43 protein-coding genes and 1 riboswitch (1 of these 44 cut by a window edge) are annotated in these 57,671 nt (G+C 36.4%); of the genes, 19 read left to right on the top strand and 24 right to left on the bottom strand.

Going from position 1 to position 57,671, the window contains the following annotated elements:
* The first annotated feature begins 16 nt into the window (after positions 1-16).
* The 3 genes from rsfS (at position 17) to DU508_RS06100 (ending at position 3,262) form a co-directional block, all read left to right on the top strand.
* Entirely contained in the window at positions 17-391 is a 375-nt protein-coding gene (gene rsfS, locus DU508_RS06090) for a ribosome silencing factor (RefSeq protein WP_115401956.1), read from the top strand.
* A gap of 26 nt (positions 392-417) precedes the next feature.
* The gene (gene ftsH / locus DU508_RS06095; protein WP_115401957.1) at positions 418-2,523 is read left to right on the top strand and encodes an ATP-dependent zinc metalloprotease FtsH; all 2,106 of its coding nucleotides are present in this window, start codon (positions 418-420) and stop codon (positions 2,521-2,523) included.
* Positions 2,524-2,617: 94 nt separating this feature from the next.
* Positions 2,618-3,262: a LutC/YkgG family protein gene (locus DU508_RS06100; RefSeq protein ID WP_115401958.1), complete on the top strand. Its 645-nt coding sequence runs from the start codon at positions 2,618-2,620 to the stop codon at positions 3,260-3,262.
* Between the two features lie 33 nt (positions 3,263-3,295).
* Here DU508_RS06100 and DU508_RS06105 read toward each other — a convergent pair whose 3' ends face one another.
* Positions 3,296-3,574, bottom strand: coding sequence for a Txe/YoeB family addiction module toxin (locus DU508_RS06105; RefSeq protein WP_115401959.1), 279 nt, complete (start codon positions 3,572-3,574; stop codon positions 3,296-3,298).
* Positions 3,571-3,795 carry a DUF2683 family protein gene (locus DU508_RS06110; protein ID WP_115401960.1) on the bottom strand — a complete coding sequence of 75 codons (225 nt, stop codon included), beginning with the start codon at positions 3,793-3,795 and terminating at the stop codon, positions 3,571-3,573. The genes DU508_RS06105 and DU508_RS06110 overlap by 4 nt, the downstream gene beginning before the upstream one ends.
* A gap of 642 nt (positions 3,796-4,437) precedes the next feature.
* Here DU508_RS06110 and DU508_RS06115 point away from each other — a divergent pair.
* Positions 4,438-5,517 (top strand): 3-oxoacyl-ACP synthase III family protein, encoded by a 1,080-nt coding sequence (locus DU508_RS06115; RefSeq protein WP_115401961.1) that lies wholly within the window; start codon positions 4,438-4,440, stop codon positions 5,515-5,517.
* Here DU508_RS06115 and DU508_RS06120 read toward each other — a convergent pair.
* The 5 genes from DU508_RS06120 to DU508_RS06140 all read right to left on the bottom strand — a co-directional run bounded on the left by DU508_RS06120 (position 5,514) and on the right by DU508_RS06140 (position 10,166).
* A complete protein-coding gene (locus tag DU508_RS06120; RefSeq protein ID WP_115401962.1) occupies positions 5,514-7,001 on the bottom strand; it encodes a YfgM family protein in 1,488 nt (495 codons plus the stop codon). The two genes, DU508_RS06115 and DU508_RS06120, sit on opposite strands and share 4 nt — an antisense overlap.
* A 160-nt stretch (positions 7,002-7,161) precedes the next feature.
* Positions 7,162-7,905: a zinc ribbon domain-containing protein gene (locus DU508_RS06125; RefSeq protein WP_115401963.1), complete on the bottom strand. Its 744-nt coding sequence runs from the start codon at positions 7,903-7,905 to the stop codon at positions 7,162-7,164.
* The gene (locus tag DU508_RS06130) at positions 7,905-9,002 is read right to left on the bottom strand and encodes a Nif3-like dinuclear metal center hexameric protein (RefSeq protein ID WP_115401964.1); all 1,098 of its coding nucleotides are present in this window, start codon (positions 9,000-9,002) and stop codon (positions 7,905-7,907) included. Before DU508_RS06130 ends, DU508_RS06125 begins: the two co-directional genes overlap by 1 nt.
* A gap of 487 nt (positions 9,003-9,489) precedes the next feature.
* Positions 9,490-9,858 (bottom strand): TM2 domain-containing protein, encoded by a 369-nt coding sequence (locus tag DU508_RS06135; RefSeq protein ID WP_115401965.1) that lies wholly within the window; start codon positions 9,856-9,858, stop codon positions 9,490-9,492.
* Between the two features lie 5 nt (positions 9,859-9,863).
* Positions 9,864-10,166 carry a DUF2752 domain-containing protein gene (locus DU508_RS06140; RefSeq protein ID WP_115401966.1) on the bottom strand — a complete coding sequence of 101 codons (303 nt, stop codon included), beginning with the start codon at positions 10,164-10,166 and terminating at the stop codon, positions 9,864-9,866.
* A 184-nt stretch (positions 10,167-10,350) separates the two neighbouring features.
* On the opposite strand from DU508_RS06140, the gene mfd reads away from it, so the two are divergent.
* The 3 genes from mfd to DU508_RS06155 all read left to right on the top strand — a co-directional run bounded on the left by mfd (position 10,351) and on the right by DU508_RS06155 (position 15,135).
* The gene (gene mfd / locus DU508_RS06145; RefSeq protein WP_115401967.1) at positions 10,351-13,689 is read left to right on the top strand and encodes a transcription-repair coupling factor; all 3,339 of its coding nucleotides are present in this window, start codon (positions 10,351-10,353) and stop codon (positions 13,687-13,689) included.
* 88 nt (positions 13,690-13,777) lie between these two features.
* The gene (locus tag DU508_RS06150; RefSeq protein ID WP_115401968.1) at positions 13,778-14,914 is read left to right on the top strand and encodes an ATP-binding protein; all 1,137 of its coding nucleotides are present in this window, start codon (positions 13,778-13,780) and stop codon (positions 14,912-14,914) included.
* The gene (locus DU508_RS06155; protein ID WP_115401969.1) at positions 14,914-15,135 is read left to right on the top strand and encodes a DUF3820 family protein; all 222 of its coding nucleotides are present in this window, start codon (positions 14,914-14,916) and stop codon (positions 15,133-15,135) included. Before DU508_RS06150 ends, DU508_RS06155 begins: the two co-directional genes overlap by 1 nt.
* A 338-nt stretch (positions 15,136-15,473) precedes the next feature.
* Here the strand turns inward: DU508_RS06155 and DU508_RS06160 are convergent, their stop codons facing one another.
* The gene (locus DU508_RS06160) at positions 15,474-16,190 is read right to left on the bottom strand and encodes a DsbA family oxidoreductase (protein ID WP_115401970.1); all 717 of its coding nucleotides are present in this window, start codon (positions 16,188-16,190) and stop codon (positions 15,474-15,476) included.
* Positions 16,191-16,288: 98 nt separating this feature from the next.
* Positions 16,289-18,982, bottom strand: coding sequence for a M14 family metallopeptidase (locus DU508_RS06165; RefSeq protein ID WP_115401971.1), 2,694 nt, complete (start codon positions 18,980-18,982; stop codon positions 16,289-16,291).
* A 207-nt stretch (positions 18,983-19,189) separates the two neighbouring features.
* Positions 19,190-19,387, top strand: a riboswitch (cobalamin riboswitch).
* Positions 19,388-19,585: 198 nt separating this feature from the next.
* Here DU508_RS06165 and metE point away from each other — a divergent pair.
* The 3 genes from metE to DU508_RS06180 all read left to right on the top strand — a co-directional run bounded on the left by metE (position 19,586) and on the right by DU508_RS06180 (position 23,147).
* On the top strand, positions 19,586-21,919 hold the full coding sequence (metE, locus tag DU508_RS06170; protein WP_115401972.1) for a 5-methyltetrahydropteroyltriglutamate--homocysteine S-methyltransferase: 2,334 nt from the start codon (positions 19,586-19,588) through the stop codon (positions 21,917-21,919).
* A 100-nt stretch (positions 21,920-22,019) separates the two neighbouring features.
* Positions 22,020-22,406 carry an acyl-CoA thioesterase gene (locus DU508_RS06175; protein WP_115401973.1) on the top strand — a complete coding sequence of 129 codons (387 nt, stop codon included), beginning with the start codon at positions 22,020-22,022 and terminating at the stop codon, positions 22,404-22,406.
* A gap of 63 nt (positions 22,407-22,469) precedes the next feature.
* Positions 22,470-23,147 (top strand): class I SAM-dependent methyltransferase, encoded by a 678-nt coding sequence (locus DU508_RS06180; RefSeq protein WP_115401974.1) that lies wholly within the window; start codon positions 22,470-22,472, stop codon positions 23,145-23,147.
* 178 nt (positions 23,148-23,325) lie between these two features.
* Here DU508_RS06180 and DU508_RS06185 read toward each other — a convergent pair whose 3' ends face one another.
* Genes DU508_RS06185 through DU508_RS06195 form a run of 3 tightly spaced genes read right to left on the bottom strand, consistent with a single transcriptional unit; the run spans position 23,326 to position 25,289 of the window.
* Positions 23,326-24,135, bottom strand: coding sequence for a phosphatidate cytidylyltransferase (locus DU508_RS06185; RefSeq protein WP_115401975.1), 810 nt, complete (start codon positions 24,133-24,135; stop codon positions 23,326-23,328).
* Positions 24,136-24,175: 40 nt separating this feature from the next.
* Complete coding sequence (locus tag DU508_RS06190) at positions 24,176-24,382, bottom strand: putative signal transducing protein (protein ID WP_158542130.1); 207 nt, start codon at positions 24,380-24,382, stop codon at positions 24,176-24,178.
* Entirely contained in the window at positions 24,363-25,289 is a 927-nt protein-coding gene (locus tag DU508_RS06195) for a CPBP family intramembrane glutamic endopeptidase (protein ID WP_115401977.1), read from the bottom strand. Before DU508_RS06195 ends, DU508_RS06190 begins: the two co-directional genes overlap by 20 nt.
* Positions 25,290-25,333: 44 nt before the next feature.
* Here DU508_RS06195 and dusB point away from each other — a divergent pair, with 44 nt between their 5' ends.
* Complete coding sequence (gene dusB, locus DU508_RS06200) at positions 25,334-26,341, top strand: tRNA dihydrouridine synthase DusB (RefSeq protein WP_115401978.1); 1,008 nt, start codon at positions 25,334-25,336, stop codon at positions 26,339-26,341.
* A gap of 36 nt (positions 26,342-26,377) precedes the next feature.
* Positions 26,378-26,764, top strand: a complete 387-nt coding sequence (gene apaG, locus DU508_RS06205; protein WP_115401979.1) for a Co2+/Mg2+ efflux protein ApaG — start codon at positions 26,378-26,380, stop codon at positions 26,762-26,764.
* A gap of 414 nt (positions 26,765-27,178) precedes the next feature.
* Here apaG and DU508_RS06210 read toward each other — a convergent pair whose 3' ends face one another.
* Positions 27,179-27,874: a zinc metallopeptidase gene (locus DU508_RS06210; RefSeq protein ID WP_115401980.1), complete on the bottom strand. Its 696-nt coding sequence runs from the start codon at positions 27,872-27,874 to the stop codon at positions 27,179-27,181.
* Positions 27,875-27,959: 85 nt separating this feature from the next.
* Here DU508_RS06210 and DU508_RS06215 point away from each other — a divergent pair, with 85 nt between their 5' ends.
* Positions 27,960-29,099, top strand: a complete 1,140-nt coding sequence (locus DU508_RS06215) for an NAD(P)/FAD-dependent oxidoreductase (protein WP_115401981.1) — start codon at positions 27,960-27,962, stop codon at positions 29,097-29,099.
* Here the strand turns inward: DU508_RS06215 and DU508_RS06220 are convergent.
* Positions 29,096-29,941 carry a hypothetical protein gene (locus DU508_RS06220; RefSeq protein WP_115401982.1) on the bottom strand — a complete coding sequence of 282 codons (846 nt, stop codon included), beginning with the start codon at positions 29,939-29,941 and terminating at the stop codon, positions 29,096-29,098. The genes DU508_RS06215 and DU508_RS06220 overlap by 4 nt on opposite strands.
* A gap of 18 nt (positions 29,942-29,959) precedes the next feature.
* Positions 29,960-30,799, bottom strand: coding sequence for a formyltetrahydrofolate deformylase (purU, locus tag DU508_RS06225; RefSeq protein WP_115401983.1), 840 nt, complete (start codon positions 30,797-30,799; stop codon positions 29,960-29,962).
* A 328-nt stretch (positions 30,800-31,127) separates the two neighbouring features.
* Between purU and DU508_RS06230 the strand changes: the two genes are divergently transcribed.
* The gene (locus DU508_RS06230) at positions 31,128-32,498 is read left to right on the top strand and encodes a DNA recombination protein RmuC (RefSeq protein ID WP_115401984.1); all 1,371 of its coding nucleotides are present in this window, start codon (positions 31,128-31,130) and stop codon (positions 32,496-32,498) included.
* A gap of 289 nt (positions 32,499-32,787) precedes the next feature.
* Here the strand turns inward: DU508_RS06230 and thiL are convergent, their stop codons facing one another.
* The 3 genes from thiL to nadA form a co-directional block, all read right to left on the bottom strand.
* Positions 32,788-33,828, bottom strand: a complete 1,041-nt coding sequence (thiL, locus tag DU508_RS06235) for a thiamine-phosphate kinase (RefSeq protein ID WP_115401985.1) — start codon at positions 33,826-33,828, stop codon at positions 32,788-32,790.
* Positions 33,829-33,976: 148 nt separating this feature from the next.
* The gene (locus DU508_RS06240; RefSeq protein ID WP_115401986.1) at positions 33,977-35,212 is read right to left on the bottom strand and encodes a dicarboxylate/amino acid:cation symporter; all 1,236 of its coding nucleotides are present in this window, start codon (positions 35,210-35,212) and stop codon (positions 33,977-33,979) included.
* An 84-nt stretch (positions 35,213-35,296) separates the two neighbouring features.
* Positions 35,297-36,295 (bottom strand): quinolinate synthase NadA, encoded by a 999-nt coding sequence (gene nadA, locus DU508_RS06245; protein WP_115401987.1) that lies wholly within the window; start codon positions 36,293-36,295, stop codon positions 35,297-35,299.
* Positions 36,296-36,743: 448 nt separating this feature from the next.
* Between nadA and nadB the strand changes: the two genes are divergently transcribed.
* Positions 36,744-38,330: an L-aspartate oxidase gene (gene nadB, locus DU508_RS06250; RefSeq protein ID WP_115401988.1), complete on the top strand. Its 1,587-nt coding sequence runs from the start codon at positions 36,744-36,746 to the stop codon at positions 38,328-38,330.
* Positions 38,331-38,458: 128 nt separating this feature from the next.
* Positions 38,459-38,980, top strand: a complete 522-nt coding sequence (locus DU508_RS06255; protein WP_115401989.1) for a gamma carbonic anhydrase family protein — start codon at positions 38,459-38,461, stop codon at positions 38,978-38,980.
* 60 nt (positions 38,981-39,040) lie between these two features.
* Here the strand turns inward: DU508_RS06255 and DU508_RS06260 are convergent, their stop codons facing one another.
* The 6 genes from DU508_RS06260 to DU508_RS06285 all read right to left on the bottom strand — a co-directional run bounded on the left by DU508_RS06260 (position 39,041) and on the right by DU508_RS06285 (position 50,634).
* A complete protein-coding gene (locus tag DU508_RS06260; protein ID WP_115401990.1) occupies positions 39,041-40,684 on the bottom strand; it encodes an Ig-like domain-containing protein in 1,644 nt (547 codons plus the stop codon).
* A 122-nt stretch (positions 40,685-40,806) separates the two neighbouring features.
* Positions 40,807-42,669 (bottom strand): tRNA uridine-5-carboxymethylaminomethyl(34) synthesis enzyme MnmG, encoded by a 1,863-nt coding sequence (gene mnmG / locus DU508_RS06265; RefSeq protein ID WP_115401991.1) that lies wholly within the window; start codon positions 42,667-42,669, stop codon positions 40,807-40,809.
* Positions 42,670-42,803: 134 nt separating this feature from the next.
* Complete coding sequence (locus DU508_RS06270) at positions 42,804-44,666, bottom strand: ABC-F family ATP-binding cassette domain-containing protein (RefSeq protein ID WP_115401992.1); 1,863 nt, start codon at positions 44,664-44,666, stop codon at positions 42,804-42,806.
* A 281-nt stretch (positions 44,667-44,947) separates the two neighbouring features.
* Positions 44,948-45,580 carry a GIN domain-containing protein gene (locus tag DU508_RS06275; protein ID WP_115401993.1) on the bottom strand — a complete coding sequence of 211 codons (633 nt, stop codon included), beginning with the start codon at positions 45,578-45,580 and terminating at the stop codon, positions 44,948-44,950.
* 501 nt (positions 45,581-46,081) lie between these two features.
* On the bottom strand, positions 46,082-46,519 hold the full coding sequence (ybeY, locus tag DU508_RS06280) for an rRNA maturation RNase YbeY (protein WP_115401994.1): 438 nt from the start codon (positions 46,517-46,519) through the stop codon (positions 46,082-46,084).
* Between the two features lie 797 nt (positions 46,520-47,316).
* Entirely contained in the window at positions 47,317-50,634 is a 3,318-nt protein-coding gene (locus DU508_RS06285) for a DUF4175 family protein (protein ID WP_115401995.1), read from the bottom strand.
* A 352-nt stretch (positions 50,635-50,986) separates the two neighbouring features.
* On the opposite strand from DU508_RS06285, the gene DU508_RS06290 reads away from it, so the two are divergent.
* The 3 genes from DU508_RS06290 to DU508_RS06300 form a co-directional block, all read left to right on the top strand.
* Positions 50,987-52,492, top strand: a complete 1,506-nt coding sequence (locus DU508_RS06290) for a glycerophosphodiester phosphodiesterase family protein (RefSeq protein ID WP_115401996.1) — start codon at positions 50,987-50,989, stop codon at positions 52,490-52,492.
* A 582-nt stretch (positions 52,493-53,074) separates the two neighbouring features.
* Complete coding sequence (locus DU508_RS06295; RefSeq protein ID WP_115401997.1) at positions 53,075-55,444, top strand: phosphocholine-specific phospholipase C; 2,370 nt, start codon at positions 53,075-53,077, stop codon at positions 55,442-55,444.
* Positions 55,445-55,503: 59 nt separating this feature from the next.
* On the top strand, positions 55,504-57,671 hold the 5' portion of the coding sequence (locus DU508_RS06300) for a ligand-binding sensor domain-containing protein (protein WP_115401998.1). The gene runs 748 nt beyond the window's last position; only the first 2,168 of its 2,916 coding nucleotides appear in the window; its start codon is at positions 55,504-55,506; the stop codon falls past the right edge of the window.

Genomic DNA, 57,671 nt, shown 5'->3' on the forward strand with positions numbered 1-57,671 from the left:
AAATTAAAGCATTTTAATGGTAAAAAAGAAAATAGTAGCCCTTTCTACATACCTTTCTGAGTTAGCCGTTCATGGCATACAGGAAAAAAAGGGAGAAGATATCGTGCGGTTAGATCTAACAAATATTCATACCTCTGTAGCAGATTATTTTATCATTGCTAGCGCCAACTCCGGCACACAAGTAAAAGCTATTGCCGATAGCGTAGAAAAAGAAATCTATAAAGCAACACAGGCCGATCCAAGACATAAGGAGGGTTTCGAAACTGCAGACTGGATTATTCTTGATTATTTTGATGTGGTTGTGCACATTTTTAAAACTGAAAAACGCCATTTTTATGGCATTGAAGAATTGTGGGGAGATGCAGAAAGCACAAATTATCAAAGCGCATAACCTCTGAACCATTTTGAACAATACAAATGAACGATAATCAAAATACAAACGAAAACAAGAAACCGGGAAGAAGAATACCTAATATCCCGAAAAAACCACAAAAAGCCCCTAAGTTTAATATTTTTTGGGTTTATGCTGCAATTATTGTTGCCATAATAGCTGCTCAAGTTTTATTCTCAAGTGATGGTGGTAAAAAAATTGATTATCCAGAATTTGAGAGCAAGATGCTCTTAACTGGAGATGTGGAGAAATTAGTCGCCTACAAAAGCGAAGATTTAGTAAAAGTTGAGGTTTATATTAAACCTGCGGCCTTAAAGAAACCTCAATACGAAAAATATAAAAGCACCAGTAGGTTTGCTTCAGTAAATAGCGGCCCTGTAGTTTACTTCAATGCGGGTACTATGGATGGTTTGGATAAGCAACTTGCTGAATCTCAAAGGAATCTTCCGCCCGATCAACCAAGAATACTGGCAGAAAAAGAAAGCCGAAGCAATCCGTTTCTGGGCTTATTGGTCAACATTGGTTTGCCATTGCTTTTATTAATCGGTTTCTGGATTTTTATGATGCGCCGTATGGGCGGTGGTGCTGGTGGCGGTGGCCAGATTTTCAGCATCGGAAAATCAAAAGCAACATTATTTGATAAAGAAAGCCAGGTGAACATCACATTCAACGATGTTGCAGGTTTAGAAGAAGCTAAACAAGAGGTGATGGAAATTGTGGATTTCCTTAAAAACCCTAAAAAATATACAAACCTGGGAGGTAAAATCCCTAAAGGCGCATTATTGGTTGGCTCGCCGGGAACAGGTAAAACTTTATTGGCCAAAGCAGTTGCAGGCGAAGCACAAGTACCTTTCTTCTCTTTATCGGGTTCTGATTTTGTAGAGATGTTTGTAGGTGTTGGTGCATCACGTGTAAGAGATTTATTTAAACAAGCTAAAGACAAAGCACCTTGTATTATTTTTATCGATGAGGTTGATGCAATTGGTCGTGCCCGCGGAAAAAATAGTGTAATGGGCGGAAACGATGAGCGCGAAAACACATTGAACCAATTATTGGTTGAGATGGATGGTTTTGGAACAGACTCAGGTATCATTATTCTTGCGGCAACCAACCGTCCTGATGTTTTAGATTCTGCATTATTACGCCCAGGTCGTTTTGACCGACAAATTTCTATTGATAAACCTGATTTAGTTGGCCGCGAACACATTTTCAATGTTCACTTAAAACCAATTAAAACAGCCGTAGAAGTTGATGCGAAGAAACTATCGGCACAAACCCCTGGTTTTGCAGGTGCCGAAATTGCCAATGTTTGTAATGAGGCGGCTTTAATTGCTGCCCGTAGAAACAAGGAGCAGGTTGATATGCAAGATTTTCAAGACGCTATTGATCGTGTAATTGGTGGCTTAGAGAAGAAAAATAAAATTATCTCTCCAGAAGAGAAGCGCATTGTTGCATACCATGAGGCAGGCCACGCTATTGCCGGTTGGTTCTTGGAACATGCTGACCCATTGGTTAAAGTATCCATCGTACCTCGGGGAGTAGCAGCTTTAGGTTATGCGCAATATTTACCCAAGGAGCAATTCCTGTATACCACTGAACAGTTAATTGATGGAATGTGCATGACAATGGGTGGCCGGGTTGCTGAAGATATCACATTTGGTAAAATTTCTACCGGCGCACAAAATGACTTAGAGCGCATTACCAAATTATCTTATGCAATGGTTAGTATTTACGGCATGAATGAGGCTGTTGGAAATGTTTCTTTCCATGACCCTCAAAATGAATATAATTTCAACAAACCATATTCTGAAAAAACATCAGAACTCATTGACATTGAAGTTAGAAAGCTGATTGGTGATGTATATATCAAAACTAAAGCGTTATTGATTGAAAAACGCGAAGGATTGGAAAAATTAGCCCAGAAGTTATTGGAAAAAGAAATTTTATTCCAGGCAGATTTGGAGGAAATTTTGGGTAAACGTCCTTTTGATACACGTACCACTTATGATGAATTTGTAAATGGAACCGGAGATCAAACTCCTGCTGCAGAAGGATTGGTGCATGATGGCGTTGGTGATACTGACATCAATCAGGAAGTTACAGGGTTAAATCCTGCAACAGAAAAAGAGTAATACTGGCATATGCGTTAAATTGCATATCAAAACAATTATACATAAGTTTGAAACCTTGAACCTCAAAAATTCAAGGTTTCATTTTTTTTATACAATGAAGGATAATACAACCGCGAAAGAGCAAATGCTAAAGAAGATCAGGAAAGCGCTTTTAGAAAAGCGAGAGAATCCTTATCCACATTTAGAAGAAAGCCCGCTATATAAAAAAAACACCGAAGAACTGGAAATTTTATTCGCGGAGCAATTAACAGCTATATCCGGAAATTTTATTTTTTGCGAAGACGGGATCGATTTCTTCGAAAACATGCTTCAACTTGCTGATAAATTTAAATGGCGGAAAATTTATTGCTGGGAACCAGAACTTCAGGAGTTTTTGGCGAAATACGAATTTCCATTTTATCAAACGGATAAAGATTTTGAACAAGCTGAAGTAGGCATTACACTTTGTGAGGCACTTATCGCGCGTAATGGAAGTGTAATGGTTAGCAATCAAAGTCAAGCAGGAAGAAGATTGAGCATTTTCCCTCATCATCACATCGTAATTGCCAGAACAAGCCAACTTGTTTTGGATTTAAAAGATGCATTCCAATTGCTAAAAAACAAATACGGAAATCAAATTCCATCAATGATCAGCAATATTACCGGGCCAAGCAGAACCGCCGATATTGAGAAGACACTGGTATTGGGCGCACATGGCCCTAAAGAGCTTTTTGTTTTTCTGATTGATGATTTTAGTTAAGGGGAAAGTACGGAATTAGTTTGGGTGGTTTGCTTATTTATCAGCATAATGTCCCCAAAAAGAAAGAACCAGAACAACCACTCTTTCATCTTGTATTCTGTAAACAAGCCTGTGTTTGCTGGTAATTCTTCTTGACCAAGTCAAGATTTGGTAATGTTTTAACTTTTCGGGTTTTCCAGTTCCGGAAGTTGGATGCTCTCTTAATTCGTTTAAAAGTTTATCAATTTTAATTAAAACTTTTTTATCTGCGTTTTTTTTATGCCTTTTAATATCTAGTTCTGCTTCGGGAGTAAATTCAATTGCATAACTCATAAGCCTAAAAATTCTTTTTGCTCTTCTTTAGTTAGTTTTTTTGTTTTACCATTTTCAGCTTGCGCTATGGACTTGTCAATTTTAGCATAGTAATCTTTTTCACTCAAGAATGTATTATTATTGTTCTCTTCGATTTCAAAATGAACCTTCAACTCTCGCAATAATGATTTGAGCAAAGATTTTTGCCTTTCATTTTTAGGGTAAATCGTTATACTTTCCATGATTATTAATTTTTAGCATTAAAGACTTAATCAAAATTACTAAAAATTTATTTCAAACATCTGCTTTATAAAGTGTACCCACTACTTAGCCGACATTTCTAAACTTTTTACCTTAGTTCCAGTACCATCAGATTGTTTTAGTCATAATGAAAGGAGAGGTCAGAAATCCTAATGCTCTTTATCTATTAAACCATAGCTTACAGTAAATTTTGCCTAAAAACATTTATATCTCTTTCTATCTATTCCTCTTTTCTATAAACCGTCCACAAAAGGTCATTAGAAGCTTTACTACGGTTTACCCTACCATAAGAAGTTTATCTATATTAAAAGTCTCATCATAAAAGAAATTATTATAACCGAATGAAATATCTTTATTAATTTTATATCTGTATCAATGCTGTAAGTATTTACAATAGCTTGTATTAGCTCAGGCAAGAAATATATCCAATTCGCAACCAGAACTTTAGCAACAATAAAAATAAAGCCAAACTGTTGATATCGAAAAACTTTCGGGTATTACGCACATGGCCCTAAGCGGCTTTTTGTTTTTCTGATTGATGATTTTAGTTAAAAAATTTCCATTTATGATTTATTAATCATATTTTTATACTACATACCGATTTAGTATGCGGTATTATAATTATGAGCAAAATAATAAATACTGTAATTATCGGCACAGGAAGCTATATCCCTGAGAATGTTATTTCTGGTAACGAATTCTTAAATTCTACCTTTTTCGAAAACGGAAATCCGTTAGAAAAAGAGAATGCAGAGATTATCCACAAATTCTCTGAAATCACTGAAATTGTTGAACGAAGATATGCTTGTCCGCAGCAGTTAAGTAATCACATAGGTGCAAAAGCTGCTGAAAAAGCAATAGAAAATGCTGGAATAGATAAGGAAACTTTAGACTATATCATCTTCTGTCATAATTTTGGAGATATTCCATTAGGAAGCAATCGAATAGATGTACTGCCTGCGCTTGCGGCAAAGGTAAAACAAGAACTTGGGATCTTAAATGCTGATTGCGTGGCTTACGACATCATTTTTGGTTGTCCGGGATGGGTTCAGGGATCTATCCAGGCAGATTATTATATTAAAAGTGGCGATGCTAAACGCGTATTAGTCATCGGAGCGGAAACACTGAGCAGAATTATCGATCCACATGATCGTGACAGTATGATTTTTTCTGATGGTGCAGGAGCTGTAATTTTTGAAGCAAAGGAAGAGCTGGAGCAAAAGAGGGGAATATTAGCACACAAAACAGAAACCCATGCTGTAAATTATGGCAACTTATTAACCATGGGAAAGGGCTCTCACCCCGATGAAACCAGTGGAAATTTCTATTTAAAAATGAACGGCCGTAAGCTTTATGAGTTTGCAGTGGTTCAGGTACCACAGGTAATTAAGAAAGCGATAGATAAGGCGGGATTAAGCGTTGAAGACGTGAATATTGTGTTTGTTCACCAGGCCAACGGGAAAATGGACACCGCAATTATGAAGCGTTTATTTAAGCTTTATGGCAAAGATGCCGTTCCTGAAAACTTAGTGCCTATGACCATTTCATGGCTGGGAAACAGTTCCGTTGCAACTGTACCAACTTTGCTCGATTTAGTTTTGAAAGAACAGGTTAAAGGATATAAAGTTAAAGCAGGTGATGTAGCTGTTTTTGCATCAGTAGGGGCAGGAATGCATATTAATGCCTTTGTGTATCGGTTTTAATTAAGCCTCCTCAAACCCGCTTTCGCCTGATTTTCGATACTGCTTTCATATTCGTGATTTTTCATCGCTATTGCCATATTAAAGGCCTCTTTTGCTTTTGTGGCATTCTTGCGCCTTTCATACACTTTGCCCATTTGTAAAGCTGCGTTTGCAGCAAAATAATACTTCAGGTTTTTCCCTTGATTTATGGTGGTTTGATAAGCAGCCAAAGCCTGATCATCTTTCCCTAAATCATCATAAATTCTGCCCAGGCGATAATTAAATTCGGTTTTATCCTTATCAGTTGAAAAATCTGTTGTTTTCTGATCATCCAATGCCTGTAAAGCTTTTGTTAAATAGCCCCCATCATACAACAACCTTGCCTTTAATAAATCGACCAGAGGAACTGGTCCGGCAGCTTCATTTTTTGCTTGTTTATCTTTCTCGTTGTAAGTGTAGCCATTATTTATTGCTTTAGCAGCATAAGCGGTGTAGCCGGCTTTATCTCCTTTTAAAAGTAATATCCAGCCCAAATGCAAATTGGCATCTTTTATATAATTTACCCCCTTGTTAGTTTGTAAAAACCGATTAAAATAACTTGCCGCATTCAAATCCAGCTTGTTTAAATGAGCGATGCCCTCTAAATAATCCAGATAAGGAAAGGGTTGGTATGTACCTCCTTCAGGTTTTTTAGCCAAAATTGAAATTGCTTCATCATTATGGGCATTTTTGATACACACGTAACTCTGTAAATAACTTTTTAACAAGCTCGTATCGGCAATTCGCTCGGTGTATTTCATCGTTTTAGCGTAGGCTGACGCGCTATGGGCAACATCGGTAAGCACATAAGCATAATAAAAAACCACTTCTTCATAAAAAGGTTCGTATGAGGATTTTGGAAGATTTTCTGCGAGTTTCTCAAACATATTTAAGCCATTTTGCAAATTGCCTTTTATGCCAAAAGCTGATAAGGTACTCTTTAACGTACCATCAGGAAGATTGCCTAAAACAGCATTAATCAATCCCAGTCCTTTCATATTAAGGTGAAAGTTTGGAAATTTTTTAGCGTTATCCTGTAAAAGCCCGTTGGCTTTTTTAATCTCCATGGCTGCATTGAAATATTCTCCAAAACGGCCCCGAATCAATGCCCATTGTAAATTAATTTCAGCCTGAGCGTAAAGATAATAGGGAGAATTTCTATCGTTATCATCACTTATCTGATCTAACCGGGCTGATTTATTCGCTTTCAATTTGTCAAAATCAGCTTTGCTTTCAGAAGTTAAAATGGTAAAATAGTCTACATAATTTTCTAATAAGGGTATAATGGAATTATTAGGTCTTTGCTTTTTTTCTGTTGCAATATAAGCCCTTGCATTGCCTAGTTTTAACTCAAAAATACTCCGGTATGCATTTAAGCAATTGGCGTTAAAATCAAAGTTAGCAAATAAGGAAAGTGGAAATATAAAGAATATAGAAAGTATAAAAAAACGCAGACATTTAATCATCAGGAATGGCTTTACTATTTTTGGCGCTGTTGGTTATTACAACAGAATTCACATTATAACAAATATCTACATTTAACGCAGAATTCTTATTCTTGTTTTGTGTATAAACAAAAAACGTCCCAATAAAAATCGGGACGCTCCTATGATTTATTAAATGCTATTAAGCTTCTGCTACTTCATGAGTTAAAGCTTCATCAACTAAAATACGGCCACAATGCTCGCAAACAATGATTTTTTTACGCTGACGAATATCTAACTGGCGTTGAGGCGGAATCTGATTGAAACATCCTGAGCATGAATCGCGATCAATAGTTACTACAGCTAAGCCGTTTACCGCATTTTTGCGTAAACGTTTGTAGGCCACTAATAAGCGCTCTTCAATTTGAGGTTCTGCTTTATCGGCTTTCTTTTGTAAATCCTGCTCTTCTTTTTCAGTTTCAGCAGTAATTACATCAAGTTCGCTTTTCTTAACTTCTAAATCTTTCTTTCTGCCTTCCAAATCAGCTAAAGCTGCTTCGTAAATTTCAGTTTTAGAAGTGATCTCGAAACCATGCTCTTTGATTTTTTTCTCAGAAACCTGGATATCTAAACCTTGAATCTCAATTTCTTTAGTTAAAGCATCGTATTCACGGTTGTTTTTAACTTCTTTTAATTGAGTGTCATATCTTTTGATAGCCGCTTGTGCGTCTTTAATTGTATTTTTACGGGTTACGATGGCATCCTCTAAATCATCAAGTTCGCCTTTGATTTTTGAAATTCTGGTTTCTAATCCTAAAACATCATCCTCTAAGTCGGCAACTTCCATTGGTAATTCGCCTCTTACCTGGCGGATTTTATCAATTTTTGTGTGGATATTTTGTAATTCGTATAAAGCTTTTAGCTTTTGTTCTACGGTTTGTTCCATTAAAACAAGTAATTTATGGGGTTTGTATTTTGCTCCGTTAAACGGATTGCAAAGTTAGTAAATTTTTTTTGAATAATTTCAACCAATAAATTTGAGGTAAATTGTTCAGTTTCAAAGTGTCCGATGTCGGCAATGATGATTTTTTCTTCCGCATCAAAAAACTCATGATATTTAAAATCTGCCGTGATAAAAGCATCAGCTCCGGCGGCAATGGCATCCTTTAAAAGAAAACTCCCAGAGCCTCCGCAAACGGCTACTTTTTTTATTCTTTTATTAATCACTTCTGTATGCCTTACCACTTTAGCCTGCATCCTATCTTTTATTAAATGCAGGAAATCGTAGCCATCCATATCGTATTCCAGCCAGCCAACCATTCCTGAACCTACCAATTGGTGTTTATTTTCCAATTTATAAATATCATAGGCCACCTCTTCATAAGGATGATTCTCGAATAATGCGACCAGAATTTTTCTTTCGGCCTGTGTAGGATAAACCATTTCAATCCGTACTTCCGGTTCTCTGTGGCGAATACCTTTTTCGCCTACAAAAGGATCGGCATCTTCATTTCCTTTAAAAGTTCCAATACCATCAGCGTTGAAACTGCATTCGCTATAATTCCCAATATTGCCAGCTCCTGCGTAAAACAAAGCTGAACGTAATTGCTCTGCCTGTGCCTGAGGGCAATAAGTAACCAATTTTTTTAACAATCCTGTTTTCGGTAACAGTACTTTTGTTCCTGTTAAGCCAAGGCGTTCGCAAATCCTGGCATTTACGCCGGTATGAATGCTATCTAAATTGGTATGAATGGCGTACAGGGCAATATTGTTTTTTATGGCTTTAAGCACTACACGCTCCACATAATTTTTACCATTCAGTTTTTTTAGCCCTTTAAAAACAATTGGGTGATGGGTAATGATGAGATTGCAGCCTGTTGAAATTGCCTCGTCAACAATTTTTTCTACGCAATCTAAAGCCACCAAAGCGGCTCTGATTTCCATATTCGGATCGCCAACAATTAAACCTGAATTATCATAATCTTCCTGGTAATTGAGCGGGGCAATGCTTTCTAAATAGTTGGTTATTTCAGCTAATTTCATTTTATAAAGATATATAATTTGCGGTTTTGGTTTAAAAGGAAAGTAATATTAAAACCACCCCGAACCCCTCCTTGAAAATAAGGAGGGAAGTTGGACACTGAAAAATTGTTGATTGGAATTAAATTTAAAGCTCTTTGGTTATAAGCATTAGCACTAATTTTAACAACCAAATAAACCTCCTCACTCGCTAATCCCCTCCTTTTTTAGGAGGGGTAGGGGTGGTAAAACTCAACCAGGCACCACAATTATTGAACCTTAAACCCGATAGAAATGAAAAGCCCGCAAACCCGATTTAAGCATGTTATATATGATTTTATAGATATGCTTGCTTGTTTGCACTGGTTTCATCGGGTGCGGACTTGTAATGTATAGCGGGGCGAACATTAAGAAAAGCTTCTGTCTTTGCTTTTCAAAAATTTAATATTAAAACTTAAGAAGTCTTCTCTTGCTTGTGGCGTTTAAACTTCGTAAGCTACTTTAATTCTTATTAAAATCCGCCACCCATTCTTACCATTTGTAAGCTTTCGAAAACCATCTTCTGGTTGTATTCAAAAGCAAGGCTTTTGTGATTAATCACGTCTACAATTGTACCGATCATACACAAGCCACCAGTGAAAAAGTACAAAATACCCATTCCAATTTGTCCGATTACGAATCTGTGGATGCCTGCGAAACCTAAAAATCCTATTAAGGCCAGCAATAAAATTTCTGATGGTTGTTTTCTTCTGCTACCGTAAATCATTAAGAAATTACGTAATTGTTGCTCATTTAAGCCTGTGGTTGCTTGTTGTAAATAGGCGTATTCTTCTGGCGTTATACCTGGTAACGACATTAAAGGCGATTGAAATATATCCATGGTTTCTATGTATTTGTTGTTAAAATTTTAAATGTTTTATTATTTTTTATCAATGTATAAATTCTGTAAAGTATAATTAAAAGAGCCGGAAACCCGAACCAGTGTTCGGAAAAACTTTCGGTAAATTCGCCATGAAATATATGGCTGATTGACCTGCCAATCCCACATCCCGGACACCAGCCTTCGTAGCCTAAATTTGCCAACGGGCAAAGTGTGAAGTGATGTTCGTGACCATTTGCTGTTGCCAGCAACACTAAACCAATCACCCAGAATGCAAGCTCTATCGGAAAGTTTTTAATGTTCTTCATCTTTCAATTTTATACATTTTAGAGGAAATGAGAAAAGCTTTGTTACAGGAATATATGTTTATTCGACAAACGGTAAATATAAAACGACGAATTAGGATTTGCACACTAAGAAACTATGCACAAACTTAAAAAACCTTTAACAAAATTGCGGGTTAATATTAAAGAATAAGCTTATTTTTGTGCCTTGAACATTCGCGATTTAATAAACAGATATAAAACCGACGATAGGGTAACTCAATTTACCAAAGCGTTGAACGCCTCTAAAAACCCTAAGATCCAATTAAAGGGATTAGTGGGTTCTGCCGATGCCATTGTTGCTCTTTCCTCCTATTTTTTACTGCATAAACCTTTGCTCTTCGTACTTCCGGATAGGGAAGAGGCAGCGTATTTTCAATCTGATCTGGAAAGCGTTCTGGATAAACAAGTCTTGTTATTTCCATCTTCTTACCGAAAATCCTTCGATTTTACGCAGGTTGATACTGCAAATGTATTGGCTCGCGCCGAAGTTTTAAACGAACTGAATCACGATTCGGAATATGGAAAGATTGTGGTTTCTTACCCTGAAGCTATTGCCGAAAAGGTAATTGATCGTTCTGCTTTAGAGAAAAACACTCTAGAAATCAGTCTTGGTGCTAGACTGGGGATAGATTTCATTAATGAGTTTTTAATTGATTATGATTTCGACAGGCGTGATTTTGTTTATGAACCTGGTCAGTTTTCAATTCGTGGTGGTATTGTCGATATTTTTTCATTCTCTTCCGATTTGCCTTATCGCATTGAGTTTTTTGGCGATGAAGTAGAGAGTATCCGTAGCTTTGAAATTGAAAGCCAGCTTTCGGTAGCCGATGTTAAATCGCTTACCATTGTGCCAAACGTTCAGGCTAAGTTTTTAACCGAAAGCAACATCAGCATTCTCGATTATATTGATCAGGATACGCAACTTTGGTTTAAGGATGTCGAATTTACTTTGGATATTGTTAAAGCAGGTTATAAAAAAGCCGTTGAGCTTTGGAAAGCTTTGCCTGCGGCAGATAAAACTCAAAATCCCGAATGGATCGATCCTAAATTTGCCTTCAGTGATGAAAAACTATTAGGCGATCATTTACACGATTTCCCTTTAGTGGAATTTGGCAAACAGTTTTTTTATAAAACCAGCGATCGCTTTGAATTTGAAACCAAACCGCAGCCATCATTCAACAAAGATTTCAATCTCCTCATTCATAACTTAAAGGAAAATGAAAAAGAGGGAATTGTAAACTTCATTTTTACCGATTCTCCCAAACAGATTGAACGTTTATATGCCATTTTGGAGGATATTGATAAAACGGCAAAGTTTACGCCCATAAACAGCATGTTGCGTGAAGGTTTTGTTGATCCGCAAATTCAAACTGCCTTTTATACTGATCATCAAATTTTTGATCGCTACTATAAATACAAGCTTAAAAAAGGTTATCAGAAAAGCCAGGCGATTACGCTCAAAGATCTTCGTGAGCTTAAATCAGGCGATTATGTAACCCATATTGACCATGGAATTGGAAAATATGCCGGTTTAGAAAAAGTTGAGGTTAACGGCAAAACGCAGGAAATGATCCGCCTGATTTATGCAGACAATGATTTGCTTTATGTAAACATTAACTCGCTCAATCGTATTGCAAAATATAGCGGCAAGGAAAGCGGCGTACCCAAAATGAATAAATTGGGTACCGACGCCTGGGATAAACTCAAAAAAACCACTAAAAAAAAAGTTAAAGACATTGCCCGTGACCTGATCAAACTGTATGCTTTACGCAAAACTCAGGCTGGAACCGCTTTTTCTCCCGATGGTTATTTGCAAACTGAACTGGAAGCGTCTTTTATTTACGAGGATACACCAGATCAGTTAAAGGCTACTCAAGATGTGAAAAAGGATATGGAATCTCCACACCCGATGGATCGTTTGGTTTGTGGCGATGTGGGTTTTGGAAAAACAGAAATTGCCGTTCGTGCGGCATTTAAAGCCGTTGCAGAGGGCAAACAAGCTGCAGTTTTGGTTCCGACAACCATTTTAGCCTTACAGCATTTTAAAACGTTCTCTTCGCGGTTGAAAGATTTTCCCGTTACGGTTGATTATATCAATCGTTTCAAAACCAGTAAGCAAATCAAAGATACTTTGGCTGAGGCTGCAGCCGGAAAGGTTGATATCTTAATCGGCACGCACCGTTTGCTAAGTAAAGATGTGAAGTTTAAGGATCTGGGAATCATGATTATTGATGAGGAACAAAAGTTTGGTGTTACCGCAAAAGAACGGTTAAAAGCAGTTCGTGTAAATGTAGATACCTTAACTTTAACTGCCACACCAATTCCAAGAACTTTGCATTTCTCATTAATGGGAGCGCGGGATTTATCCATCATCAGTACCCCACCGCCAAACCGACAACCGGTAAGCACTGAATTGCATGTTTTTAACGATAAGTTGATTCAGGAGGCCGTTCAGTTTGAATTAGATCGTGGCGGGCAGGTTTTCTTTATTCATAACCGGGTAAATGATTTAATGCAGTTAGGCGGATTAATTCAAAAATTAGTTCCAAAAGCCAGAATTGGCATTGCACATGGCCAGCTGGATGGCGATGCGCTGGAAGATGTGATGCTCGATTTTATTAATGGCGAAAAAGATGTTTTAGTAGCCACGACAATTATTGAAGCAGGCCTGGATATACCAAATGCCAATACCATCATCATTAACCATGCACACATGTTTGGTTTAAGTGATTTGCATCAAATGCGTGGCCGTGTAGGCAGAAGCAATAAAAAAGCATTCTGTTATTTGTTATCGCCGCCACTTTCTACTTTAACTTCTGAAGCCCGGAAACGTTTAAGCGCCATTGAAGAGTTTTCTGATTTGGGCAGTGGCTTCAATGTGGCCATGCGGGATTTAGATATCCGCGGTAGCGGAAATTTATTAGGTGCCGAGCAAAGTGGTTTCATTGCCGAAATCGGCTTTGAAATGTACCATAAGATTTTGGACGAAGCCATTCAGGAACTGAAAGAGGCTGAATTTAAAGGTTTGTTCGAAAATGAACCTGAACGCCCTTTTGTGGGTTTTACGCAGGTTGATACCGATTTGGAGCTATACATTCCGGATGCCTATATTACCAACATTACAGAACGCTACAACTTATATACCGAGCTTTCTAAATTAGATAATGAAACTGATTTAGCCATTTTTGAAAAACATTTAGCTGATCGGTTTGGCCCCGTGCCGCCACAGGTAAAAACCATGTTGAGTGTGGTTCGTTTGCAGTGGTTTGGGAAAAAACTCGGTTTTGAGAAAATTAGTTTCAAGAAAAACAGCCTACGGGGCTATTTTTTAAGCGATAAACAATCGAAATATTTCGATTCAAATACCTTTACCAAGATTTTAACTTTTGCCCAAAACCATCCGCGAATGTGTAATTTGAAAGAGGTTAAGAATACTTTGCGCATCGCTTTTGATAATGTAAATACCGTTGAAGAGGCTATTCAAACACTCGAATTAATTGATTAAAACGTTAATTCAGTCAGTTGATTGACTCAATTAATGTTAATTCAGTCAATCAACTGACTCAATTAACATTTTTTATTATATTTGACTTATGCAAAGTCAGATTTCAAGATATTTAAAATCAACGATCCTGAATAAAATAGGAAAGAATAAAGTAATTCTACTCTTTGGAACGAGGAGGGTTGGAAAAACCTGGCTTATTGAACAGATTACAGCTGAAGCAAACATCGAACATCTTTTATTAAATGGAGAAGACCAGGATGTTCAAATCTTGCTGACCACAAGAACTGTAGCAAACTACAGTCGAATTTTAGGCAATGCCAAATTATTAGTGATTGATGAGGCGCAGGTAATCCCTGAAATCGGGAAAATTTTAAAACTGCTTATTGACAGCTTTAAAGACTTAACTATTATAGCAAGCGGCTCATCCGCTTTTGATCTTTCCAACCAAACAGGAGAACCTTTAACAGGGAGAAGTTTAACTTACTATTTATATCCAATTGCTCAGATGGAACTGGCGCAATATGAAAATGGCTTACAGACTTTGCAAAATCTCGAGGAGAGGTTAATTTTTGGCGCTTATCCTGAAATATTTCAATTGGAAACCCTTACAGAGAAGTCGCAGTATTTAACAGAGCTGGTAAAATCATATTTACTTAAAGATATTTTGATGTATGAAACCATTCAGAATAGCAATAAATTATTAGAGTTACTAAAACTTATTGCCTTTCAGGTTGGTTCAGAAGTTTCTATAGATGAGATTTCGCGTTCGCTGGGAATTAGCAAAAACACGGTAGATCGTTACCTCGATTTACTTTCAAAAGTATTTATCATTTATAAAGTTGGTGGTTACAGCAATAATTTGCGTAAAGAAGTAACCAAATCTTCTAAATGGTATTTTTATGATAACGGAATTCGTAATGCTATTATCAATGATTTTAGGTTATTAGCACTACGTAATGATCAGGGAATTTTGTGGGAAAATTATGGTTTCAGCGAGCGTATCAAAAAAATGTCGTATCAGCAACAGGGTGTTCAACATTATTTCTGGCGTACCTATGATCAGCAGGAACTTGACATGATAGAAGCCAAAAATGGAGAGATCTTAGCTGTCGATTTTAAATGGGGAAACCAAAAAAAGAAAATTCCAGGCTTTTTTGCTAAAAACTATCCTGATGTACCATTTTCTATAATTAACAAAGAAAATTATTTAGATTTTATACTTTAATGTTTGACCCAACCTTATTGCTCGATTTAGTGAAAATGCAAATGCCTTATGGAAAATATAAAGGTTATTTAATTTGCAATATACCGGAAAGTTATTTGCTTTGGTATAAAGACAAAGGCTTCCCGAAAGGAAAACTGGGCGATTTAATGGCAACAATGTTTGAGATTAGGGTTAATGGATTGGAGTATTTATTAACGCCATTGAAGAACCAGAATCGATAGTAAGTATAATTTTAGCAACTAAGGTTTGTCATTCTGAAAACCTGCGAAGCAAGCATGAATACAATTGAAAATAACGTTATTAATGAATGATCTTCTGAAGATGAATTTAACTTAGGTTCTTAAAGAATATCCCGCAGATTTAAGAAAATTATGCAGACTTTATTTTATCTGCGTGATCAGCGGCATCTGCGGGAAACACCAGAAGCATCTCAACGTCATTTTACAAAAACAATTCAGCGGTAAACCGGGTAAAATACTGCCAGGTCAGGGATTTACTTCGTAGCTGCTTCCGCGGTCTTCACTGCGTTCAGAAAGGACAGAGTAAGATTGATACAAACTTATATCTCGCAACCATTTTCATCACAAATGGCATCGTCATTTTTATTTAGTGAAGCAAGTGTGGTTTTCGGTTGAGCTTCCTTCCATTCTTTAAAACTTTGCGTTAACGCATCTTCGAAAGCCTGAACAGGTTGAGCACCAGAAACGCCATACTTTCTGTCGAGCACAAAATAAGGAACTCCACGAATCCCTAAATTTTGACTCTCGTAAATATCATAACGAACGGCCTCGGCTAACTGGTCACTTTCTAAAACTTCCTTCGCCTCGGTTTTGTTTAAGCCAATTTCTTCAGCAAGATCAATTAAAACATCATTCTCCCCAATATTTTTGCTTTTAATAAAATAGGCTTCGAATAATTTTTCTTCGGCCAAATCCTGCAGATTATATTTTGCAGCCAAATGGATTAATCGGTGTGCATTAAATGTATTTGCAGGAATATTAGTATCAAAATCGATTTTTAAACCAGCATTTGCGGCCATATCAACTACCTGTTTAGTCATTTGTTTGGCCTGCTCAATTGGCATTCCTTTGCTTCGGGAAAGGTATTCGTAAATCGTTTCGTTGTTTGTATTATGGTAATCAGGATTGAGCTGATAGCTTTTCCATATTACCTCAATTTCATTTTTAAAGGGCAGTTTTTCTATTGCCTGTTCAAAATGGCGTTTACCAATATAGCAAAACGGACACATCACGTCCGACCAGATTTCTACTTTCATAAAGGTAAAATTAGATTCTTCTTCCTTAACGATGGTAAATTGAAAGTAAAAAGGCCACTATCTTATAGGATAGCGGCTCTCTATTTTCCTGCGGTTGATTACTTATACAATTGATTGAATATCAGTTTAAAAGTTCCATGAGTTTGTGCCCTGAAAGCAATTTCTGGTCCGAAAGCGAGTAATTTACCTTTACCAACATTTGCCTCAAAAGCTGTTACGCCATCCTGAAGATAAGCCTGGCCCCAAGCCCAACCGCTACGCAGCGGCGTTGCCGATTCAAACCACATTAAAGGCTTAATTTTACCAGTAGCAATAGCATCTCCTGTTAATTTAAAAACGGGGCTGTTATCAAAGTAAACATCAGCCTCTTTTTCCATTCCCCATGTTGATGGTTGTTTAGTATCTACTCCAACATTAAGCACACTTCCCGGCACATAATATTTTTCTGCGGGCAATCTTTTTTCTTCGCCGTTTATAATTTCCATCATCGCATTGCGAACAGGTAAATTCAAATGATAAGCTAAACTTGTACTGCTACCTATGGTTACAATGTTTCCGCCGGTTTCTAAGAATTTTTTCAATTGAGGAATCGATTTTTCTACTGTAATTCTACCCAAACGATTTCTATATTCTTCCGGAATTTCTTCTGGTTTTGGCCCAACGGCTCTTGAACCGAAACCGCCTCCCTGTACGGCAGGAATAGCACCACCAACAAAAATGATTACATCATATTTAGATTTTAAATTACCTGCATCAATATCCTGAGGATAAATAACCATAGCATTATAGTGATACTTTTCCATCATAAAGCGTAACCATCCAGATGCCATTGATCCACCATAATTATCCCACAATGCAATTCTAGCGGCCGAGATTTTAGTTTTATCTTTTGGAGCAGGTGCAGATTTTATCTTGACGTTGGCTTTTTCAAGGATTGATTTTCCCGCCGATGAAACATAGAAATCACCATTTTCTGTTGAGCGATACACATCAACTTTATTTTTTAACAGATCGTTTACCGCGGTGTAAGAATCATTTTGAGCCGCGCTTAAAACATAACCCGACCCCGAAGGGATTCTATTTTCCGGGTTTAACAATTGTCCGTAAGGATTTTTTTCAAACGGACCGTTAAAATCATCTTGAATCCGGTCAAATTTTACATCCATTAAATAAGCTAAAGTCCAACCTGCTGCATCATATGGAGGAATAGGAGCGCCGCCTTCATATTTAAAATCATTCGGGTGATCTTGTGGCTCAAACATATCCAAAACATGCGGACGGAAAGCCTGATCCGTTTTAACAATATAACTTCCAGCCGGATATTTCTTACCAGCAACCGTAAATGGGGCTGTTGCTTTTTGAACAACAATCCCTGTTCTGATCAGCGCATTTAAGAATTTAATGGCAGAGTTAAAATCAGCTTGATCAGCAGACAAAATGTAACCCCGAGGGTCTCTGTTTGCCGGCGCTTTCATTACGGTATCGAAATATTTTATGCTCATGGATCTTCTTGCCCCAAATTCAAAATCGCTGCTTTCTGCACTACCCGAGCCTCCTTTTTTCGCGGCATTATTTATTGCCTCAATTTTTTTGGGAGAAAAAGACCAGGTATCCTTTTTACCTCTTTCAATTGAATTTTTACCCATTTGATAAATGTTGTACAACAATTCATCGTGGTAACGCTGTGCATAGTTTAGCACGGCATAATTTAAAGAAACGGAATAATCAATCGAGTTTTTAAAGTACCATTTACGGGGTGTAACCGGATTTGGAGAATCACTGTTCGGTAATAACCGCGATGGAACCAATGGAATTTCTGATGGTGTAGGACTTCCCACAATTTCGGTAAGCAAGCCAATCATATTATGAAAATAAGTGGTTGTTCTCAATCCACCATTATACCAGGTCGAGAAAACAGAGCCTCCACGTTGCGTATATCCCGGTTTATTTTCAACATTCATCCTGGTATGCATCGCTGCACCAACAGCGTCTAAGCTGGTTAAAAGCGTCGGGTCAAAAACATAATTAAAAGGATCGCGGTAAGGCGGGCCTGCAACCACTGTTCCGGCAGGGCCGGCCTGGTGGTGGTTGTACATAATTTGGGGAATCCACTCTACAAAAAGCTGGCGACCTATATTTTGTGTTTCCTTTAAGTTTAACATAAAGAAATCGCGGTTATTATCATGCCCCGCATATTTTTCATACAACTTTGGCAAACCAGATAAAGTTCTCTTTTTGGGATCTTTCTCTCTCATGTACCAATTACTAACCAACTCCTGTCCATCAGGATTAGCGTGGGTAAATAAAATGATCACATTGTCCAAAATTTTCATGGTTTCCGGATCTGTTTTCGAAGCAAATTCATAAGCGGTTTGAATCAGTTGATGCGCACCAACGGTTTCTGTTGCATGTAAGCCACCATCAATCCAAACAATCGCTTTTCCTTCTTGCGACAGTGCTTTTGCTTGTTCTTGAGTAATTTCAGCATGAGCCAATTGCTGTGAAATTTCTTTGTACCGATCTAACTTTTGAAGATTTTCCGGAGAAGAAACAATTAACATATACTGGCTTCTTCCTTCTTCTGTTTGGCCGATATCTACCAGTTTAACACGCTTTGACGTTTCCGCTAGCTTTTTAAAATAGGCTTCAGTTTGAGTGTAGGTGGCAAGTTGATAATCATCACCAATGGTAAAACCAAAATGCGATTTTGGCGAAGGTATTTCTTGTGCAAAAACACTGCTGCTTACTATTAAAAAAGCTAAACATAGCTTCTTAAAGTGTCTTTTAATCATAGTTTAGGGTTGTTTGTTGGAGAATCAAATATAATGTAGAAATATATCCAAATTTAGGTTGCTGTAAATTTGTTACATGACATTTTGTGGCATAAAAGAGCTCAATTCGTTATAGTTTAATCAAAATCAGATACAAAATTTGTCAATCCTTTAAATTCCTCCATCATAATCGATACATTTGCCTTTGATGTAAGTTCTTAACTTTATTTTTCATCAACCGATATAGGCTTTACTTAATTGTAGATTAAAAGGGAATCGTGTGCAAATCACGAGCTGTCGCGCAACTGTAAATTCTGTCTTTTTTAAAGACAACGGTTTTATCATTAGGCCACTGTACCTTTAGGTATGGGAAGGCGATAAAATCGGGAATAAGTCAGGAGACCTACCATATATCGAATTGACGGTGCTTTCGCGTTATAGAGCAATTGGTCAGGTCTGATAGGTTCATAATAAAACTAACCCTTTTATTAATTCTGCTTTAAGCCTTTGGCTGATCAGTAGATTTTTTGTGCCCCAACCTTTCCTTTTTGCTTTAAAAGAAATCATTACAAAATATTGCTTTAAGAGCTTTTAAACGATTTATTCACTTAATCTTTAAAAGAAATGCTAACGCAAAATCTGGGCTATCCGCGAATTGGTAGCCACCGGGAATTAAAGAAAATCTGCGAAAATTACTGGGCAGGTAAAACTGGGTACAAAAATGTACTGCAGGTGGGGAGAAATATCCGCCACGAAAACTGGAAACTTCAAAAAGAGGCAGGGATTGATATGATCCCTTCTAACGACTTCTCTTTTTATGATCAGGTATTGGATCATTCTTTAGCTTTTGGCGCAATACCAAAAAGGTATAACGAGGTAATTTTAAGGCAAGGAAATGCTGAACTCGATCTGTATTTTGCAATGGCAAGAGGTTATCAAAAAGATGGTTTGGATATTGTTGCCATGGAAATGACGAAGTGGTTTGATACAAATTATCATTACATTGTTCCTGAATTTTACAAAGACCAGCCTTTTAAGTTATTCTCAACCAAAATTATTGACGAGTTTTATGAGGCTAAACAATTAGGAATCATAACCAAACCTGTTTTAATCGGGCCTGTTTCTTATCTACTGCTGGGAAAAGAAAAAGAAGCTGGTTTTGAAAAAATCGATCTTATTAAAAATCTGCTTCCGGTGTATCTTGATATTTTAAGCCGATTGGATGCCCTGGATGTAGAATACGTACAGTTTGATGAGCCTTTCTTAGCCTTAGATTTAACTGAAAAAGAGCAGAAGGCTTATGAATATGCTTATAAAGAAATTAGAAAAGCTTTCCCGCGGATAAAGTTGGTTTTAGCTACTTATTTTGAGGGTTTGGGTCATAACTTAAACTTGGCCAGCTCATTGCCGGTTCATGTGCTTCATGTTGATTTGGTTCGTGCTGAAGATCAGCTAACAGCGGTCTTAGCTAAAATTAACGATAAAACCATTCTTTCTCTGGGTCTGGTTGATGGAAGAAACATCTGGAAAAATGATTTCGAAAAATCGATTGAAACGATTAATCAGGCCGTTGAAAAATTAGGACAAGAACGGGTGTGGATTGCTCCATCCTGCTCATTAATTCATGTTCCGGTTGATTTAGACAATGAAACCGACGAAAAAAATTTAACGGCCGAAGTAAAACAGTGGCTGGCTTATGCAAAACAAAAAATTGCAGAAGTGGTAAGCCTTAAAAAACTAATCACCAATGAAAGCCCGGCATCTACACTGCAAAAACTTGAAGACAATAAGAAGGCCATAAGCAACAGGAAAACATCCAAATTAATTCATAACCCTGAAGTTAAAGCACGTATTGCAAACCTGAAAAGCGAAGATGCGAATCGCCAAAGTTCTTTTTCATCACGAAAAATAAAACAACAGGCATTAAATTTACCCAAATATGCAACCACCACAATTGGTTCATTTCCACAAACGACTGAGGTAAGAAGCTGGAGAGCTAAATTCAAAAACGGAACTTTTACTGAAGATGAATACAATACTTTGATTGCTGATGAAACCGCTAAAGCTGTAAAATGGCAGGAGGAAATCGATCTTGATGTTTTGGTTCATGGTGAATTTGAACGGAATGATATGGTTGAGTATTTCGGAGAACAGCTGGATGGGTTTGCTTTTTCCAAAAACGGATGGGTACAGAGTTATGGTTCCCGTTGCGTTAAACCTCCTATTATATTTGGCGATGTTTCACGGCCAAAGCCAATGACCGTAAAATGGACAAGCTATGCTCAATCATTAACTTCAAAATATATGAAGGGCATGTTAACCGGACCGGTTACCATTTTGCAGTGGTCTTTTGTTCGGAATGATCAGCCGAGATCAGAAACCTGCACACAAATTGCGTTAGCCATTCGGGATGAGGTTTGTGATTTAGAAAGTGCTGGTATTAAAATCATTCAGATTGATGAGCCTGCCATAAGAGAAGGCTTGCCATTACGCAAAGCCAACTGGCAAAGTTATCTGGATTGGGCGGTTAAAGCTTTCCGTATTTCTGCCAGTGGCGTAAAAGATGAAACACAGATTCACACACACATGTGTTATTCCGAATTTAACGATATCATTCAGCATATCGCCGATATGGATGCCGACGTTATAACGATTGAAACATCCCGGTCGCAAATGGAATTACTTGATGCTTTTGCCGATTTTAAATATCCAAACGAAATAGGTCCCGGAGTTTATGATATCCATTCGCCAAGGGTTCCGAAGCGGGAAGAAATGATTTACCTGCTTAAAAAAGCAAAAGCCGTTATTCCATCAGAACAGCTTTGGGTCAATCCGGATTGCGGATTAAAAACCCGTGGCTGGGATGAAACCAAAAAAGCTTTGATTGAAATGGTTGAAGCCGCAAAGGAAATGCGTAAAACTGAAAACGTTTTAGCAGCTGAGCCGCAGATAAATTAATATTTTTGCCACGAAAACCCGGAAACCACGGAAGAAATGGAATTAAAAAGATTCCGTGCACCTCTGTGTTTTCGTGGCTACATTATTATAAAACCCAATCATGACGTTAGAAGAAAGAATTGAATACTCAAAAACCAGCATTTTTAAAGCGGTATTCCCCAATACAACAAATCATTACGATACCCTTTTCGGTGGAACCGCCATGCATTTAATGGATGAAGTGGCTTTTATTACCGCAACCCGTTTTAGCCGCCAGATTATGGTAACCGTAAGCAGTGATAGAATCGATTTTAAAAAGCCAATCCCTGCTGGAACCATTGTGGAATTAATTGGAAAGGTTAAACATGTGGGAAATACCAGTTTAAAAGTTAATGTAGAGATTTATATCGAACAGATGTACGCTGAGGGCAGAGAACTGGCCGTACACGGCGACTTTACTTTTGTTGCCATTGATGAAAATAAAAAACCTATTCAGGTAATTAAATAACCAGGTAACTTTTGGTGGAAAATATGTAAAAATCATTCCTCATAAACCTTTAGCTTTGAGTTTATGGAGCATCAACATTCAGAAGAAGATTTAAAAAACATTGCCAAACAATTAAGCCACCCCGAAGGTGAACACGGTATTAAAACCGGAGAAGCGATGAATATCAATAATAGCGGAATGATACATTCTGCGATTGACAATTTGAACCTGCAATTCAATGATTATGTTTTAGAAATAGGCCCTGGAAATGGTGCTCATTTGGAATATTTCTTAGGTAAAGAAAAAAACCTCATTTATTTTGGTGTTGATATTTCTAAAACAATGATTGAGCAGGCAAATAAGCTAAATTCCAAATTCGTTGGAAGAGGTGGCTCTGCATTGTTTCATCTTGTTGATGGTTCGATTTTACCCTTTATTACAGAGCAATTCGACAAAATATTTACGGTAAACACCATTTATTTCTGGAAAAATCCTTTGGAATACCTTCAAGAAATTAAACGTGTTTTAAAACCAAAAGGAACATTCGTTTTGTGTTTTGCTGATAAAAGTTTCATGGAAAAACTGCCTTTCACTAAATATGGCTTTACACTGTATGAGCCCGAAGAATTAAAGATGCTTTTATCTTCAGCTGGTTTTGATGTTCAGGAAGTGATCAAAAAAACTGAACAGATTAATAGCAATGCAGATTTTAGGGTTGAAAGAGATTATTACGTGATTTCGGCTTCAAGCAAGGGAGGGTAATTATCAAATTGGGTTATTCGTAAACTCATTTGTCTTTTCCTTCTGCGCCCATTTTGTGGGCATAAATGTTTTCATGCCATAATCATTGCTGTCATCCCTACACAGGTGGGGTCCTAAAGGTAAACAATATCTGAGAAGATCGGCTTGATCTGCGGGAAACCCTTTATCCCGATTCACTTTAATACAAAATCAAATACAAATAAGCATAAACAACTGGTGCGGCCAATAATAAGCCATCAAAACGATCAAGCAAGCCACCGTGGCCAGGCAACAAACCACCACTATCTTTTGTATCTAAACTGCGTTTAAGCATTGATTCCACCAAATCGCCAAGTGTACCAAAACTGGCAATTAAAACGGCCATTCCTGCCCAAACCCAGGCATGACTTTCGGTAAAAATAAAGGACAAAGCAAAACCCACTAAAACGCTGGTGAACATGCCACCAAAAAAACCTTCCCAGCTTTTCTTTGGCGAGTGGCGTTCAAATAGCTTGCGTTTCCCATACTTCACTCCGAAAAGATAAGCACCTGTGTCATTCGCCCAAAGCATCAACAAAAAAGCCAGCGGAAAATGAAAATTATATTCATTCCAATCTTTTAAAAAACCCAGTGCATGGAAAAAGCAAAATGGAATGGTTACATATACAAAACCAACAAATGTATAAGAGATATTAGCGAATGGGATTTTGTTCTTTTTATACAGTTCGCTTATAAAAACGGAAAATATAAGTGGGATGCAAAGCAATAGGTATTTCACATCATATTTCAGATAATGTAAGCCCGCCGCCATTAAAAATATTAAAGCCCCGGCAATTAACCCAATATTTCGATGTGGACGAATACCTGAGTTTTTGATCAATTTGTAGAATTCAAATAATGATAAAACACTTAAAACGAGGTAAAACACGCTAAAGGTATAGCTCCCTAAAAAAATAGAGCCTAGCATTACAATGGTAAAAAAGAAAGCGGTTATTGCCCTGGTTTTCATTTAAGGTTTGGGGTAAAAAGGTGTAAGGTAATTTCGATCCTTAGTCAATTTCATTTTGAACAATATATTCAATGGCTTTATCGAAATCTGATTTGTTTACCAAAACATTAATTTCGCCAATGTTATAAGCCGATAACTGCTTATTCAAAGTAACCGCTGGTATTCCGGCTTCTGTTAATCCTTGCTTTAAAATCTCTGCAGCAAAGGCATCTCTTGTGGTATATACTTTAATCCAATTTTCGCTCACGTTCTGCGCTATCTTTAAAAAATTTAAACAAAGCTATGGTAATTATTGCACTAATTAAATAGCCATGCCAAGGAAAACCAATTGGTTCATCTGCCTTATCTAATGGCATGTTATGTTTCTGCATGTAAAAAGCAGCGCAAACGGCATAAGCATTATTTAAAAAGTGTGCAAACATGGCATACCAAATGCTGCCACTAAAGTAGTACAGATATCCAAAACCAGCACCTAAAAGCATGCGGGGTATAAAGCCATAAAACTGAACATGGATAGCACTAAAAATTATTGCTGATAACCAAATAGCCAAATGAGGATTATTAAATGCTTTGTTTAAAGAACGTTGAACACCTCCACGAAACATGAGTTCTTCGCCTATTGCCGGTAAAACAGCAATCATAATTAAGTTTACCACAAAATCGAAATTACTTCTAACGGTAATAAGTCGAATGGTCATTTTCATCGCAATTTCCTCTTTCTCTTTCATCCATTCTTCAACCGCCTTCAAAAAATCAGGAAGAACCATTTTTTGATTTAATAAAACGGTCCATTCCATAAAAGGCATTGAAACAATCATGATTGATAATACAAGAATGATTAAGAGAAACTGAGGTTTTTTAAAACTGTAAAATTCAGAAACTTTTTTTCGTTCGGTTAAAGCCAATGCCATAGGAGGTAAAATAAAAGTTCCTATGGAACTTAAAATCTGAATGATCTTAAGTCCATCAATATATTTTGGATCTCCAGCTAAAAGCAAATCCAAATTGCTTACCATTCCTAAACCATATATCATCAGAACAATTACGACGGCTAGAACACCAAATATCAATCCGCCGGCTATTGCGTAAAATAAAAGTAAAAGTAATTGTAAGAAAGGATTGATTTCCTCCTTGTGAGGTGTTACAAAATTCATTATTTGTACCTTTGTATGTTTTTATTAATTGTTGAAGATAGAGAATGTCTGTAAAGATAGGAAATATAGATTTAGGTAAGTTCCCATTATTGCTTGCGCCAATGGAAGATGTGAGCGATCCGCCATTTCGTTATGTATGTAAACAAAATGGTGCGGATTTAATGTACACCGAATTTATTTCATCTGAGGGTTTGATTCGTGATGCTGCTAAAAGCAGACAAAAGCTTGATATTTTCGAATATGAAAGGCCTATAGGCATCCAGATTTTTGGTGGCGATATCGATCACATGCGGGAGGCATCGGAAATTGCATCTGCTGCCGGACCAGACCTGGTTGACATTAACTATGGTTGCCCGGTAAAAAACGTGGTTTGCAAGGGAGCCGGTTCCAGTTTGCTTCAGGATATTGATAAAATGGTTAAAATGACTGAAGCTGTTGTTAAAGCATCGCACCTGCCTGTTACTGTTAAAACGCGTTTAGGTTGGGATGATAATACCAAAAATGTTTATGAAGTTGCCGAGCGGCTTCAGGATGTTGGCATTCAGGCCTTAACCATTCACGGCCGTACCCGGGCGCAATTATATAAAGGCGAAGCCGATTGGACCCTCATTCGGGAGATTAAGCGCAATCCAAGAATTAAAATTCCGATTTTTGGAAACGGCGATGTTGATAGTCCTGAAAAAGCTGCAAACTGGCGTATGGAGTATGAGGTTGATGGTATCATGATTGGCCGGGCGGCTATTGGTTACCCATGGATTTTTCGTGAAGTAAAGCATTTTTTCCAAACTGGCGAACACCTGCCAGGCCCTACAATAGAAGAAAGAATTAATGTTTGCCGTACACATCTGGATAAATCGTTGGAATGGAAAGGGCCGAAAACAGGGATTTTTGAAATGCGCAGGCATTACGCAAACTATTTTAAAGGTTTGCCTGATTTTAAACCTTATCGTATGCGTTTAGTGGCCGAACCAGATATTAACAACATTTACAGCATTTTGGAAGAAGTGGCAGAAAAATTTGCAAACTATGATGCCACTAAAGTAATGGCTTGATTTTTGAAATGTTTTTTTTTACATTCGTTACAGATCATGGTTACAGCAATTACAGACGGAGTTAAAGTTTCAGTAGAAACAGTTTACCAACCAGAATATTCAAATCCGGTTAATGAACATTTCATGTTTGCTTACCGCGTAGAAATTTCCAATCTTTCTGATTATGCTGTTCAGCTGATGCGTCGCCAATGGTTCATTTTTGATTCAAACAGTAGCCGCAGGGAAGTAGAAGGAGAGGGTGTTGTTGGCTTACAACCAATTATTCAACCGGGCGAAACGCATGTTTATGTTTCTGGCTGCAACCTCAAAACCGATATGGGTAATATGAGGGGAACTTATCTCATGAAACGTTTAATGGACGATTCAGAATTTGATGTCGATATTCCAGAGTTTCAGCTTATTGCTCCTTACAAGTTAAATTAATTTCAATTTTTGAATTTATTTTTGGAATAGCTTGACTTTCCGGAAAGTACAAGCCATGGATTAAACTGCCAAAGTTTACTCAATGCACCATCCGATAAAACTTCAAAACTCATACCCGTTATTTCGAGGAGGAACAGTGAAGCAATCTTTTATTTTTGCAATTGATGGGGGAATTATAGGAATTACCACTAATGAATTAAGAAATTAAGGTTGGGATACTCCTTAAGTCGGCCAAAATAATGGTATCGAGTTAATGAATTTTCTAAGACAGGTCGTCACTACTCATTATTTGATAGAAAAGATTGCTTCACTCCAATGCACTTGCTACTTCTTCAGTTCATAATGACGAGAACCCTTTAAAAACAAAAGCGGCCAGGAAATCCTCTGCCGCTTTTCGTTTTTCATAGTTAGATCTTAATCTCTGCCTCTGCCAAAAAGCATTGATGCATAATAAAGTAAGTTGGCCAAAGCACCTACAGCGGCAACTACATACGTCATGGCTGCCCACCAAAGTGCATCTTTAGCCTGAATGTTTTCCTCTCGTGTTTGCATTACACCCTGATTATTCTTCAACCAGGTTAAGGCTCTGTTACTGGCATCAAACTCAACCGGAAGGGTAATTATACTAAAAACCGTTACCAGAGCCAAACCAACAACTCCTATCGCTAACACAATTGGCGTTACTGAAAAAACCAGTAACATCACTCCAATCAGCAATACCCATTGCAGCAAATTCGATGATATACTTACCACCGGCACCATCGTACTACGAAGGTTAAGCCAGGTATAAGATTTTGCATGTTGAACCGCATGACCACATTCATGAGCGGCTACTGCTGCTGCTGCAACACTTCTGCTGTAATAAACATCTGTACTTAAATTTACGGTTCTATCTGTTGGATTGTAATGATCTGTTAATTGTCCTTCGGTACTCATCACTTTCACGTCGTATATTCCGTTATCATGTAGCATTCTTTCGGCTACCTCTTTGCCCGATAAACCTGAGCTGAGTTGCATTTCGGCATATCTAGAAAATTTGTTTCTAAAACGCCACTGTACAAACATGCTCAACAACAATACCGGGATGATTAATGCTAAATAAACTCCCATTTCTTTTTTGTATGTTTTTCATTTATCACTATATCAAAAAGCGTTCCTATATTATTTTCAGTTGAAATAATATTACATTTATCATATGTTAAATAATATTTCTTACTGGGAAAAGTCTACATTTTTTAACTTCGATATCATTGTAATAGGGAGTGGAATTGTAGGCTTAAACGCTGCCATTCATCTAAAAAACGTATCTCCTAATTTGAAGATTGCCATACTTGAAGGTGGTTTTCTGCCCTCAGGTGCAAGCACTAAAAATGCTGGTTTTGCTTGCTTTGGCAGCATTTCTGAACTTATTGAACAAGAGAAAAATACAACAACTGATGGTTTAAAATACATCATAGAAAAGCGCTGGAAAGGACTATTAAAACTTCGCCATTTATTAGGCGATAAAACAATTGACTATCAGCCTCTGGGTGGCCACGAATTATTTAAAAATGATGAAAAAGATTTGGCAAGCTTATGTGTATCGAAAATTGAACATTTTAACTATCTGATTAAAGATATTATTGGCAAGCGTGCATTTTATCTAGATAATGATAAGATTGCTTCATTTGGATTTTCGGGTGTGCGCAACATGATTTCAAATCAATACGAAGCACAGATTGATACTGGAAAAATGATGTTTTCTTTAATGAAATATGCCCAACATTTAGGAATTTCAATTTTTAGCAACTGTGAAGTGGATAATATTGACCAGGAAGAAAATATGAAAGTCGTTTCTTCGAAACAAGGGAAATTCAAATGCAGGAAATTAATTGTTGCCACAAATGCCTTTATCAAAACATTAATCCCATCCATTGAATTATCGCCGGGAAGAGGACAAGTATTAATTACCAAACCAATTTCAGGTTTAAAAGTTAAAGGCACTTTTCACTATGATAAAGGTTATTACTATTTTAGAAATATTAACAATCGGGTTTTATTAGGTGGAGGAAGAAACATTGATTTCAAAGCTGAAGAAACCACTCAATTCGGACAAACGGAATCAGTTCAGCTGGCTTTGGAAAATTTGCTGCGAACGATAATATTACCCAATCAGAACTTCGAAATTGATTTGAGATGGAGTGGAATTATGGCTTTTGGAAAACAACTTGAGCCCTTTATAGCAGAAGTGGAAGAAAATGTTTTCTGCGCGACAAGATGCAACGGCATGGGCGTAGCCATTGGTTCACAAACAGGAGAAGATTTAGCTAATCTGGTTATAAAATCAGGTATTTAATTGAGTGTTGCGATCATTTTTTGAACTTTTTCTGCATAACTTTCATTAGGTACAATCCACCTCTTCACTTCATTTTCCCAATGTTTTAATTTATCCTTGTTCATTAATTTATAATATTGGAATGCGATATTATATGCCATATCTGCTTTCGCTGTTTCATCAATACATTCTTTCAGGGCATAATAATACATTTCTTCAGCCTGTTTAAGCTGGTTTGAGTTGGTTTGTTTAAAAACGAGTGATTTGTACAACTCGCAATTGGTTTGCCGGGCAGCAGAGAGATCAGAAATCGCTTCGTATAAATAAAATTCGGTCAAAGTCTGCCTTTTTTCGCCATTGTATGCATAGTAATATTCCTTATTTAAACCCGGGTATTTCCGATCTATCTTCTTAACCTTATTGAGATAGGTTAAAGCTTTTTTTGTATCTCCCCACGCATTATACATGCTTCCTAATCTGAACAGTCTGTCTACATTTAAATCATCCGTTCTGTATAAGGCAAGCCAATCAGGTTTTTCACTTACACCTATTTCTGTAAGTCTGTTGCTTGGGATTATTGCGGCTAAAACCGTGCTCGGTCCTCTCAACCTGATCATTTTATTTTTTTCTTTTCTTGCCAGATAGTGTGACGAAATATCTATGCTGAACGTTCCTTCCAGGTTAAATGTTAAACCAGCAGAATTATCCAGATAAACAAAGCCATAATAGTAGTTTATGGAGTCGCCGGCTGGTACTGCAATCCATTTATCTTCGCAATCAAGCAATCGCTGATTGAATTTTAAATCGCTTTGTGCTTTTACTCCAAGTGAGAAAAACACAAGAAGGGCAAATAAAGGTTTCATAAAGAAGAAATTTGTGTGTTATTTAAAGATAACGGTTTTATTTCCACTAACAAAAACACGATCTTCAAAAATAAGTTCCAATGCCTCCAATAATACTTTTTTCTCAATTTCCTTTCCTGCCCTAACCATATCTTTCACACTAAAATTATGGTCGATATGGGTGGTATGCTGAGTTATGATCGGACCTTCATCTAAATGATCAGTAACGAAATGAGCCGTAGCTCCTATAATTTTTACACCACGTTCAAACGCTTGTTTGTAAGGATTGGCACCAATAAAAGCAGGCAAAAATGAATGGTGTATATTAATCACTTTTCCTGCATAATCTTTAACAAAATCGGCAGAAAGAATTCTCATGAATTTGGCGAGCACCAGATAATCCAAATCAAAATGGTTCAGTATTTCCTTAATTTCAGCTTCAAATTGCGCCTTTTCTTTATTATTATGATCTACGAAAAAATAAGGAATTCCCAGCTTTTCGCTAAAATTGCGAAGCGATTCATAATTACCAATTACACATTGAACATTTGCACCAAGCGTTTTAAACTGATTTTTAATTAAAATTTCTGCTAAACAATGATATTCTTTTGTAACCAATACTGCAATTTGTTTTTCTTTTCGCGTAATTACATTTACCTCAGCTGCATCGGGTAAAGTTTCCAGTAATTTTTCTTCCAGTAAATTGGTATCCTTTAATTCTCCTGTACAGGCAATGCGTGTAAAAAAAGCTTTATTGGCTTCATCTACAAATTCACGCATTGCGATAATATTTAATTGATGAGCTGCAAGAATCCGGGTAATGTTGGTCACCAACCCTACCTGATCTGGACAGGAAATGAGAATTGTTAATTCATTCATTATTAATATTTAAAACCCAATGATAAAGAATTTTGATCACTTAACATATAAAAAATATGCTGCAGATTCGCAGATTGAAATGTAATTACGCTTTTAATCTGAGTTTGATATTTATTCTTTAAAATCAATAATCTGCTAATCTGCGGCTAACTTCTAAATCGAATACAATATGCCGCAGATTAAAAAATCTAATTAACCTTAACCTGTTTAATATTATTAAAAGTCAAAACCAATAATTTGCTAATCTGCGGCTAACTTCTAAATCAATTTGCAAAATATTTTGGTAATTCTGTTTTAAATTTCGATTTTTACTAAATTTTTTATCATTATGGAAATTGCTGCAATCGGGCTTCTTTTTATTATTTTATTGGTTTTGGTTTTACTTTTCTTTAAAAAACCTCAATCATCTATATCCTTAATTTCGATGGAGGATTTTGAAAAGACCAAAGCAGAAAATGATACTTTAAAAATTAGCTTAGCAAAAGCAGATGAGCGGGTTTCTAATCTGGCTACTGAGAAAGAGCACATTACCATTTTACTTAAACAAGAACAGCAGCGCCTGATTGAAGAGTTGCAAGCCGAACGCGATCGCCTGGCTGATGCCAATAGAGAATTGGAAAGCACCCGCTCTTTTTACCTGGCTGAAAAGGAAAAATTAGCGGATCAAAAAGCAAGTTTTGAGCAATCGCAGGAAAAATTGAATAAAGATTTTGAGCTCATTGCCAATAAAATTTTAGAAGAAAAATCAACTAAATTTATTGAGCAAAACAGAACAAACCTGGATATCATTTTAAATCCCTTAAAAGAAAATATTAAAGCTTTTGAAGATAAGGTAGAAAAAGTTTACAAGGCTGAATCTGATGAGCGGAACACTTTAAAGGGTGTCATTTCTTTATTGATGGATCAAAGTAAGCAAATTCAGGAAGATGCCAACAACCTGACAAAAGCTTTAAAAGGCGATAGTAAGAAACAGGGAAATTGGGGCGAAGTCATTTTAGAAAAGGTTTTAGAACGTTCTGGTTTAGTCCGGGATCAGGAATATCGCATTCAGGCTTCGCTAATATCCGCCGAAGGCGGTCGCTACCAACCGGATGTGGTAATCGATTTGCCGGATGATAAACATCTTGTTGTCGACGCTAAGGTATCGTTAGTTGCTTATGAACGTTCTGTATCGGCCGAGACTGATGAAGAGCGTGATGGCTTTATAAAAGCTCATTTGGCTTCGATTAAAAATCATATTCAGGAGCTGTCTTCAAAAAATTATCACGATTTATATAAAATCAACTCTCCTGATTTCGTATTGCTCTTTGTTCCGATAGAATCTTCTTTCAGTATTGCGGTTCAAAAGGATGCCGAATTGTTCAATTTTGCATGGGATAGAAGGGTAGTCATTGTGAGTCCTTCTACTTTGCTTGCAACCTTGCGCACCATTGCCAGTATGTGGAAACAAGAAAGACAAAATAGAAATGTAATGGAAATTGCCCGCTTAAGCGGTAGCATGTACGATAAGTTTGTAGGTTTTATTGCCGACATGGAAAATATTGGCAGGCATCTCAAAAATGGTCAGGATGCTTATGATAAAGCACTCAATAAATTATCGGTAGGTTCCGGAAATTTAACCAATACGTCTGAGAAAATTAAACGACTTGGAGCCAAAGCAACCAAACAAATTGATTTGAAGTATCTGGATGAGGAGTAAGACTGCGTTTCGGTAGGTGTGACACCTACCGGTAAGGAAATATTTATCTTAAACCTTCAGCACAGGCCCTCAGAATACAGTCGAGAAGGCCTTTCAGCCTACGAAGCAATCTGTTTTGCCGTTGAAATCCCAATTGCAGTATTGAAAAGATTGCTTCACTCCAACGCACATACCTTTTCTTCAGTTCGCAATGACGGGAGTTTCACTAAAGTTTATCTTAAACCTTTAGTATGTGGTTAGCAGACTGCCGTCATTGCTTTTTGGTTAAGGCAACAATGAGTATGTGTATTTACTTCTTAAAAGCATTCCAACCCTGTGCTTTTAATTCGTGTACATTATTCGATTTCGAAACCATTTTGCATCCGGAATTTTTATCGGTAACATGCCCAATCACAGTAATATCCACATCATGTTTCAGTTTCTTATAATCTTCCTGGCTGATCGTGAATAACAATTCATAATCCTCACCACCACTTAAAGCACAAACTGTTGGATCTAAGCCCAATTCCCGGGCAGTTTCATAAGTCATCGGATCTAAAGGAATTTTCTCTTCGTAAATCGTAATTCCTTTATCACTTTCAGTCGCCAGGTGTAAAATTTCTGAAGCCAAACCATCTGAAACATCAATCATTGAAGTGGGTTTAATTCCCATTTCATCCAAAAGTGCCACAATATCCATACGGGCTTCCGGTTTCAATTGTCTTTCAATGATATAATCCTTACCTTCTAAATCAGGTTGAATCTGAGGGTTTTCAAGATAAATCAGTTTCTCTCTTTCGAGAATTTGAAGTCCGACATAAGCGCCACCTAAATCGCCGGAAACACAAAGCAAATCATGTTCCTGAGCACCGTTTCTGTAGGTTACACTTTCTGCATCAGCATAGCCTATACTGGTAATACTGATAACCAAGCCTTGCTTACTTGCCGAAGTATCACCACCAATTAAATCAATGTTGTACTTATTGCAAGCGAGTTCTATTCCTTTATAAATTTCTTCAACGGCCTCTAATGGGAATTTGCTCGATAAACCCAGTGATACTGTGATCTGGCTTGCTTTTCCATTCATTGCATAAATATCACTCAAGTTAACTTGTACCGCTTTATAGCCTAAATGCATCAGCGGGACATAGGCCAGATCAAAGTGAATTCCTTCCAATAATAAATCTGTCGAAATTAGGGTTTGCTTTCCTTTGCTATCTAAAACAGCGGCATCGTCGCCAACCCCTTTTACCGAAAAATCATTTTTAATTTTAAAATTAGTGGTTAAGTGTTTGATCAATCCAAACTCCCCTAATTCATTAATATCTGTACGTTCTTTATTTTCAAACATATGTTGTAGTAGGGGCGAAGCCCCCGATTTTTTTTAAATTAAATATCATTCTGAACGCAGTGAAGACCACAAAGCAGCTACGAAATAAATCTCTAACCGATAAAACGCCAAACCAAAGTTTTGTGGTCGATACGTTAAGTATCTTTCCTCAGGATAACAATCCTTTACTCTCCATCCAATTCTTACCTTCCGTAAACCTGGCAATCAACATTGCCGCAACATTATCTCCGGTCGCATTTAATAAAGTAGCCATTGGATCTACCAATGTTCCGATAATCATTGCTGGCGGTAAAGCTTCTGGTGGTAACTGATAGGCTGAAATCATCAACAATTCTCCAATATAACCACCATTTGGTATTCCACCTTCTACTATACTAACCAAAACAGTAATTCCTAAAGCCAAAACAATCGTATCAACATGGGCTAAATCTTTTCCAAAAATAGCAAATACAACTGCTATCTTAATAATGGAACTGATACTTGAACCATCTTTATGAAGCGTTGAACCCAATGGAATGGTCACATTAGCGATATATGCAGGAACCCCCATTTTTGTAGCTCCCTCTAAATTAGCCGGAATAGTTGCAATGCTACTACAAGTACCAATGGAGGTTAATGATGGTACAATATTATTTTTCCAAAAAACCTTTATTGCTTTAAAACCTCCAGCAATAAAAGCGTATAAGGTAAAAAATACAATGAAATAAAACGCACCAATCCCATAATATAAACCTAGCGCTTTTGCATAGGTACCGAACAATTGCGGACCGAAAACACCAACCTGATAAGCAAAATAAGCACCTAAACCAATAGGTCCTAATTTCATAATCAAAATGATAAGTTTTTTCATTACCTCATTGCCAGATACCAGAAAATTCTTAAATCCATCGCCTTCTTTTCCAGAATATAAAGTAGAAAAGCCAACCAATACAGAAAAAATAATGAGCGCAAGCATGTTTTTTCTACTTCCTATTTCAAAAAATTCTCCAACGGTTAAGAGTTGTGTCATTTGTTCTCCAAAGGATTGTATTTTTTCTGTTTCGGTAGGAATTGGATTATTGCCTAATGCCTGATGAATCGGAAATAGCCAGGTTGCCAACAAGGTTAAAATTGCAGAAATTAATATCGTGGCAAGAAAAACCAAAACCATTATGGTTAATAGTTTACCCAATTTCTTAGACCGGTCTATATTGGCAATGGCCGAAGAAACTGCAAAAAATACCAACGGAATAACCGCCGTAAACAACAAGTTTAAAAATATATCTCCCAAAGGTTTTATACTTTCAACTTTTTTTCCAAAAATTAATCCAACAATACTTCCAACAGTAATCCCTGCCAAAAGCCATAACAAGCCAGAATAATTTTTTAGGATGTTGTTTTTCATTAATTTCCTTTTTTAGCCAGAGAAGCCCAGAAACTACGGAAACTAATTTATTCCGTGTAAAATCTGTGCTTCCGTGGCAATTTTTTACAATCCCAATTCTGCAGAAATATCAAGCATGCGCTGAATTGGTTTACGGGCTTGTTCAATAATGTGCTCAGTAACAGTTACTTCAGGCAAACCATTTTTAATGCATAAATATAGTTTTTCTAAAGTATTTCTTTTCATGTAAGGACAATCGTTACATGCACAACTATTATTTGGTGGCGCAGGAATAAAAGTTTTAGTTGGATTGGCCTTTTCCATCTGGTGGATAATTCCGCTTTCAGTAGCCACAATAAATTCAGTTGCCGGATTAGAAATGGTATATTTCAAAAGTCCTGTAGTAGATCCGATATAATCGGCCATTTTTAAAACCACTTCTTCACACTCAGGATGGGCAATAAACTTTGCATGAGGATGTCGTTCTTTCAATTTGGTAATTTTCTCCTGAGAAAATATTTCATGAACCATACAGGCACCATTCCAAAGTACCAAATCTCTACCCGTTTTCTTCGCTACATAAGCACCTAAGTTTCTATCAGGACCAAAGATTATTTTTTGATCTTTAGGTAAGCTCTCCACAATTTGAACGGCATTTGTTGAAGTACAAACAATATCGCTCAAGGCTTTTAGTTCAGCTGTACAATTCACATAAGTGATCACTAAATGATCAGGATATTTTTCCTTAAACTTTTTAAACAAATGTGGCGGACAACTATCCGCTAAAGAGCAACCAGCCTTTACATCGGGCAATAAAACCTTTTTTGAAGGTGATAAAATCTTTGCTGTTTCAGCCATGAAGTGTACGCCAGCAAATACAATTACATCTGCATCAGTTTTTGCAGCTTCCTGTGATAAGCCTAAACTATCGCCAATATAATCTGCTATATCCTGAATATCAGGTTCTTGGTAATAATGCGCCAGTATAATCGCATTTTTTTCTTTCTTTAATTTTTCAATTTCAACAAAAAGGTCCAGTGTTGGATCTATTTCTTCCTCTACGAATCCTTTTTTATTAATTTCTTCTAAGACATCGATGTTCATTATCAATTTTCCTTTTTGAATTTAGACGTTGGTCAAAGATAAAGCTTTCCACGTCTCAATAATTAATAAGTATTTTATTTAAATAAATCTTTGTTTGTTTATTAGTGTGTTAGTATTGTTGGCAAGTTTCAAAAAAATATTCTTTCAAATAAGTTGTTAATCGTTTACTAACATTTAGATTACATTTTTATAATATGATAAGATTGATTTTCAGCACTATCGAAAAACGGATTAAATTTTATCAATATTGGAATGTTAATTGTTTATAAGTGAGCAAAAAGTTAATTACTTGTACAAAGGTGCTTAAAAATTGCTTAAAAGATTGTGGCAAATTGTCTTTTTAGAGTAGCTTTAAACATTCAAATTTATTTGTTAGTCTAATTTCTACATTATGCTAACAGTTGTTCTATAGTTATTAACATCGTTGATAAAGTAAAGGTTTTAGTTGATGAGAAAAGTAGATTTTCTGGTAATTGGTTCAGGTATAGCAGGTTTGAGTTTTGCACTTAAGGCCGCAAAGTTTGGTAAGGTCTTAATTGTGACCAAATCAAACGAGGATGAATCCAATACAAAATATGCGCAGGGTGGCGTTGCAGTTGTTGTTGATAAAGATGATTCTTTTGAAAAACATATTCAGGATACATTGATTGCAGGCGATGGATTATGCGATGAAAAAATTGTGGAAATTGTTGTAAAAGAGGGGCCCCAGCGTATTCAGGAGATCATTGATTATGGTATAAATTTCGATAAAGATAACTCAGGTTTTTATGATTTAGCGAAAGAAGGAGGTCATTCTGAACATCGCGTTTTGCACTATAAAGACATCACCGGATATGAAATTGAAAGGGTGCTTTTAAAGGAAATTCATGAGAACCCAGACATAGAGATATTAACACACTACTTCGCACTGGAGTTAATCACTCAGCATCACCTTGGTAAATTTGTTGATAAACGTACCGAAGATATTAACTGTTATGGTATATATGCCTTTAACACAGAGCTTAACGATGTGGAAAAAATTGTGGCAAATGTGACTGTAATGGCTTCGGGAGGTGCCGGACATGTATATTCTGCAACAACAAACCCGGTTATTGCTACGGGTGATGGTATGGCAATGGTTTATCGCGCAAAAGGAAAAGTGAGGAACATGGAGTTTATTCAGTTTCATCCAACCGCTTTATATCATCCCGGAGAGTACCCGTCATTCTTAATTTCTGAAGCAGTTAGAGGTTTTGGAGGAGTACTTCGGCGTAAAAATGGAGAAGAATTTATGCATGAATATGATGAGCGGAAATCTTTAGCTCCACGAGATATTGTAGCACGTGCTGTCGATAATGAAATGAAAAAATCGGGAGATGATTTTGTTTATCTGGATATTACCATGCGAACGAAAGCTGATATTCTAAAACACTTTCCTAATATATATGCTAAATGTTTGTCTATAGGTATTGATATGACTAAAGATTATATACCAGTTACGCCAGCATCTCATTATATGTGTGGGGGAATTTTGGTTGATGAATATGGCCGTTCTTCTATTAAAAACCTTTATGCATGTGGAGAATGTTCATCAACAGGCTTACATGGAGCCAATCGTTTGGCTTCTAATTCATTGTTGGAAGCTACTGTTTTCGCCCATCGCATTTATCAGGATGCAGTAGAAAATTTTAAAAACAATATCATACCCGATCATATACCTGAGTGGGATTCGCAAGGCGTGACCCAAAGTAATGAAGATGTTTTGGTAACTCATAATCTTAGGGAATTACAAAAAGTAATGGGTGATTATGTAGGAATAGTACGTTCTGATTTTCGTTTGGAAAGAGCATATCGCAGGTTGTTTTTAATTTATCAGGAAACTGAAGAATTTTATAAAAAGAATAAAGTTTCAGTCAAGCTATGTGAGTTAAGAAATGTGATTCAAACCGCTTATTTGGTTATTAAATCGGCGATGCAAAGAAAAGAAAGCAGAGGTTTACATTTTACTACTGATTATCCTGATCATGCAAATGAACTAATTGATACGGTATTTTAAATAGTACCACCGTGCTGACCTGTAGCAAAGCGAAAGCTACGAAGTAAATTTATTTCAGCATCTAACATACCAAATAAACAATACTTAAAAGACCCTGAAATTAATTCAGGATGACGTAAAATAATGTTATGCCTTTAATACTTCCAGTAAAAAATAAATACCCTGAAATAGGAGAAAATAATTTCATTGCAGAGAACGCCACTATTGTAGGTAATGTCGTAATGGGTAATAATTGTTCAGTTTGGTTTAATGCGGTTATTAGAGGCGATGTAAATGCGATTACAATTGGAAATGAATCCAACATCCAGGATGGAGCTGTAATTCACGCTACCTATTTAAAAGCATCAACACATATTGGTAACAGAGTTTCAGTTGGTCATAATGCGATTGTTCATGGTTGCACTGTGGAAGATCATGTTCTGATTGGAATGGGAGCAATTGTAATGGACCACGCGGTTGTAGAGCAATACTGCATTATTGCCGCTGGCTCAGTGGTATTGGAAAATACCATTTGTGAAACTGGGTATCTTTATGCTGGTACACCTGCAAAAAAAATAAAGCCCATTACTGATGAGCAACGAGCTTTATTAAATAAATTACCGGATAATTATATTATGTACTCAGGGTGGTTTAGCCCCCAAACTCCCTAAGAAGACTTCCTTTCTATGGTTTACAATAAGAATATTTATTCATTAGATTTTTACTTCCCTTTAAGGGGCTGGAGCCTTAGGTATTACTAACTTTTCTTCTCTTTCCCAGTTTGCTCTTAAAGACATTTCACTTGTAGAATACCATATTTTTTCTGGCTGTGTACCTGCTTTTACGTTACCGGTATCCCAAATACCATTTTTATTTTCATCGTAAACAACTCTAACGAAATACTTTCCAGCTGGATAATTGGCAAAAATAATAGTTGAATTTTTTGTTAAAACGGATGACTTAATCACATTCTTCTTTTCATCTATAAATTGAACTATATAGTTTTTTGTGGTATCCGGTACCTCAACTCTTAATGATAAAGTACCATAACTATCAGCAGTTTCAAGTTTAAAACTCTTATTAACCTCTTTATTTTTAGCATTGAATATTGCTGTAAATGCACCTGCTGCGAATTTCAAATCGTATGACCTCTTATTTTTCCAGGGATATCGAATATAATATTTCAGAAAATCAGTACTGTCTTTTACCAATTGAAAAGTGGTTCTTTTCACTGAATCTTCCAATAAAGTTATTTTAGAAGCATCTGCAGCGGTAATGGGAAAAGGAAAAGTTAAGGTATAAGTTTGATATGGATTTAGCTTTCCACCCCCGGCATTATCGGTAATGGTCAGGTCGCGTACATAGGTATCTTTTTTACCTCTGGTAAAATTTAGGGTTTGTAAAACCTTCCCTTCATCCTGGATAGCTACTTTTACTGAATCAAAACTTAAGTCGTTAAGCCAAACCTTCGCAGTATCATTTGTTTTATTAAAGTGAACATATTTACCTACATCAACTGATGGTGGATCTGTAACGGTTAATTTCGGATTTTTAAGTTGCTGGTTAAATATGATGGTAATGATGCCATCATTACTTAACTTCCTGTCTAACACTCTAAATTCGGATGCAAGTTCTTTAAATACCTGCAAATTAATGTTTTCCAGATTTTTATCAATATTAACAGGATCTTTTATAAAGCCAATCTCATCTGATATTTGCTGATATATTTTATCTCCTCCGCCAGCGCTTTCTTTAAGTGCATAAACTTTGTATAAACCCTGACGAAGGTTATTCAATTGATAATTTCCGGAACTATCTGTAAGTGTATAAATTGATGGTCTTTTTTTTCCAAATAGTGTATCTCGTTCTACCGGAAAAATAAATACTGTGACTTCTTTTTCAAGTTCATCAGTTAATGAATTTGTAACCTTTCCACTTATGGATAATGAATCAATTTCATTACCGGTAGAAAAAACATAGGAAAGATTTTTGATGGTGTTACTTTCATTTATATCCGCTATCGCTTTTCCAAAATTTAAGGTATAAGTGGTATTTTTTTCAAGAGAATCCTGAAGCGTGATTTCTAATCTTTTTGAACGAACTTTTAAAATCGGTGGTCGTTCCTGATCAGGTGAAATTGTAAACTCTTTAACTTCATTATTCAGTTTAAAATATTCATCAAATTCGATCACAATTTTTTTAGCATTAAAATTACGTGTCTGATTTTTTGGAGTCATGCTCAAAACCTTTGGAGGTGTAGTGTCTTTTGGGCCACCTTGTGGAGTTTGCATGCTTGCACAACCAAAAAATAGGAGAGAAGTGATAACGACCGCTAAATTTTTTAGGTTAAAATAGTGAGCTTTTAAATTTGGCATATTTTAGACGTTCTGACGAATTTTAACTGTTTTTTAAATAATAACATTAAAAAATATTTTTTCTTGCTTATATCGCTTTATTTTTAATTGATATTTTTTAATAATAACTTATTGATAATCAGTTATTTACTTATATAAACCATTAAAACTGATATATCAGATGGTGAAACACCTGAAATTCTGGAAGCCTGACCTAAAGTACGTGGTTTTATTTTAAATAATTTTTCACGGGCTTCTTTTGAAATGGAAACAATTTTGTTGTAATCAAAATCAGGTTTGATTTCTTTGTCTTCCATTTTCAACATCTTTGCTACAATTTCATTTTCTTTTTCAAAATAGCTCTCGTATTTAATTTTTATTTCAGCCTGCTCAATAGTTTCATTATCCAAATCTTTTGTCGCTTCAGCTAATGGTTTACTTACTTTAATCAGATCTTGTAAACCAACATGAGGCCTTCCAACTAAACTATGGATTTTTACATTTTGGTTTAATACGCTTGAACCTAAGCTTTCCAACATAGGATTTGCATCAACCATCTCAATACCCTGGTTTCTGGTAAATTTAACCAAAGCATCAGCTGCAGCAACTTTTTGATTTACCTTTTCCAACCGTTCATCAGAAATCAAACCCAGTTCATGGCCAATGGGAGAGAGGCGAATATCAGCATTATCCTGCCTTAATAATAAACGATGCTCTGCTCTTGATGTAAACATTCGGTAAGGCTCTTCTGTTCCCTTTGTTACTAAATCATCAATTAATACACCAATATAACTATCTGATCTTTTCATGATCAGTTCATGCTTATCATTAATTTTTTGATGTGCATTTATACCTGCCATAAAACCCTGGCAGGCTGCTTCCTCATAACCGGTTGTTCCGTTAATCTGTCCTGCCAGAAATAAATTATTAATTAATTTAGTTTCTAATGTTAATGATAATTGAGTAGGAGGAAAGAAATCATATTCAATGGCATATCCTGGTCTGAACATTTTGGCATTTTCAAAACCTGGTATTAAGCGTAAAGCTTTAAATTGTACATCTTCCGGAAGTGAAGTAGAAAAACCATTTACATAGATTTCGCAAGTGTTCCATCCTTCAGGTTCTACAAAAATTTGATGTCTGTCACGTTCAGCAAAGCGGTTAATTTTATCTTCAATTGATGGACAATACCGAGGGCCTAAACCTTTAATTCTACCCGTAAACATTGGAGATTTTTCAAAACCTTCTTTTAGGGTTTCGTGAACATCTTCATTGGTGTAGGTAATCCAGCAGCAACGCTGATCAGTTGAAACGTCGGTGTCTGTAAACGAAAATTTATTTGGGTTTTCATCTCCCCATTGTTCTTCCATTTTGGTATAATCCAGGCTTCTTCCGTCAACGCGTGGAGGGGTACCGGTTTTCATCCTGCCTGCTTCCATACCCAATTCTACCAATTGTTCTGTAATACCAGTTGAAGCTCTTTCTGCTGTTCTGCCACCACCGAATTTCTTTTCCCCGATGTGCATTACACCATTTAAAAAAGTTCCGTTAGTGAGTACAACTGCGGTACTTTCTATTTCAATACCTAATGACGTTTTAACGCCATAAACGGTATTATCTTTAACTAATAAACCTACTACACTATCCTGCCAAATATCTAAATTAGGTGTTCTCTCTAAAGCTAATCGCCACTCTTCAGCAAAGCGCATTCTATCAATTTGTGCTCTGGGACTCCACATGGCTGGACCTTTAGATTTATTTAACATCCTGAATTGAATAGTCGATTTATCAGAAATGATTCCTGAATAACCACCCATAGCATCTACCTCCCGAACAATTTGTCCTTTGGCTACACCACCCATTGCAGGGTTACAACTCATTTGGGCAATCGTACCCATATTCATTGTGATTAGTAAAACAGATGATCCTAAATTGGCAGCGGCTGCAGCGGCTTCACAGCCTGCATGTCCGGCACCAACAACAATCAAATCGTATTTTGAAAACATTTTATTTGTATTTTCTTTAATTGTTCCACGTGGAACAATTGGTTAATCTATAATGAAAGCTGAATAATTCAGCAGCATTTTTGAATTGTTCCACGTGAAACATAACGTGTGAACAGCTGTGAAATTGCTTTAATTTATTCTGAAAGTTCTAACCAACGCATAGTATAGTCATCAAGTTTTAGTTTGAGTTGTTCTATTTCATTGGATATCTCTTGAATTTGTATATAGTTTGATGCGTCTATTTTTAATAATTTCTCTGTTAATGCTGCTATTTTATTTTCTGTATCAGTCATTCCTTTTTCACTTTCCTCTAACTCCCGCTGTTCTTTAAAACTTAGCTTTTTTACAGCCTTAGCTGGTGTATGTTCTGGAACTGGATCTGTGTTTTTCTTAGGCTCTGTTTTGGTTTTCGGTTGTTCTAAACTTAAACGATATTCAGAATAATTGCCATTATAAATTTTTACAACTCCTTCACCTTCCATGATAAATAACTGATCGCTCATTTTATCAAGCAGATATCTATCATGTGAAACCAGCATTAGTATACCAGGAAAATTCTCTAAAAACTCTTCTAATACATTTAAGGTATCAATATCTAAATCGTTGGTTGGCTCATCTAAAATTAAGAAGTTTGGATTTTGCATTAAAACCTTCATCAGGTTCAGGCGCTTTTTTTCTCCGCCACTCAATTTCTCCACCATTCCATGTTGCTTCTTAGGTGGGAAGAGGAAAAGTGTTAAAAGGGCAGAGGCTGTAATTACAGAACCATCGGCCATTTTAATATATTCAGCATCTGATTTAACCACATCAATCACTCTTTCTTTAGGATCAAATGCCAAACCACCTTGCTTATAATAACCAAAAACTGTGGTTTCACCTGTGTCTACTTTACCTGTATCAGGTGCCAGGTTACTGGTAATGATATTTAATAAGGTGGATTTACCCGTTCCATTTTTACCAGCTAAACCAATTCGATCTCCCTTTTTAAAAGTGTAACTAAAATCATTAATAATCGAACGACCATCAAAAGATTTTGTAATATGTTCCAGTTCAATAATCTTACCTCCTTGACGAGACATCTTCATTTTAAGGGTAACACTTTGATTATCAGACTTTTTCTTGGTTTTTTCTTCTAAATCATAAAAAGCATCGATTCTTGCCTGAGATTTGGTTGCTCTGGCCTGTGGCATGCGCCTCATCCACTCCAGTTCTTTTTTTAATAGCTGTTGGTTCTTATGTAAAACAGTTGCATCCAGCGCTTCTCTTTCTGCTTTTTTCTCTAAAAAATAAGCGTAATTTCCATTGTAATTGAAAATTTTTCCTCTATCCAATTCAACAATGGTATTACAAACATTATCTAAAAAGTAACGATCATGTGTAACCAACAGAATTGTTTTTTGTCCAGTGGTTAACAATTTCTCGAGCCATTCAATGGTATCAATATCCAGATGGTTGGTAGGTTCATCCAATACCAAAATTTCAGGATCTTCAATTAAAAGTTTCGCCAGCGCCAAACGTTTCTTTTGTCCGCCTGAAAGTGTGGCTATTTTTTGCTGAAGATGAGTAATGCCCATTCTGTTTAAAATGGTTTTTATTTCATGTTCGTATTCCCACGCATTATGTTCACTTAATTCTTCATACAAACGATTAAGTGTTTTTTCATCCGGATTAGGGTTTTCGATCAATTCCTCATATTCTTTAATGAGTTGTTGTTGTTTATTCTCCAAAGAAAAAATGAAATCACTGATAGAATAACCTTCGTTGAATTGAGGTTCCTGATCTAAAAATCCAATTTTAACAGATTTATTTTTAACAATTTTACCTTCAAGAGGTGGAAACTTTTCGGCAAGTAATTTCAAAAGTGTACTCTTACCCGCACCATTAATTCCTACCAACGCTACACGCTGACCAGAATTAATACCAAGAGTTAAATTTTTAAATAGCCATTCGTCATGATAACCATGGCCTAAGCCTTCTGCCGCAATTAGTGTGCTCAATTTTTTTGTATTTCGGATTTATAAAGGAAAATTAGTGCAAAAGTAAGTATAAATTATTTGGTAGGGTGTATAGATTGATTCAAAGGGGTTTGTATCCGTTAAAAATGGCAGAATACTGATGTTATAGTTGTTGCTGATTAACAGATTTTAATCCTCAAAAATTGAGCTAATTTTAATCTGCAAATCTGCGGCAAAAAAAAAGCAAACGAAAACAGCGGCTGGACTCGCTCCGCCGCTGTTTCAATCATTAACTAAAACTAAACTTTATCTTTTTGCAATCTTTAGAAAATTGATTCTAAAAGATCAACTTTAATATCTTCGTATCTGTTTGCACTGTAATTTGCAACAGGTGCAGTACTTACATTAGTATCAACCGCAGTGAAATCATTCATTTTAACTTTGGCAACTGAGCCTAAAACTGCAGTGTAATTTTCGGTAGAACCGCTTAATGCTAAACTTGAAGTACCATTAATATTTGTTTTCAAATTCACGGTGTTGGCATTTATATCTGCACTTGCCTCGTCATTTAAAACCACATTTAAGTTTAACAAGTTGAAGTTTCCTGAAGTTTTAACACTTGAAGTATTTGAGGCTTCGATAACGGACAGATTATTAACATGAGCAATTACTGTTAAAGGTTCTGTAGTAAAAGAACTAATTCTTAACTCACCATTTTGCTCTTGTACCAATGCATTTTTTGAGAAGTAATTATCGTAAACCTCAACGCTTTCTTTAGCATCCTGAACCAAAACCAATTTCACATTTCCGCTGATTTTAATTTTGGTGATGTTTTTAACAGAAGTTAATTTGGTGTAGTAACTGTTGTTTTCGTTTGCATTTGAAGTAACGCTTGCAGTACCTAAAATGATTGTTGTTAAAGCTGCTGCGAATAATGTTTTAATAGAGTTTTTCATAACTGTATATTTTAATTTTTTAAATCTTTTTGTTATTGTTTTGAATATAAGACTGTAACAGAGGCAAAACGTTGCAACGGATTTTGGTGTATTATACCAGCATGAAGTAATTATCGACGAACAGGCTTAACTATTAGACGAACAGGAATAAAAAATTGATTGGAAAGCAATTTTCTGGGTAGACGGAGAATGAGCGCAAGGAATTTATTATTGGTTCTGTGGTAGCAACCATTTCAAATCGGGCTTTGTCATTCTAAACGCAGTGAAGACCTGCGAAATAAGCATGAATATAATTAAAAATAACTTTATTAATGAATAATCTCCTGTCAACGAATTTTAACTTAAGTTCTTAAAGAAAGAAAATCACGCAGACTTTATTTTTATCTGCGTAATCAGCGGGAAATACCTGAATAATCTCAACGTCATTTATATTGATTTTTGACCACGAAGTGGCTGCGAAGCAAAATGAATTATCCCTTAGATTAACAAGATATCGAACGGCTAAACCAATCCCACTTCACTTCTATAACTTAAATATTCATCTTCCTTTTGAGTCATTAAAGTTTTGGCTGCTTTATCTTTGTCCTTGTAACCAAGTAAGTGTAATGTTCCGTGGATCATGATGCGGCAAACCTCATCAAAATCATTGGTTTTAAATGTTTTAGCATTTTCTTTAACGCGTTCAATACTGATGAAAATATCACTGACAATTTGTTTTTCCTCATCCGAGTTGTCGAAAGTGATGATATCAGTATAGGTATCATGGTTTAAGTATTGCTGATTGATGCCCAATAAATATTCATCACTACAGAAAATGAAATTGAGTTCCTGCAATTCAAAACCCTCTTTTTCAATGGTAGCTTTAATCCATTTTTTAATTTTCAGTTTTTGAGGAAGATTATAACGAATTGATTCTGTAAAAAATGAAATTGCAGGCATCTTGGATTTATTTAAGAATGCAAATTTAAGAAATATAAACAAGCCGCAAACCAAGAATAGCCAATATCCTAAACTCATTTCTTTGTTGTTCGATAAAAAATTATCATTGGTTTAGTAATCATCTGGCAGGAAAGATGCTGAAACAAGTTCAGCATGACGTGGTGGCTAGGCTGGGCGCTTAACGTGAAGGCTAGACATAACGCATAAAACACTATACATGAACGGTCGTCATCCTGAATTTTTCATTAATTTTTAAGGTTTTTATTGGTATTCAAGAGGGCTGCGCCATTTATTTCAGGACCTTAACAGCATGAAGGGATGGCTGGACCGGGTGCTTAAACGAGGTGGCTAGGCCAGGGGCTTAACGTGAAGGCTAGACATAACGTATAAAATACTATACATGAACGGTCGTCATCCTGAATTTTTCATTTGCTTTTAAGTTTTTATTGGTATTCAAGAGGGCTGCGCCGTTTATTTCAGGACCTTAATAGCATGAACGCATATAGCAGGAAAGATGCTGAAATAAATTTACTTCGTAGCTTTCCGCTTCGCTACAGGTCAGCATGACGTGGTGGCTAGACCAGGCGCTTAAACGAGGTGGCTAGACAAATACTTAAAACACCATACATGAACGGTCATCATTCTGAATTTTTCATTTGTTTTTAAGTTTTTATTGGTATTCAAGAGGGCTGCGCTGTTTATTTCAGGATCTTAATAGCACGAACGCATAGCAGGAAGGATGTTGAAAATATTTACTTCATGGCTTCGCAATGGGTCAAACATGACAATACGTTAGCTTATGGCGCCATACTCAATGATTTTAAATACTCAGCAATTTTATTCTTATAGTAATAATTCAATGAAGGAGGTAATTTCTGTAACATATCACTTCCATTCTGTTGCTGCTTTTTAAACTGATCAAGCATTTTCTGATAAGATGGCGGAAATTCTTTGGCCGCCTTACTTTCGCGTTTAGAATCTTCTTCCTGGTCACGTTCTGCCTTTTCTGCTTCTAGAAGCTTGGTTAACAACTCTTTCTGTCTGTTTAAAGTTTCTTGCTGTAAGCGTTTGTTAACTAAGTCGCTCTCCGTTTGTTTCATTTCTTTAATGGCCTCGTTCAGGTTACCCATTTTTCCAGTACCATCTTTATTTTCTTCACGGTTGATCTTTTCCAAAGCCTGCCGAATCATTTGTTGTTGCTGAGCCATCTTTCCAAACTCCTGACTCATTTGTCCCTTACCCACGGTACCTTGATTGTCACCAGATTTTTGCATCTGTTCTCTTGCTTTCTGCATGCTTTTATTCAACTGCTCCTGCATTTGAGAAAGCTGTTTCATGCTTTGTTTTTGTTTCTTGCCACTACCAGCTTTAGCATTCTTTTGCATATTCTGCAATTGATTTAATGCTTCGCTCAACATCAGGCTTAGGTTGTTAATTGATGTCATGGTAAACTGCTGGTAACGATTTGCTTCTGCTGTTCTTCTATCACCCAGATTCTCTAAACTCTTATCCAGATTAAAATTAATTTTGTTCATTTCCTCATTAACCGTCGATTCGATTTGAGGAACACGTTTACTTAAAGCATACAGACTATCGGCTATGGTTTTAAGATTATCCTTAATACCGCGTTGTTTCTGCACGTTGGTGGTGTAAGATGGATCAGCCTGATTCATCCTCCTTAAAGCAAGCATTACTTTTTCCTGTTCAAATGAAGTATTTAGCAAATTTTCCAGCAAACGGCGTAGCTCTTTAGCGTTGAGGTTATTCTCCATTTCCTCGCCCTGTTGCTGCATCTCGCTCATCTTTTTCGATAACTTTTCCATCTGCTCGCCGGCTTTCTGCTGTTTCTGACTGGCGCCTTTCGAATCTTTTTTATCTAAGGCGTCTTTACTGTCTTGCTGTTCTTTTTGAATATCCTGCACATCTTTTTCAGGGTTTTCAAATGGGTTTGGTTTTTCTAAAGCCTGATTTTTTTCTTCAAGCTTCTTTAAATCATTCTTCAAATCGTCCATTTCCTTGTTCAAAGCATCCTGCTTTTGTTTAAGCGATTCGTTATCCTGTTTTTTAGCTGCAGTTTCTTTGCTTAACTCTTTTTGTTCTTTAGCCAGTTCATTTAAACGGTCTATATCATTTTGAAGATTTTGCTCAAATTCCAATTGTTTGTAGAGTTCCAAAATCCTGTCCAATTCATTTTTAAGCGTTTTATTATCCAGCTGCATTTTTGAAAGCTCATTCTGCGTTTGATCTTTGTTCCGCTCATTCATCAGGTTTTGCAATTTCTGCAAAAGTGCTTTGGTTTTATCATCCAGCACATGATCAAACAAATCCTTGATCTGCTTTTGTTTCTCTAAAAGTTCTTCCGTTTGTTTTTGGTCTTCCTGTTGCTGAATGTTTTTATCATTCTGTGCTTTAATTTCTTTTATAGCTTCATCCAATTGTTTCTGTTTATCCAATAAAGCTTCAATTTGCTTTTTATCTTCAAACGAAATTTGTTTTTTATCAATCAGGCTTTCTGCAACTTTTTTACTTTCCTTTTCGATGGTGTTTGCCAAACGAACTGCCGATTGTATTTTTTGTTTTAGTGCCTGATTACTCGCATTTATCTGTTCTGCAGTTTCTTTTTTAGTGGGTTGTTTAAAAGTTTTAATTTCCGAACGTGTAATTTTTGACCCATTAACACCATCATTATCAGCTACTTCAAAATAGTATTCAATTTCTTGTCCTGGTTTTGCAGTTATAGCTTTCAAATCCCAGAAATAGAAAAATGTATTTTCTGTTGCATTTGCTTTTATGGCAATATTCCTGGTAACCGTGCTAATTACTTTGTTATTTTCTTTGATGTTATATTTGAAACTCAATCTGCTAAAACCATAATCATCAGTTACTTGTCCGCTGAAATAAAAAGCCTTATTACTTAACGAATCTGGCTTTTCTTCAACCTGAATAGTGGGCGATTGATCTTTAATTACAGTGATTTGGTGGGAAAGCGAATCTTTTAATGTTACAAATTCATTTTTCGGCGTGATGCTATACTTTGAATGATTTCTAATCGTAGCGCTAAAGGCAGATTTATTTTCTGCTACCTTTAAAATATTTTCGGTGCCGTTTAAAATGAATAAAAGTGAGTTGCTTTGTCCGGTTTTAAAGTTCCAGATAACACGGGTTCCTTCAGGCAAAAGCATATCGCCAACGTTAGAAATTACTTCTTGTTTTTTGCCTAAATAGGCTGGATAATTTAAAGTTGCTGTTGCATTTAATAATTCAGGGCGGGGCTTAACACTAACAATAAATATAGGAGAGCTAAACCCGGCACCTTTGAAAATCAATTTTTTATCGCTCTGGATATTTTTGATGCTGTAATTAAATTTACTGATGTTTTCTTTTTCAAGTTTATAAGTATTTTTGCCATCCTCTACATAAACTTCAGCAGGTAATTCATCGCCAGAGAGTTTCAAATTTATGGTCAGATCATCGCCCTGCGTAACGGTTAAACTTTTATTTAAAATTGAAAAACTAAAAGGCGCTTTAGGAGCAATGTATTCATCGTATTTAAAAAAACTATTCGTTCCCTCACGCAAAATTGCGGGTGCAATCAATCCGATTAATAAGATGATGGAAAGGGGGATAAATAAGTATTTTAAATATTTCCGGTTATCATTTATCCTAACAGCTGTATAAAAAGGAACAGGTTTTAATTCGGTTATTTTCTGATCTATGCTGGCTAAAATCAATTGGTTATTTTCGGGAAAATTTTCTGCCAGTTCATGGAGTTGCAAAGTGTTCAACAGTTTATCCTTAATATCAGAAAAGTGATTTCCAATGATTATTGATGCTTCATCAAAAGACAGATGTTTCCCCAGTTTCAACATGGAGAATAAAGGCTTGATGATTAAAAAACCAATCAGCAATAAGCCAAGCAATAAATAGGAAAAGAAGATAAAGGTTTTAAATTGAGCGCCAGGATTTAAATAATAGAGGCTAAGGAAAACAAGTAAGTACAGCGCCAGAAGTATTGCAGCAACATAAATGCTTCCCCGTAAAATTTTATTTAAATAAAATTTACGGATAAATTCATCTATCTTTTTCAGTAAATCGCTGTAATTATTGCTTACCATATCACTGTAAATGTAAAAATTGTTCCTATCAATTAAAAGTAACCCATATTAAGGTAACGTCTTTATTTCAAATAATTTCACTATGGTATAAATTCTAAAGTAAAAAAATCAATGATAGATCGGATACATCTGTTTTTTTAAATCGGGATGGCTTAAATGCAAATTGCCGGAGTAGAAAAAGACTTTAAAGCAAATAGAGTTTAATAATTGATAAAAGAATGGTTAATTAGTTAATGATTGACAAGCTTACCCAACTGCATAAGCTTTTGTTTTTGCTAATAAAATGGTTACATTAAGTTTAATTTTGTTTCGTTTTAAAAAATTACTTTTGATTCCCTAACAAAAAACAAATATGAAACGAGTATTTACTTTAATGTTTATGGTATTAATTTTTACCACAGCCTTTGCTCAAAAATTTAACTGGAACAAAAACCAGGTTATTGCTCACCGGGGAGCGTGGAAGAAAAATAAATTCCCTGAAAACTCAATAGCATCACTAAATGAAGCTGTTCGCCTGGGTTGTTATGGATCTGAATTTGATGTTTGGATGACTTTGGATAAAGTTTTAGTTGTAAACCATGATGCAGAATTTCAAGGTTTAACGATTGAGAAGGTAAATTATGCAGATCTGCTAACCAAAAGCCTGAGCAACGGAGAAAAAATACCTACGCTTGAAAGTTATTTACTGGCTGGTAAAAAACAAAGATCAACCAAATTGATTCTGGAAATCAAACCATCATTAATAAGCAAAGAGCGTGGAATAGCCGTTACCAATGCCTGTATCGAAATGGTTAAAAAACTGGGTGTTGTGGATTGGACAGAATATATCAGTTTCGATTATGACTATTGCAAAGAGGTTATAAAGTTATTACCAAAAGCAAAAGTTGCTTATTTAAAAGGCGATATAAGTGCTGAACAAATGAAAGCTGACAAATTAACGGGTGTGGATTATCATTACAGCGTTTATCAAAAAGATGGCTGGATAGAAAATGCGCACAAATTAGGCCTAACAGTAAATGCCTGGACGGTAAATACAGCACCAGAAATGCAGTGGTTGCTGGCTCATCAGGTAGAATATATTACAACCAACGAACCTGAATTGCTTTTTGAAGGAATAAAGAAAACACCGGTAGCTACAGGTTGGAAATTAAAATGGAGCGATGAGTTTGATGATGCTGGTTTGCCTTTAACTAAAAACTGGAGTTACAATGTAGGTGGAAAAGGTTGGGGAAATAATGAACTGCAATATTATACTGAAGCTGATTCTACAAATGCTAAAGTTAAAAAAGGAAACTTAAACATTACAGTGGTAAAAGCTGATAAAGAAAGCAACCATTACACTTCAGCCAGATTGGTCACTAAAAACAAGTTCGACTTTAAATATGGCAGGGTAGAAGTAAGGGCAATTTTGCCAAAAGGACGTGGTTTATGGCCGGCAATTTGGGCTCTACCAACTGAGGCAAAATATGGAGGCTGGCCAAAAAGTGGCGAAATTGATATCATGGAGCATGTTGGCTACGAACCTGATAGCGTTTACGGAACCGTTCATACTGAAAAATTTAACCATGTGATCCATACTCAGGTTGGCAAAGGCGTTAAAATAAACCCGTATAATGATTATCATGTTTATGCGGTAGAATGGTTTAAAGATAAAATCGATTTTTTTGTTGATGATCAAAAATATTTAACTTTTAAAAACACTGGAAAAGGATCTGGTGATTGGCCTTTCGATCAAAACTTTCATATTATTTTAAATGTTGCCGTTGGTGGCGGTTGGGGTGGTAAAAAAGGCGTTGATGAAACTATTTTCCCTGCTACAATGAAAATCGATTACGTGCGGGTTTTTGAAAAAGAATAAAAGTATTGTCGTCATTCCCGCGAAGGAGGGATCCAATGTCATTAAGTTAAGGAAAAAAATAATTGTTATTTTGAACGCAGTGACCGCGAAGCAGCTACGAGTAAATCCCAAACCTACGGGTGCTGTACCTTGGTTTACCGCTGAATTGTTTTTGTAAAGGGTATTGTAATTATTAAAGTTTTGTGTTCCATCGCCAGGAGATTATTCAGGTGTTTCCTGCAGATGCCGCTGATTACGCAGATAAAATAGCCTGCGTAATTTTCTTAAATCTGCGGGATATTCTTTCTTAGGAACTTAAGTTAAAATTCATTATCAGGAGATTATTCCATATGCTTCGCAACTCTTCACTGCGTTTAGAATGACAAAGCTGGAATGTGTCTGTCATTCTGAGGAATGAAGAATCCCTAACCTACGGGTGCTGTACCTTGGTTTGCCGCTGACTTTATTTTTGTAAGTGAGCAACCAACCGCTACTGCATACAAACCTTTCTCTCGATTTTTTTATATCGAATGCGCTGATATCTCCATTTAGGATTCTTGACTTTTTACCTATCTTGCAGTATCTAAGCTATTTTGTATAATTATGGACTCACGTAGAGAATTTTTAAAAAAGGCGGCTTTGCTCGCCGGTGCCACGGGTATAGCCAATACTTTGCCCAGCTCGGTATTAAAGGCCATGGCAATTAATGCCGAACCCGGCAGTACTTTTTACGATGCAGAGCACATCGTATTCCTGATGCAGGAAAACCGGTCATTTGATCACATGTTTGGGAAAATGAAGGGTGTTCGCGGATTTAATGACCCGCATCCACACATTCAGCCAGATGGAAATAAGGTTTGGCTGCAAAAAGATGGGCAAGGCTATACCTATGCGCCGTTTCATGTTGATATCAACAAAACCAAAATTACCTGGCAAGGTGGTTTGCCTCATTCGTGGAATGATCAGGTTGCTGCCAGAAACGGTGGACGGTATGACAAATGGATACCCGTAAAAACACCAATGACTTTGGCTTACTATGACCGGAACGACATTCCATTCTATTATGCTTTTGCCGATGCGTTTACCATTTGCGATCAACATTTCTGCTCATCGCTAACCGGAACTACGCCAAACAGACTGTTCTTTTTTACAGGAACAGTAAGAGGAGAAAAAAATGCCAATCGCATTGCAGTAGTTAATAATGACCAGGCAGAATCTCAAAATAATGTTTTTGTAGATTGGCCAACCTTTCAGGAAATACTTGAAGATAATGGCATCGATTGGAGAATTTATCAAAATGAACTTTGGACATCAAAGCTTCCTGAAGGAGAAATTGATGATTGGTGCGGAAATTACGGAGATAATCCAATAGAATATGTAAAACGACACCATGTGAAGTTATCTGCATATTTCAGAAAGAATGGAGATACCACAACTAACCCGGCGTTAACCGCGGCTGAGGTTCAGGCGAAATATGACAAATTATCAGAAAGAGAAAAAAAACTGATCGATAAAGCATTTCAAACCAATATCAGCGAAAAGGATTATTTAGACTTAGCACCTTTCACTTTTACCAATGATCAGGGCAAATCTGAAACAATAAATGTTCCGAAATGCGACATCTTTCATCAATTCAGAAAAGATGTGGATAGTGGAAAATTGCCAACGGTTTCCTGGCTGGTTGCTCCACAAAGATTTTCTGATCATACCAGCTCTCCACTTTATGGAACCTGGTATGTAAGTGAGGCCCTTGATATTTTAACCAAAAACCCAGAGGTTTGGAAAAAAACAATTTTTGTATTAACCTATGATGAAAATGATGGTTATTTTGATCATCAACCACCCTTTGTTGTGCCAAATCCCGATGATCCCTCTAGCGGAAAAGTATCTGATGGAATAAATTATGCAGTTGATTTCGAAGGCAGAAAGGGTAGTCCAATCGGCTTGGGTTACCGGGTTCCGTTAATTATTGCATCTCCCTGGAGCAAGGGTGGTTTTGTAAATTCTCAGGTTTTTGATCACACTTCATCCTTAATGTTTATGGAGAAATGGTTGAGTAAGAAAACAGGAAAAAACATTAAAAGCAATAACATCAGCGATTGGAGAAGAAATATTTGCGGCGATTTAACATCGGTGTTCAGGCCATATAGTGGCGAAGAAATCAAATCTCCCGAACCTTTAAAACGTGATGCTGTTGTAACAAGCATCGGTAATGCCAAAAATAAACCCGCACAAGTCGGACCAACTGCTTTAAACAAAAACGAAGTTGGCAAGATCAATAAATTTGAAGCATTTTCTGCCCAAACTTCAGTGCATGCACCTAAGCAAGAAAACGGAACCAAGCCTGCCTGTGCTTTACCTTATCAATTAATGGTTGATGGAAATTTAGTTAATAACCACTTTGAGTTTACTTTCCAATCAGCCAAAACACTTTTTGGAAATGAAATTGAAAATGTGGGGGCGCCGTTTAATATGAATACCGTTGCCAACTTTAAAGGAGTGGCCGGAAAAACCTGGGCATATGCAGTGAAGGCTGGCGATGTTTTAAAAGATAAAATCAGTATCGAAGATTTTGATAACGAAATTTATGACTTCCGGATTTCAGGACCAAATGGATTTTACAGGCATTTTGTGGGGAGTAAAAAAAATCCTTCGATTAACATCAAGGCCCATTATGAGCAAAGCGGATTGGTAAGTAAAAAACTTACCGGGAATTTGGTTTTCTCTATTGAAAATAAAAGCACTGCAGCTGTGAATATTCAAATTATTGATAATAAGTATAAAGCAGCAACGCAAGGTTTGAATATAAAGCCAAAATCAAGTATTGACATTCCGTTGAAATTATCAAAAAATGGCCATTGGTACGATTTTAGTATCCGGCAAACCGGAAATAATGTTTTCAATCATCGTTACGCAGGTAAGGTAGAAACGGGAGAAATAACAATAACCGATCCTTTTATGGGCAACGCATAAAAATATCCCCCATTTCGGGGGATAGCTTTTGAAAGGAATTATATTTATTTTGTATTAACATGCGTAGCAATCTGTTTATCAATAAGATAAAAATTATAATTCCTTTCCTCTTGCTTTTTAGCTTAAAGCTATCTGCACAAAGCTATAATTTTACCAATTACAACCTGAAAGATGGCTTGCCTCAATCGCAGGTTATGGCTGTTTACCAGGCAAAAGACCGAACACTTTGGTTAGGTACTTATGGCGGAGTAAGTAATTTTGATGGCAAGGATTTTACCTCCTACAGCAAGGCAGATGGATTGAGTTCCAATTCAGTTAACAGCATTGTTGAGGATAACGAAAATCAAATGCTTTTCGGCACCGAGGCCGGGATTAATATTCTAAAACGCGGAAAAATAAGCACATTATTTTCCGGACAGGGTGTTTCCCGTTTAAATAAAGATAAAAATGGAAGAGTTTGGGGAATAAGCAATGGCAAACTTTTTAAAATTGAACGAGGCAAACTGATTTTTCATTCCATAGCTGATAAATCAATAACCACTTTAAATGCCGATAGAGAAGGCAATTTATATGCCGCAGTTCATGATAACGGAATTTATAAACTTCAAGGCAATAGCTGGTCGCTGTTTCAAGCCCTCCCTCATGAAATTAAGAGTTACTCTGTAAGAAAGATTCTTTTCGACAGGAAAGTTAAAAACAGAATTTACTTATTAACCCGTCAAAGTGGTGTATTCGTTTTAGAATCTGGAAAAGTTGCTGTGTTTTTTGAAGACAACCGAATCGATAGCTATTATTCTATTGAGCAGGATAACAAAGGCAATGTGTGGATAGGTTCAGAAAAAGGAGCCTATATGATTAATAAACATGGTGCTGTAACCAGTTTTAATGGTGAAAATGGATTAAGCGATAATCAGGTAGATGAAATTTTCAGCGATGCAGAGAATAACGTATGGGTATCTTGTTTTAGCGATGGAATTTATAAATATGAAGGTGACGCCTATATCAGGTACGATAAGTTTAAAGGGCAAAATCTTGCCTATCCGGTAAGTGGTTTAGCTGCTGATAAAAACGATAACCTGTGGATCGGAACATTTAATAAAGGAATTTTTAAATACAATGGTAAAAGTGTTGAAAACATAAATATTCCGGCTTTTAAAAATAAAAAGATTTTTTTTGTTTATGCCGATAAGGCAAAAAATATTTGGATCTCAGCTTATGCAAATGGTGTTTGGAAATATGACGGAAAAGAATTCCATCAGATCCTAAAGCCTGAACGATTGGATAACAGCTCTATTGCAGAAGATCAGGCCGGTGGTGTTTGGATTAACGGACCCATAACAGCAACTTATTTAAAAGATGGCAAGTCAGAAAAAATATCGGGTTTTGATGGATATTCTTCTTGTATTTACCCACTGAGTGCAGATAGCGTTTTGCTCGGAACATCTACCGGTATAACCCTGATCAGGAACAAAAAGGTAGATAAACAATTTAAAATCGGGTTACTTACCGGAACTTTTGTTTTAAGCATTATAAAACATGGAGATTATTTGCTGTTTGCAACTTTAGGTGATGGAATAGTAACATGGAATACTAAAACAAAACAAGTTAAACGTTATGTTATAGCCAATGGATTAAATTCAAATGATATTTACAGCATGGCCATTGATCATCAAAACAACTTGTGGGTTGGTACCGGCCGGGGAATTAACAAGCTTACCTTTAACAGGCAGAACAACGTTTATGAAGTTTTTAGAGATAATCCTTTAATATTAGAATGTAATCAAAATGCGATTTTAAATTACAAAAACAGCATTTTGGTAGGAACGATAACTGGATTGTTGCAGTGTAAAACAACTGTTCCTAATCAAAGCAAACAAAATCCTTTCATACACATTCAGCAGGTTAACATATTTCACAGAAATGACAAATCCAAAGATTTAACCATTGATTTGAATAAAAACGGAGATCATTTTCATAAACTAAATTACAGTCAGAATCATCTGTCAATTAGTTTTCGAGGTGTTTTTTTAACCAACCCGCAAAGTTTGCTTTATCGCTATAAATTGGTTGGTGTTGATAATGACTTTAGTAAACCGGTTCCTAATACTGAAATAGAATATTCTACCATAAGGCCCGGAAGCTATACTTTTCAGGTGTATGCTATAGCCAACGGAGCAAAGTCAAACATTGAGCAATTCAGTTTTACAATTGTTCCACCATTCTACGA

Source organism: Pedobacter chinensis (genome assembly GCF_003339865.1).
GTDB lineage: Bacteria > Bacteroidota > Bacteroidia > Sphingobacteriales > Sphingobacteriaceae > Pedobacter > Pedobacter chinensis.

Coding starts and splice junctions, on each gene's coding strand:
- DU508_RS06185 (WP_115401975.1), bottom strand. CDS start 24,135: ATGAAAACCAGGGCAATAACCGCTTTCTTTTTTACCATTGTAATGCTA.
- DU508_RS06115 (WP_115401961.1), top strand. CDS start 4,438: ATGAGCAAAATAATAAATACTGTAATTATCGGCACAGGAAGCTATATC.
- DU508_RS06175 (WP_115401973.1), top strand. CDS start 22,020: ATGACGTTAGAAGAAAGAATTGAATACTCAAAAACCAGCATTTTTAAA.
- DU508_RS06135 (WP_115401965.1), bottom strand. CDS start 9,858: ATGGATATATTTCAATCGCCTTTAATGTCGTTACCAGGTATAACGCCA.
- DU508_RS06120 (WP_115401962.1), bottom strand. CDS start 7,001: ATGATTAAATGTCTGCGTTTTTTTATACTTTCTATATTCTTTATATTT.
- DU508_RS06140 (WP_115401966.1), bottom strand. CDS start 10,166: ATGAAGAACATTAAAAACTTTCCGATAGAGCTTGCATTCTGGGTGATT.
- ftsH (WP_115401957.1), top strand. CDS start 418: ATGAACGATAATCAAAATACAAACGAAAACAAGAAACCGGGAAGAAGA.
- DU508_RS06155 (WP_115401969.1), top strand. CDS start 14,914: ATGTTTGACCCAACCTTATTGCTCGATTTAGTGAAAATGCAAATGCCT.
- mnmG (WP_115401991.1), bottom strand. CDS start 42,669: ATGTTTTCAAAATACGATTTGATTGTTGTTGGTGCCGGACATGCAGGC.
- nadA (WP_115401987.1), bottom strand. CDS start 36,295: ATGAACATCGATGTCTTAGAAGAAATTAATAAAAAAGGATTCGTAGAG.
- DU508_RS06125 (WP_115401963.1), bottom strand. CDS start 7,905: ATGGAACAAACCGTAGAACAAAAGCTAAAAGCTTTATACGAATTACAA.
- DU508_RS06210 (WP_115401980.1), bottom strand. CDS start 27,874: ATGGGAGTTTATTTAGCATTAATCATCCCGGTATTGTTGTTGAGCATG.
- DU508_RS06220 (WP_115401982.1), bottom strand. CDS start 29,941: ATGAAACCTTTATTTGCCCTTCTTGTGTTTTTCTCACTTGGAGTAAAA.
- DU508_RS06105 (WP_115401959.1), bottom strand. CDS start 3,574: ATGAGTTATGCAATTGAATTTACTCCCGAAGCAGAACTAGATATTAAA.
- apaG (WP_115401979.1), top strand. CDS start 26,378: ATGGTTACAGCAATTACAGACGGAGTTAAAGTTTCAGTAGAAACAGTT.
- dusB (WP_115401978.1), top strand. CDS start 25,334: ATGTCTGTAAAGATAGGAAATATAGATTTAGGTAAGTTCCCATTATTG.
- DU508_RS06290 (WP_115401996.1), top strand. CDS start 50,987: ATGAAACGAGTATTTACTTTAATGTTTATGGTATTAATTTTTACCACA.
- DU508_RS06240 (WP_115401986.1), bottom strand. CDS start 35,212: ATGAAAAACAACATCCTAAAAAATTATTCTGGCTTGTTATGGCTTTTG.
- DU508_RS06100 (WP_115401958.1), top strand. CDS start 2,618: ATGAAGGATAATACAACCGCGAAAGAGCAAATGCTAAAGAAGATCAGG.
- DU508_RS06295 (WP_115401997.1), top strand. CDS start 53,075: ATGGACTCACGTAGAGAATTTTTAAAAAAGGCGGCTTTGCTCGCCGGT.
- DU508_RS06165 (WP_115401971.1), bottom strand. CDS start 18,982: ATGATTAAAAGACACTTTAAGAAGCTATGTTTAGCTTTTTTAATAGTA.
- DU508_RS06230 (WP_115401984.1), top strand. CDS start 31,128: ATGGAAATTGCTGCAATCGGGCTTCTTTTTATTATTTTATTGGTTTTG.
- DU508_RS06195 (WP_115401977.1), bottom strand. CDS start 25,289: ATGAATTTTGTAACACCTCACAAGGAGGAAATCAATCCTTTCTTACAA.
- purU (WP_115401983.1), bottom strand. CDS start 30,799: ATGAATGAATTAACAATTCTCATTTCCTGTCCAGATCAGGTAGGGTTG.
- DU508_RS06110 (WP_115401960.1), bottom strand. CDS start 3,795: ATGGAAAGTATAACGATTTACCCTAAAAATGAAAGGCAAAAATCTTTG.
- ybeY (WP_115401994.1), bottom strand. CDS start 46,519: ATGCCTGCAATTTCATTTTTTACAGAATCAATTCGTTATAATCTTCCT.
- DU508_RS06260 (WP_115401990.1), bottom strand. CDS start 40,684: ATGCCAAATTTAAAAGCTCACTATTTTAACCTAAAAAATTTAGCGGTC.
- nadB (WP_115401988.1), top strand. CDS start 36,744: ATGAGAAAAGTAGATTTTCTGGTAATTGGTTCAGGTATAGCAGGTTTG.
- thiL (WP_115401985.1), bottom strand. CDS start 33,828: ATGTTTGAAAATAAAGAACGTACAGATATTAATGAATTAGGGGAGTTT.
- metE (WP_115401972.1), top strand. CDS start 19,586: ATGCTAACGCAAAATCTGGGCTATCCGCGAATTGGTAGCCACCGGGAA.
- DU508_RS06285 (WP_115401995.1), bottom strand. CDS start 50,634: ATGGTAAGCAATAATTACAGCGATTTACTGAAAAAGATAGATGAATTT.
- DU508_RS06150 (WP_115401968.1), top strand. CDS start 13,778: ATGCAAAGTCAGATTTCAAGATATTTAAAATCAACGATCCTGAATAAA.
- DU508_RS06180 (WP_115401974.1), top strand. CDS start 22,470: ATGGAGCATCAACATTCAGAAGAAGATTTAAAAAACATTGCCAAACAA.
- DU508_RS06215 (WP_115401981.1), top strand. CDS start 27,960: ATGTTAAATAATATTTCTTACTGGGAAAAGTCTACATTTTTTAACTTC.
- rsfS (WP_115401956.1), top strand. CDS start 17: ATGGTAAAAAAGAAAATAGTAGCCCTTTCTACATACCTTTCTGAGTTA.
- DU508_RS06130 (WP_115401964.1), bottom strand. CDS start 9,002: ATGAAATTAGCTGAAATAACCAACTATTTAGAAAGCATTGCCCCGCTC.
- DU508_RS06275 (WP_115401993.1), bottom strand. CDS start 45,580: ATGAAAAACTCTATTAAAACATTATTCGCAGCAGCTTTAACAACAATC.
- DU508_RS06255 (WP_115401989.1), top strand. CDS start 38,459: ATGCCTTTAATACTTCCAGTAAAAAATAAATACCCTGAAATAGGAGAA.
- DU508_RS06160 (WP_115401970.1), bottom strand. CDS start 16,190: ATGAAAGTAGAAATCTGGTCGGACGTGATGTGTCCGTTTTGCTATATT.